Origin of the sequence: Methylocystis sp. (genome assembly GCF_050251305.1) — a bacterium.
Lineage (GTDB): Bacteria > Pseudomonadota > Alphaproteobacteria > Rhizobiales > Beijerinckiaceae > Methylocystis.
Map to the genome: position 1 here is coordinate 1 of NZ_JBFWNB010000003.1, position 57671 is coordinate 57671.

At 65.4% G+C, this 57671-nt stretch carries 50 protein-coding genes and 1 riboswitch (1 of these 51 running past the window's edge); of the genes, 25 read left to right on the forward strand and 25 right to left on the reverse strand.

Translation table 11 applies throughout. The annotated features are described in order from the left end of the window. Positions 1–63: 63 nt before the first annotated feature. The gene (locus tag AB7F41_RS01615; RefSeq protein ID WP_428406418.1) at positions 64–621 is read right to left on the reverse strand and encodes a hypothetical protein; all 558 of its coding nucleotides are present in this window, start codon (positions 619–621) and stop codon (positions 64–66) included. A 373-nt stretch (positions 622–994) separates the two neighbouring features. Here AB7F41_RS01615 and rpmG point away from each other — a divergent pair, with 373 nt between their 5' ends. The 6 genes from rpmG (at position 995) to AB7F41_RS01645 (ending at position 6844) form a co-directional block, all read left to right on the forward strand. Further along, positions 995–1162, forward strand: a complete 168-nt coding sequence (gene rpmG / locus AB7F41_RS01620; RefSeq protein ID WP_036286758.1) for a 50S ribosomal protein L33 — start codon at positions 995–997, stop codon at positions 1160–1162. A 461-nt stretch (positions 1163–1623) separates the two neighbouring features. After that, positions 1624–2037: a hypothetical protein gene (locus AB7F41_RS01625; protein WP_428383047.1), complete on the forward strand. Its 414-nt coding sequence runs from the start codon at positions 1624–1626 to the stop codon at positions 2035–2037. 7 nt (positions 2038–2044) lie between these two features. Next, complete coding sequence (locus AB7F41_RS01630; protein WP_428383045.1) at positions 2045–2791, forward strand: 3-deoxy-manno-octulosonate cytidylyltransferase; 747 nt, start codon at positions 2045–2047, stop codon at positions 2789–2791. After that, a complete protein-coding gene (locus AB7F41_RS01635) occupies positions 2788–3651 on the forward strand; it encodes a prephenate dehydratase (protein WP_428383044.1) in 864 nt (287 codons plus the stop codon). Before AB7F41_RS01630 ends, AB7F41_RS01635 begins: the two co-directional genes overlap by 4 nt. A 167-nt stretch (positions 3652–3818) precedes the next feature. Then, positions 3819–4256, forward strand: coding sequence for an HIT family protein (locus AB7F41_RS01640; RefSeq protein WP_428383096.1), 438 nt, complete (start codon positions 3819–3821; stop codon positions 4254–4256). Between the two features lie 152 nt (positions 4257–4408). After that, positions 4409–6844 (forward strand): multicopper oxidase domain-containing protein, encoded by a 2436-nt coding sequence (locus AB7F41_RS01645; RefSeq protein WP_428383042.1) that lies wholly within the window; start codon positions 4409–4411, stop codon positions 6842–6844. Here AB7F41_RS01645 and AB7F41_RS01650 read toward each other — a convergent pair. Then, the gene (locus tag AB7F41_RS01650; RefSeq protein ID WP_428383040.1) at positions 6841–8304 is read right to left on the reverse strand and encodes a DEAD/DEAH box helicase; all 1464 of its coding nucleotides are present in this window, start codon (positions 8302–8304) and stop codon (positions 6841–6843) included. The genes AB7F41_RS01645 and AB7F41_RS01650 overlap by 4 nt on opposite strands. 239 nt (positions 8305–8543) lie before the next feature. Then, positions 8544–8894 carry a hypothetical protein gene (locus AB7F41_RS01655; protein WP_428383038.1) on the reverse strand — a complete coding sequence of 117 codons (351 nt, stop codon included), beginning with the start codon at positions 8892–8894 and terminating at the stop codon, positions 8544–8546. 300 nt (positions 8895–9194) lie between these two features. Here AB7F41_RS01655 and clpS point away from each other — a divergent pair, with 300 nt between their 5' ends. Next, positions 9195–9560, forward strand: coding sequence for an ATP-dependent Clp protease adapter ClpS (clpS, locus tag AB7F41_RS01660; protein WP_428383036.1), 366 nt, complete (start codon positions 9195–9197; stop codon positions 9558–9560). 9 nt (positions 9561–9569) lie between these two features. Further along, positions 9570–12008: an ATP-dependent Clp protease ATP-binding subunit ClpA gene (gene clpA / locus AB7F41_RS01665; RefSeq protein WP_428383035.1), complete on the forward strand. Its 2439-nt coding sequence runs from the start codon at positions 9570–9572 to the stop codon at positions 12006–12008. A 93-nt stretch (positions 12009–12101) separates the two neighbouring features. Here clpA and uvrA read toward each other — a convergent pair whose 3' ends face one another. Further along, on the reverse strand, positions 12102–15071 hold the full coding sequence (gene uvrA, locus AB7F41_RS01670) for an excinuclease ABC subunit UvrA (protein WP_428383094.1): 2970 nt from the start codon (positions 15069–15071) through the stop codon (positions 12102–12104). Positions 15072–15355: 284 nt separating this feature from the next. Between uvrA and dctA the strand changes: the two genes are divergently transcribed. The 3 genes from dctA to ssb all read left to right on the forward strand — a co-directional run bounded on the left by dctA (position 15356) and on the right by ssb (position 18400). Next, positions 15356–16672, forward strand: coding sequence for a C4-dicarboxylate transporter DctA (dctA, locus tag AB7F41_RS01675; protein ID WP_428383033.1), 1317 nt, complete (start codon positions 15356–15358; stop codon positions 16670–16672). A 103-nt stretch (positions 16673–16775) separates the two neighbouring features. Continuing rightward, entirely contained in the window at positions 16776–17726 is a 951-nt protein-coding gene (locus AB7F41_RS01680; protein ID WP_428383031.1) for a class I SAM-dependent methyltransferase, read from the forward strand. Between the two features lie 173 nt (positions 17727–17899). Further along, positions 17900–18400 (forward strand): single-stranded DNA-binding protein, encoded by a 501-nt coding sequence (gene ssb, locus AB7F41_RS01685; RefSeq protein ID WP_428383029.1) that lies wholly within the window; start codon positions 17900–17902, stop codon positions 18398–18400. A gap of 17 nt (positions 18401–18417) precedes the next feature. On the opposite strand, the gene lpxB is transcribed toward ssb, so the two are convergent. From lpxB to AB7F41_RS01755, 14 genes are all read right to left on the reverse strand, one after another. Further along, positions 18418–19560 (reverse strand): lipid-A-disaccharide synthase, encoded by a 1143-nt coding sequence (gene lpxB, locus AB7F41_RS01690; RefSeq protein WP_428383027.1) that lies wholly within the window; start codon positions 19558–19560, stop codon positions 18418–18420. A 6-nt stretch (positions 19561–19566) separates the two neighbouring features. Then, entirely contained in the window at positions 19567–20358 is a 792-nt protein-coding gene (lpxA, locus tag AB7F41_RS01695) for an acyl-ACP--UDP-N-acetylglucosamine O-acyltransferase (protein WP_428383025.1), read from the reverse strand. 23 nt (positions 20359–20381) lie between these two features. Then, a complete protein-coding gene (gene fabZ, locus AB7F41_RS01700) occupies positions 20382–20846 on the reverse strand; it encodes a 3-hydroxyacyl-ACP dehydratase FabZ (protein ID WP_428383023.1) in 465 nt (154 codons plus the stop codon). Positions 20847–20899: 53 nt separating this feature from the next. Beyond that, positions 20900–21973 carry a UDP-3-O-(3-hydroxymyristoyl)glucosamine N-acyltransferase gene (gene lpxD / locus AB7F41_RS01705; RefSeq protein ID WP_428383022.1) on the reverse strand — a complete coding sequence of 358 codons (1074 nt, stop codon included), beginning with the start codon at positions 21971–21973 and terminating at the stop codon, positions 20900–20902. 79 nt (positions 21974–22052) lie between these two features. After that, complete coding sequence (gene bamA, locus AB7F41_RS01710) at positions 22053–24314, reverse strand: outer membrane protein assembly factor BamA (RefSeq protein ID WP_428383020.1); 2262 nt, start codon at positions 24312–24314, stop codon at positions 22053–22055. Positions 24315–24657: 343 nt separating this feature from the next. Next, entirely contained in the window at positions 24658–25812 is a 1155-nt protein-coding gene (locus AB7F41_RS01715; protein ID WP_428383018.1) for a M50 family metallopeptidase, read from the reverse strand. A 48-nt stretch (positions 25813–25860) separates the two neighbouring features. Beyond that, a complete protein-coding gene (gene dxr, locus AB7F41_RS01720; protein ID WP_428383016.1) occupies positions 25861–27114 on the reverse strand; it encodes a 1-deoxy-D-xylulose-5-phosphate reductoisomerase in 1254 nt (417 codons plus the stop codon). 10 nt (positions 27115–27124) lie between these two features. Then, on the reverse strand, positions 27125–28009 hold the full coding sequence (locus AB7F41_RS01725) for a phosphatidate cytidylyltransferase (RefSeq protein ID WP_428406419.1): 885 nt from the start codon (positions 28007–28009) through the stop codon (positions 27125–27127). Beyond that, positions 28006–28785, reverse strand: a complete 780-nt coding sequence (locus AB7F41_RS01730) for an isoprenyl transferase (RefSeq protein ID WP_428383012.1) — start codon at positions 28783–28785, stop codon at positions 28006–28008. The genes AB7F41_RS01725 and AB7F41_RS01730 overlap by 4 nt, the downstream gene beginning before the upstream one ends. Positions 28786–28836: 51 nt before the next feature. Then, positions 28837–29397 carry a ribosome recycling factor gene (frr, locus tag AB7F41_RS01735; protein ID WP_428383010.1) on the reverse strand — a complete coding sequence of 187 codons (561 nt, stop codon included), beginning with the start codon at positions 29395–29397 and terminating at the stop codon, positions 28837–28839. A 174-nt stretch (positions 29398–29571) separates the two neighbouring features. Further along, positions 29572–30300, reverse strand: a complete 729-nt coding sequence (gene pyrH / locus AB7F41_RS01740; protein ID WP_428383008.1) for a UMP kinase — start codon at positions 30298–30300, stop codon at positions 29572–29574. Positions 30301–30647: 347 nt separating this feature from the next. Next, positions 30648–31694 carry a hypothetical protein gene (locus tag AB7F41_RS01745; protein WP_428383006.1) on the reverse strand — a complete coding sequence of 349 codons (1047 nt, stop codon included), beginning with the start codon at positions 31692–31694 and terminating at the stop codon, positions 30648–30650. Between the two features lie 284 nt (positions 31695–31978). Next, positions 31979–32905, reverse strand: coding sequence for a translation elongation factor Ts (gene tsf, locus AB7F41_RS01750; protein WP_428383004.1), 927 nt, complete (start codon positions 32903–32905; stop codon positions 31979–31981). A gap of 88 nt (positions 32906–32993) precedes the next feature. After that, complete coding sequence (locus AB7F41_RS01755; RefSeq protein ID WP_428406420.1) at positions 32994–34028, reverse strand: 30S ribosomal protein S2; 1035 nt, start codon at positions 34026–34028, stop codon at positions 32994–32996. A gap of 331 nt (positions 34029–34359) precedes the next feature. On the opposite strand from AB7F41_RS01755, the gene AB7F41_RS01760 reads away from it, so the two are divergent. Further along, entirely contained in the window at positions 34360–34641 is a 282-nt protein-coding gene (locus AB7F41_RS01760; protein WP_428406421.1) for a hypothetical protein, read from the forward strand. Between the two features lie 158 nt (positions 34642–34799). On the opposite strand, the gene AB7F41_RS01765 is transcribed toward AB7F41_RS01760, so the two are convergent. The 3 genes from AB7F41_RS01765 to cobO all read right to left on the reverse strand — a co-directional run bounded on the left by AB7F41_RS01765 (position 34800) and on the right by cobO (position 37568). After that, the gene (locus tag AB7F41_RS01765) at positions 34800–35726 is read right to left on the reverse strand and encodes a DMT family transporter (protein WP_428384451.1); all 927 of its coding nucleotides are present in this window, start codon (positions 35724–35726) and stop codon (positions 34800–34802) included. Then, the gene (locus AB7F41_RS01770; protein ID WP_428384453.1) at positions 35723–36766 is read right to left on the reverse strand and encodes a sterol desaturase family protein; all 1044 of its coding nucleotides are present in this window, start codon (positions 36764–36766) and stop codon (positions 35723–35725) included. The genes AB7F41_RS01765 and AB7F41_RS01770 overlap by 4 nt, the downstream gene beginning before the upstream one ends. 181 nt (positions 36767–36947) lie before the next feature. After that, positions 36948–37568, reverse strand: coding sequence for a cob(I)yrinic acid a,c-diamide adenosyltransferase (gene cobO / locus AB7F41_RS01775; RefSeq protein WP_428384504.1), 621 nt, complete (start codon positions 37566–37568; stop codon positions 36948–36950). Between the two features lie 48 nt (positions 37569–37616). After that, a riboswitch (cobalamin riboswitch) is annotated at positions 37617–37812 on the forward strand. A 51-nt stretch (positions 37813–37863) separates the two neighbouring features. Between cobO and AB7F41_RS01780 the strand changes: the two genes are divergently transcribed. The 12 genes from AB7F41_RS01780 to AB7F41_RS01835 are packed head-to-tail and all read left to right on the forward strand — an operon-like array spanning position 37864 to position 50120. Further along, positions 37864–38049: a CbtB domain-containing protein gene (locus tag AB7F41_RS01780; RefSeq protein WP_428384455.1), complete on the forward strand. Its 186-nt coding sequence runs from the start codon at positions 37864–37866 to the stop codon at positions 38047–38049. Positions 38050–38061: 12 nt separating this feature from the next. Next, a complete protein-coding gene (locus AB7F41_RS01785; RefSeq protein ID WP_428384456.1) occupies positions 38062–38724 on the forward strand; it encodes a CbtA family protein in 663 nt (220 codons plus the stop codon). After that, a complete protein-coding gene (cobW, locus tag AB7F41_RS01790; protein ID WP_428384458.1) occupies positions 38721–39755 on the forward strand; it encodes a cobalamin biosynthesis protein CobW in 1035 nt (344 codons plus the stop codon). Before AB7F41_RS01785 ends, cobW begins: the two co-directional genes overlap by 4 nt. A 6-nt stretch (positions 39756–39761) precedes the next feature. Then, on the forward strand, positions 39762–43067 hold the full coding sequence (gene cobN / locus AB7F41_RS01795) for a cobaltochelatase subunit CobN (RefSeq protein WP_428384460.1): 3306 nt from the start codon (positions 39762–39764) through the stop codon (positions 43065–43067). Next, positions 43051–44331 (forward strand): precorrin-3B synthase, encoded by a 1281-nt coding sequence (gene cobG / locus AB7F41_RS01800; RefSeq protein ID WP_428384462.1) that lies wholly within the window; start codon positions 43051–43053, stop codon positions 44329–44331. The genes cobN and cobG overlap by 17 nt, the downstream gene beginning before the upstream one ends. Then, positions 44328–44960, forward strand: coding sequence for a precorrin-8X methylmutase (locus AB7F41_RS01805; RefSeq protein ID WP_428384464.1), 633 nt, complete (start codon positions 44328–44330; stop codon positions 44958–44960). The genes cobG and AB7F41_RS01805 overlap by 4 nt, the downstream gene beginning before the upstream one ends. Next, on the forward strand, positions 44957–45721 hold the full coding sequence (locus AB7F41_RS01810; RefSeq protein WP_428384466.1) for a precorrin-2 C(20)-methyltransferase: 765 nt from the start codon (positions 44957–44959) through the stop codon (positions 45719–45721). The genes AB7F41_RS01805 and AB7F41_RS01810 overlap by 4 nt, the downstream gene beginning before the upstream one ends. Continuing rightward, a complete protein-coding gene (cobJ, locus tag AB7F41_RS01815; protein ID WP_428384467.1) occupies positions 45718–46470 on the forward strand; it encodes a precorrin-3B C(17)-methyltransferase in 753 nt (250 codons plus the stop codon). The genes AB7F41_RS01810 and cobJ overlap by 4 nt, the downstream gene beginning before the upstream one ends. Further along, complete coding sequence (gene cbiE / locus AB7F41_RS01820) at positions 46467–47669, forward strand: precorrin-6y C5,15-methyltransferase (decarboxylating) subunit CbiE (RefSeq protein ID WP_428384469.1); 1203 nt, start codon at positions 46467–46469, stop codon at positions 47667–47669. Before cobJ ends, cbiE begins: the two co-directional genes overlap by 4 nt. Further along, entirely contained in the window at positions 47648–48064 is a 417-nt protein-coding gene (locus tag AB7F41_RS01825; protein ID WP_428384471.1) for a cobalamin biosynthesis protein, read from the forward strand. Before cbiE ends, AB7F41_RS01825 begins: the two co-directional genes overlap by 22 nt. Then, the gene (gene cobM, locus AB7F41_RS01830; protein WP_428384473.1) at positions 48061–48825 is read left to right on the forward strand and encodes a precorrin-4 C(11)-methyltransferase; all 765 of its coding nucleotides are present in this window, start codon (positions 48061–48063) and stop codon (positions 48823–48825) included. Before AB7F41_RS01825 ends, cobM begins: the two co-directional genes overlap by 4 nt. Then, a complete protein-coding gene (locus AB7F41_RS01835; protein WP_428406422.1) occupies positions 48822–50120 on the forward strand; it encodes a cobyrinate a,c-diamide synthase in 1299 nt (432 codons plus the stop codon). The genes cobM and AB7F41_RS01835 overlap by 4 nt, the downstream gene beginning before the upstream one ends. A 251-nt stretch (positions 50121–50371) precedes the next feature. Here the strand turns inward: AB7F41_RS01835 and AB7F41_RS01840 are convergent, their stop codons facing one another. Both AB7F41_RS01840 and AB7F41_RS01845 read right to left on the reverse strand, forming a co-directional pair. Then, on the reverse strand, positions 50372–51616 hold the full coding sequence (locus AB7F41_RS01840; RefSeq protein ID WP_428384477.1) for a L,D-transpeptidase family protein: 1245 nt from the start codon (positions 51614–51616) through the stop codon (positions 50372–50374). Positions 51617–51771: 155 nt separating this feature from the next. Continuing rightward, positions 51772–52737 (reverse strand): acetyl-CoA carboxylase carboxyltransferase subunit alpha, encoded by a 966-nt coding sequence (locus AB7F41_RS01845; protein WP_428384479.1) that lies wholly within the window; start codon positions 52735–52737, stop codon positions 51772–51774. 174 nt (positions 52738–52911) lie between these two features. Here AB7F41_RS01845 and AB7F41_RS01850 point away from each other — a divergent pair, with 174 nt between their 5' ends. Next, positions 52912–53793, forward strand: a complete 882-nt coding sequence (locus AB7F41_RS01850; RefSeq protein WP_428384481.1) for an alpha/beta fold hydrolase — start codon at positions 52912–52914, stop codon at positions 53791–53793. A 16-nt stretch (positions 53794–53809) separates the two neighbouring features. Here AB7F41_RS01850 and AB7F41_RS01855 read toward each other — a convergent pair whose 3' ends face one another. Continuing rightward, on the reverse strand, positions 53810–55153 hold the full coding sequence (locus AB7F41_RS01855) for a TolC family protein (protein WP_428384483.1): 1344 nt from the start codon (positions 55151–55153) through the stop codon (positions 53810–53812). Then, positions 55150–57671: the 3' portion of an efflux RND transporter permease subunit gene (locus tag AB7F41_RS01860; protein ID WP_428384485.1), read on the reverse strand. Its footprint extends 625 nt past the window's final position; the window shows 2522 of its 3147 coding nt (coding positions 626–3147); its start codon lies off the right edge, out of view; it ends in the stop codon at positions 55150–55152. The genes AB7F41_RS01855 and AB7F41_RS01860 overlap by 4 nt, the downstream gene beginning before the upstream one ends.

Below are 57671 nucleotides of genomic sequence, written 5' to 3' on the forward strand. Positions count from 1 at the left end.
CGCGGCGTCGCGCGGCGGCGCCGCGCCCGCGCCCAGCGCCGGCGCTGCGGCGGGAGTGTCTGTTTAGGTAGGCGGCGCCAATCGCTCGGGGAAGGGCGCCGCCGCGACCGGCGCCTCCGCGACCCTCGCCTCGCGCAAGGCCGTCGCGTCGGCGGCGTCCGGCGCAGGCGCCGCGGGCTGAGCTGGCTTGGCGCTGGCCATAGGCGCCGCGGCAAGCGCAATTGCGTCGATCTGCGCCGCCCGGGAGTCCGGCGCCGGGACCGCGGGCTGCGCAGGCGCGCTCGGCGCATCCGGCTGGCGCAGCGCCGTCACGTCGGCGCGTTGCTGAGGCGCGCCGCTCAGCGCGAGATGTGCGACGAAGCCGCCGCCCCCCAGCAGGATGATCGCGGCGAGGACGTAAAACCACATCGGCGCTCTGGATTGCGCCGCGGCGCAGGCGGCGCGCCATTCCCCAGCGATATTGCTGGAAACATTCCTCATCCAGCGCGTCGTGCGCGTGTTGCGGAAGGGTTTCTCCAAGCTTTCGAGCTCGCGCAGCAGCCGCCGCTTCTCCTGCAGTATCCGCTTTTCGAAGTCCTCCAACTCCGCGACTTTACGTCGTTTCTCGAGTGTTACGCTCATACTACTCACTCCAAGCGCGCTCGCGTGAAGGCGCAGAAAGCAGTTCTTCACGTCGATACGTTCAGGCTCTGCGCTTAACTCGCGCGCGCCGTCGGCTCCTCTAGGAGATATTTCTCCCCGCCGCAGTATTGCCGCGCCATTAGCCGCGAGTCCCTCCGGCGCGGCGTGGCTCCTCTTTGCGATTAACCAACAAAATTATGGCTGATCTTTGCCGTTTCCTCTTGACGGCTGGCGAATCGTCCTTGCGCCGCGCTGGCGTCCCGGCCGCCTTCTTGACATCGCCCGCGCCGCACGTATGTTGCCGGCCAATTCGCTCCCGGCGCGCTTCAGCGGGCCGGGACGATTTCTTTTCTCTGACCAACTGGAACGCGCGATGGCCAAGTCCGCCATGATCAAGATCAAGCTCCTGTCCACGGCGGATACGGGCTATTTCTATGTGACGAAGAAGAACGCGCGCACGAAGACCGAGAAGCTCGTTTTCAAGAAATATGATCCCGTTGCGCGCAAGCACGTGGAATTCAAGGAAACGAAGATCAAGTAACGCGCGCCGCAGAAAAGGCGCGCGCGGCCGAAGCATTCGTCACTCTCGCCGGTCTCGCCAAAAGGAGCGATCGCCGCAGGCGCGCTTCGGGAATTTTTTTGGCTGGAGACGCGCCCGCTTCGGGGGAAGGCGGCCGACTGACGATGGCTTCAAGGAGGCCACTCCAACCACCGCCAGTCGGCCAACCCCACGGACCCAGGAGATGCGGCGGACCTGAGCACTCCGCAGGGTATTCAAAGTTGTGCCGAATACGCATCGAACGCTTACGCGCGCCATGGGTCTTCTTCCAGGCCCTTCGACGCCGCCAGACGCGCAACTCATTTGGCGCAGTCACGTTACTCCGGCTGCACAAAATTGCAACTATCTGATATGAATTTTCACAGACGGGGAGTCGTGCGGCGCCTGCGCGCCAACGTAACGAACAATATCGCGCCGCGATGAACGTGGCGCCGGAGGAGTAGATGGCATCTGGATTCCGCTTTGTTCTCGGGCTCGTGGCCGGCGTCTCGGTCGCTTTGACGCTTTCCGCTTGCGGCGAACATATGCCCGGCGACGCCACGGGCGCGAAGGTCTTGCGCAATCTTCTGGAGAAGAACGGCGTCGACGCCAAACTCGTCTCCTTCAAGAAGGTGCAGGGCCGCGAAGTGAAGCGTCAGGACGTCGACGCGTATGAATTGATGTATGAGGCGGAAATTCAGTTTCCCGAGGGCTTCGAAGCGAATTGCGCCGATGAGCGCGAACGTGGAAAATGCGCCTATCTGGGCCTCGGCGGCGATCGGACATTCGCCAAGGCCGAAGTGCACACGAGCGAAGGCACGCTGCATTTCGTGAAGAGCGAAAAAGGCTGGATGGCCGAGGACAACAACGCCTACTGACGCCTTCGTGCGGGCGCTCGCGCCGATCATCGTCATTCCGGCGCGCCTCGGCTCGACGCGCCTGCCCGGCAAGGCGCTGGCCGACATCGACGGCCGGCCGCTGGTGGTTCGCGTCTGGGAACGCGCATGCGCCGCCGCGCTCGGACCAGTCGTGGTGGCGACCGACTCCGCCGAAATCGCCCATGCCGTAGACGCCGCGGGCGGCCGAACGGCGCTGACCAGCGGCGCTCACGTCTGCGGCAGCGACCGCATCGGCGAAGCGCTGCGAACGCTCGACCCGCAGGGCGTCCACGGCGCGGTCGTCAATCTGCAGGGCGACCAGCCCTATCTTCCCGACGGCGCGCTCCAGGCGGCGCTTGAGCTTCTCGACGATTCCGCCGTCGACGTCGGCACCCTCGCCTGTCCCGCGAGCGCCGCGGAGGCGAACGATCCTAACGCCGTCAAGCTTGTCGCGGCGTCGCTTGCGCCGCGGCGAGTCCGGGCGCTTTACTTCACCCGAGCGCCGGCCCCTCATGGCGACGGGCCGCGCCTGAAGCATCTCGGCGTCTACGCCTTTCGCCGCGCGGCGCTGGAGCGCTTCGCGTCGCTTCCGCCCTCCCCGCTCGAACGGCGCGAACGGCTCGAGCAGCTGCGCGCGCTTGAGGCCGGCATGCGCATCGACGCCGCGCTGCTGGACAAAGGCGCCCCATCGGTGGATACGGAACGCGATCTGGCCGCGCTGCGCGCCGCGGCGCGCGAAAAGGATGCAGAGTGACGCAATATATCGCTTACCAGGGCGAGCCTGGCGCGAATTCGGACCTCGTCTGCCGGCAGGCCTATCCGCATCTGACGCCGCTCCCCTGCGCCAGCTTCGAGGACGCCTTTGCGAGCGTGACCGAAGGACGCGCCACGCTCGGCATGATCCCGATCGAAAATTCGATCGCCGGGCGCGTGGCGGACATTCATCATTTCCTGCCGCATTCCGGACTGCATATCGTCGGCGAACACTTCTTGCCGATCCAATTTCACCTGATGGCGCCGAGAGGCGCGACGCGACAGGGACTGAAGAGCGTCTACAGCCATGTCCATGCGCTCGGCCAGTGCCGCCGCGCCATTCGCCAGTTCGGACTCGAAGCGCATACCGCCGGCGATACGGCGGGCGCGGCGCGCGAAGTCGCCGAATGGGGCGATCGCGCCAAGGCGGCGATCGCGCCGCGCCTGGCCGCCGAGATCTACGATCTCGACGTGCTGGCCGAAAACATCGAGGACGAATCGCACAACACGACGCGTTTCGTGGTGTTGTCGAAAACCAGGCAATGGGCCGCGCCGAACACCGGCCCGACCATCACCACCTTCATCTTTCGCGTGCGCAACGTGCCGGCGGCGCTCTACAAGGCGCTCGGCGGCTTCGCCACCAACGGCGTCAACATGACAAAACTCGAAAGCTACATGGTGGACGGCGAATTCGCCGCGACCCGCTTTCTCGCCGACGCCGACGGCCATCCCGAGCAGCCGGCGATGGCGCGCGCGCTTGAAGAACTGCAGTTCTTCTCGAAGGAAGTGGAGATCCTGGGCGTCTATCCCTCGAGCGACTTCCGCATCACAAATATCCGCGCCTTCGCCTTTGGGGATTGACAGGCCGCAGAGGCAATTGCTTTCCTTGCCGGCCTTCTTCAGCGCGAACGGAACCATCGCCGCCCAGCGACGATCCGTTTGCGCCATGGGCGGCGTCACTCGAGGCGCATGCCGCACGTCGGAACGGCCAAACGATACTCATGAGCGAACGCTCGAAGGGAACAGCCATGGCCGTCGCCGCCTATGACCCAAACAACATTTTCGGCAAGATTTTGCGCGGCGAAATCCCCGCGCATAAGGTCTATGAGGACGACGTCGCGCTTGCGTTCATGGACATCATGCCCCGCGCCGAAGGCCATGTTCTGGTGATCCCGAAGGAGGGCGCGCGCGGTCTGCTCGACGTCTCGCCGGAAACGCTCGGCGAGTTGATGAAGCGCGTGCAGCATGTCGCCAAAGCGATCGAAAAGGCGTTCGTCGCCGACGGCCTCACGCTGCATCAATTCAACGAAAGCGCCGGCGGACAGGTGATCTATCACCTGCACTTTCACGTGCTGCCGCGCTGGGACGGCGTCGCCCTGCGTCCGCCGGGCACCATGGCGGACGACGTCAAGCTCGCCGAACAGGCGGAAAAAATTCGCGACGTGATGGAGCCGTTCGCCGCGTAACGTCGTTATAGAGTCGTTGGGACGGACGATCCGAAGCGTACGAGGCCGGCTTTGCCGGCGTAGTAGGCGCCGCTGAATTTTACGGCGCCTGGAAGCGTACATTTGCGTTTGTTTATTAATAACAATGTCGTCGCACGAATTTGGAGGCGCGCATGATCTGTTTTGCACTTCGTCGCTTTAAGGCGTTGACCTCCGCCCTCGTGGCCGTTTCCGCCATTTTCGCCGCGCCGCTCTATGGCACGACTCGTTCCCAGCAGCCCGCCGCCCAACTTGCCGACGGCTCAAGCCTTGTAACCCTCTCCGCCGAAGTCGCGGATGTCGACGTTCCCGGCAAAGGCCTGATCAAGGGACTTTACGTCTACAGACTGCGCGGGCCGGGCATGTCGTCAGGCGCGCCGGCGGCGCTGATGCCGCCCGTGATCGCGGCGGCGCGCGGCCGCACGCTGACCATAGATTTCTTCACCAAGCTCCCCGAAGAGACCAATCTTCACACGCATGGCTTGTCGATCACGCCAAGAGGCGTCGGTTTCGGCGAAAGCGGGTCGCGTCCGCTGTACGGCGACTGCATTCTCGTGAATGGAGAGGCGCGCAACGCGCCGCCCTCCCCGAACGAACTCGCGAAGGTCGATCCTTGCAAGCCGCAGACGGAAGCTCCCGCTTCCGTCAAGGAGGCGCAACCCGTTCGCTACCGCGACGTCATTCCGCCGCATCATCCCTCGGGACTCTTCTGGTTTCATCCGCATGTGCATGGCGTGGCCGAAAAGCAGGTTCTCGCCGGCCTGTCGGGCCTGCTGACGATCGGCGACATATGGGACTACGCCTATTTCGAATGTTGGGCCGGCGACGGCCTGCCCCCGTCAGGCGCCGCGGCATGCGACTCGCTCGCGGCGCAGCGTCGCGAACGCGCGCTCGAACAGGCGGCCGACATTCGTTTTATCGGCCTCAAGGATCTTCAGATCGATCAGGACGACACAGGCGGCTGGGCGCTGCATGATCCGTTGGACTATCAGAAGGACCGTTGCGGCGGCGTGACCTGGGACCCGGCTGCGCCGCAGGACCTCCAGCGCAAGGCGCAACTCGTTCTGGCGCCGGGCGGGACCGGCGCGCCGGGCGGCTGCTGGACCGATCCGAAGCGCCAGTGGATGTTCACCGTCTCCGGCGAAGTCTACCCAACGCTCACCGCTCCGCCCGGCTCCGTGCAGATCTGGCGCGTCGCCAATATGAGCGCCGACGTCACCTATCGTCTGCGCGTCGAGACCAAGGACAAGGACGCGCCGCTCTGCCCCGGCTCGCGTGCCGGGATGAGCGAGACGGCGCAACATCATTGTCTGGCGCTGGCGGAATTGTCGCGCGATGGCGTCCCGCTCGATTCCGGCGGCGCAAGCGGCCAGAGCACGCTGGAGCTCACCCTGATGCCGAGCGCGCGCGCCGAGGTTTACGTGCCGCGTTGCACGGGCGCTCAGAGCGCCGTTTCGGCGAAAGACGGCTGCCTCGCAACCGATCGCCAGATCGAAGCAAAACTTGTGACCGCAGGGGTCGCCGTCGGCGATTCCATCGACGCGGCCGATATCTGGCCGCCGGTCGAGCTTGCGCGCGTCATCGCCGAACCCGGGGATTTGTCGCGGCTGACGGCGATCGCCGGCCGCGCCCCGGCAAAAGCCGCGGCATGGTTGCATAGCGCTGGCTACGGCCCGGCGGATCTGGCGCCCGCGCCGACCGAGTCCGGCGGCGCGCCGGCGATGCGCGAAGACGGGCCGGCGCCTCAATTGGGCGGCGGCGTCGCACAGAACTGCGACCCCGCCCACACGCATTATTCGGTGGAGGCGCGCGATTTCTCCAAATACGGCGCTGTCGTGCGTCTCGTGCGTTTCAACAACTCCGACCAGTTCACGGACGGCGACGAGCGCTTCGGTCTTCACGTCGAGAATTTCCGCCTTCATGACGGGATGACCGGCAAGCCCATTCACATTTCGGAACTGCTCGACAGGACCGCCGGAAGCCGCAAGCTTGCGCGCGTCAATCTGCGCGACGACTGTCAGACCAAGGCGGTCGAGGACGCCTCAGGAAAGACGTTCGCGTTCTACTATCCGCGTTTCCCGATGTCGCACGATTCCCAGCCTGACCCGATCGGCGCGCCGCTGGTTCATTCCTGGCGATCAGACCGGCCGGAATATTGGCTGCTCGTCAACGACAGTCACGAATGTCACAATTTTCACATTCACCAGACAAAATTCGAGGTGGCGGCGAGCGATGTCGTGCGCGGCGAGACGGGAGAGTCGCAGGATCAGTGTCTGGGCGACCGCGATCCCAAAAAGCTCGCGAGTCGCACGGCGCTTCATGACAATTTTCCGCTGCCGCCCGGCGCGCGCATCCTGCTGCGCATCGCCTTCGGACCGGATCAGCTGGGGCGTTTCGTCTTCCACTGCCATATCCTCGAACATGAGGACAAAGGCATGATGACCCTGCTGCAGGTGGAAGAACGCGGTTCACGCGACGCGACGCGCGCCGCGGCGACATCTTCAGCGTCCGGGGCGTCCGCTGCGCGCGGGGCCGCGCGCAGGAACTGGCCGCAGGTCCGCCGGCGTTAGTCCTCGACCTTAGCCGGCCTGAGCGCCACCGGGCGCAGCAGGAAGGACGGCACATGGTCGCCCAGCCCGATGACGGGCGGCCCGTCGTCCTCGTGACGGCGCGGCCGGCGCTCGCGACGCTCGGCGGCCGGCGCCGCATAGGCTGGAGCGCGGAAGCTTTCCCCGTCGGCCTTGGCGCGGCTGTGGCGCGGCCGGCCCATGCTGACCGGCGCTTCCCGTTCTGCCCGTTCTGCGGGCGCAGCCGGGCGGCGGCCGCGCTCGCGGCGCGATGGGCGTTCGGCGCGCTCGCCGCGGCGGTCCTGCGGGCGGCTCGTCTCCATCGGCGGCGGCAGGGCGTCGAAGCCCGGCCCCTCCCAGTCGATCGCCTTGCCGATGAGGCTTTGAATCTGGTCGACATATTTCATGTCGTCTTCGGTGACGATCGTCATCGCCACGCCCGAGCGGCCGGCGCGGCCGGTGCGGCCGATCCGGTGCACGTAATCTTCGCTATGCGTCGGCACGTCGAAGTTGAACACATGGCTCACGTCAGGAATGTCGAGGCCGCGGGCCGCCACATCCGAACATACGAGGAGCGACACTTCGCCGTTTTTGAACCCGTCGAGCGAGGCCATTCGCGCGAGCTGATCCATGTCGCCATGCAGCGCGCCGGCGGAAAAGCCGTGCTTGACGAGCGATCGATGCAGGATGGCGACGTCACGCTTGCGATTGCAAAAAATGATCGCGTTCTTGAGGTTCTCGGCCCCGCGAATGAGATTGCGCAACGTCTCGCGCTTGTCGGCGTGGCCGCGAGAGGCGACGAGCGCCTGCCGGATCGTCGACGCCGTCGTCGCGGCGCGCGACACTTCGCAGCGAACCGGATTATGCAGAAAGGCTTCGGTGAGCCGGGTGATCTCCGGCGGCATCGTCGCCGAGAAGAACAGAGTTTGCCGCGTGAACGGCACCAGCTTGCAGACGCGCTCGATGTCCGGAATGAAGCCCATGTCGAGCATGCGGTCCGCCTCGTCGATCACCAGAATCTCGATGCCGGTGAGCAGCAGCTTGCCGCGATCGAAAAAGTCGAGCAGACGGCCCGGGGTGGCGATCAGCACGTCCGCCCCGCGCATGATCTTGGCTTCCTGATCGCCGAAGGACACGCCGCCGATCAGCAGCGCGACGTTGAGCCGATGATTCTTGCCGTATTTTGCGAAACTTTCTTCGACCTGCGCCGCAAGTTCTCGCGTCGGCTCGAGAATTAGCGTTCTTGGCATTCGGGCGCGAGCGCGGCCGCTTTCGAGACGGCTCAGCATCGGCAATGTGAAGGCGGCTGTCTTGCCGGTGCCCGTTTGGGCGATGCCGAGAATGTCGCGCCCCTGCAGGGCGGGCGGAATGGCTTGCGCCTGTATCGGCGTCGGGGTCGTGTAGCCGGACGCTTGGACGGCTGCGAGAACCTTTTGGGAAAGGCTCAGTTCATCGAATGTCATCAATTATCCTGAATTACGGCTCGCATGTGCGGAAAGCCCGCTTGCGCGCCGGCCGCAAAGAAGCGCGCATGGATGTTGAGAGAAATCGCCGTCGCCGCCGCGACGACTATCCGGCCCGCCGACGGTCCGCCGCAAAGAAGCGCGGGCGATAGCCACGGGAATGCTTTACGGGCAATCGTCGGATTGTCAATAAATATATGCGGATCAGACCGCTTGCGCGAGGGTTTCGCGCGAAAAAACTAATGATCGGCAATTTCGCCGGCGTCGCCGCAAGGCGTTAGCGCCCTGCCTTTCTTGCGCCGGTCGGGCACCGAGCCTGTCGCCAGGCGGTCGACGCCGCGTCGATCTTTAGGCGCCGGCGCCTCGACATGCGGCGCCGAAATCGCCATGTCGCGCAGATCGGCCTCGACGCCGCGAGAAGCGCTCGCCGGCGCCGGCGCGCCGGAAGGCTCGAACATGTTGGACAGGAGTTTCGCGCCAAGCACGCTGCACAACCAAGCGGCGACTGACAGCGCCGCGAGACTCCATGTGCCTGCCGGCAGGCCGACGCGACGCTGGCGTGAAGGTTTATGCTCGTCAATCTGACGCACGATGAGCCTGAAGGTTGGCGGGACGCACGCTAGCCCTGCAAATGTAAATTTTCGATTGACCGCGCCCGCGCGCGAACCGCCGCGACGGCGCGCCGCGCGCCCCCTCGCCAAGCCCCTGCCAATCCTCTTGCCAATCCTCTTGCCAAGCCGCGACGAAAGCTCAAAACTGACGATGTTCTTGATTTCCCTCATCATGGAAGTGGCCCAGATTCTGCGAGGCGACCCTAAAAGAACCTCTGTGCCGACCTACATGGAAAGGACCGAAAGGGTGAGGACGTGGCGGCCGAGGAATTAGCTCTTTTGTCGGAGAATGGTTGGCGTGCGCCGCGGGCGGCCAAAGAGCCGCGCAAGGGGGGCGACGTCGGTCCCGGCGCCGGCACCGCGCTGGTCACCCGAACGCGCCCTCAGACGCGCAAGCCCAACATGTACCGCGTGCTGTTGTTGAACGACGATTACACGACCCAGGAGTTCGTGGTGATCGTGCTGCGCAAATATTTCAACAAATCGGTGGAGGAAGCCACCCGCATCATGCTCCATGTACATAATCACGGCGTCGGCGAATGCGGCGTCTACACTTACGAGGTCGCAGAGACCAAAGTCACCCAGGTCATGGATTTTGCAAGGAAGCATCAGCATCCTCTGCAATGCATCATGGAAAAGAAATAGGACGAGCGCATGCCGACCTTCTCGCGCAATCTGAAGCAGACTCTCGACCGCGCGCTCGCGTCCGCCCGCGAGCGCCACCATGAATATGCGACGCTCGAACACTTGCTGCTGAGCCTCATCGAGGATGTCGACGCCTCGGCCGTGCTGCGCGCCTGCTCCGTCGATCTCGACGTTCTGGCGAAGAATCTGCGCGACTACATCGATCGCGAGCTCGACAATCTCGTCAATGAAGACGCCGATGAATGCAAGCCCACGGCGGGCTTTCAGAGGGTCGTGCAGCGGGCGATCATCAGCGTTCAATCGTCCGGTCGGGAAGACGTCAGCGGCGCGAACGTTCTCGTCGCCCTGTTCGCCGAGCGCGAAAGCCATGCCGTCTATTTCCTGCAGGAGCAGGACATGACGCGCTATGACGCCGTCAATTTCATCAGCCACGGCATCGCCAAGCGCCCTGGCCTGTCCGACGCGAGCCGGACTCCGCGCGGCGTTGAGGACGACGGCGAGCGCGCCGACGGCCGCGAGGGGCGCGACGGCGAGAGCCGCAAGAAGGAAGGCGCGCTCGAAGCCTATTGCGTCAACCTCAACAAAAAGGCGCGCGACGGCCGGATCGACCCGCTGATCGGCCGCGAGCCGGAAGTGCTGCGCACGATCCAGGTTCTGTGCCGCCGGCAGAAGAACAATCCGCTGCTCGTCGGCGATCCGGGCGTCGGCAAGACGGCGATCGCCGAAGGCCTCGCCCGAAAGATCGTGTCGAGCGACGTGCCGGACGTGCTCTCGGGCGCGACGGTCTTCGCGCTCGACATGGGCGCGCTCCTCGCCGGAACGCGCTATCGCGGCGATTTCGAAGAGCGGCTGAAGCAGGTCGTGAAGGAAATCGAAAATCACAAGAACGCGATTCTCTTCATCGACGAGATCCACACGGTGATCGGCGCCGGCGCCACCTCGGGCGGCGCCATGGACGCGTCGAATCTTTTGAAACCGGCGCTGGCGCAGGGCGTTCTGCGCTGCATCGGCTCAACGACCTATAAGGAATATCGGCAGTATTTCGAGAAGGATCGCGCCCTCGTTCGCCGCTTCCAGAAGATCGACGTCAACGAGCCTTCGATCCCCGACGCCATCGAAATCATGAAGGGCCTCAAGCCCTATTTCGAAGAGTTTCACAAGATCCGCTACACCAATGACGCCTTGAAGGCGGCGGTGGAGCTCTCGGCGCGCTACATTCATGACCGCAAGCTGCCGGACAAGGCGATCGACGTGATCGACGAAACCGGCGCGGCGCAGATGCTGATCGCCGAGAACAAGCGCAAGAAGACGATCGGGCTCAAGGAAATCGAATCGACGATCGCCACGATGGCGCGCGTGCCGCCGAAGACGGTCTCCAAGGACGACGCCGAAGTTCTCGCGCATCTCGACGAGACGCTGCGGCGCGTCGTTTACGGGCAGGACAAGGCGATCTCGGCGCTCACTTCGGCGATCAAGCTCGCGCGGGCCGGCCTGCGCGATCAGGAGAAGCCGATCGGCTGCTATCTGTTCTCCGGCCCGACCGGAGTCGGCAAGACGGAAGCCGCGCGCCAGCTCGCGACCTCGCTCGGCATCGAGCTCGTGCGTTTCGACATGTCGGAATATATGGAGCGCCACACGGTCAGCCGGCTGATCGGCGCGCCGCCCGGCTATGTCGGCTTCGACCAGGGCGGCCTGCTGACGGACGCGATCGACCAGCATCCGCATTGCGTGCTGCTGCTCGACGAAATCGAGAAGGCGCATCCCGATCTCTACAATATCCTGCTGCAGGTGATGGATCACGGGAAGCTGACCGACCACAACGGCAAGACGATCGACTTCCGCAACGTCATTCTCATCATGACGACCAACGCCGGCGCGCAGGATCTGGCCCGCACGCCGATCGGCTTCACGCGCAGCCGTCGGGATCTCGACGACAGCGAGGCGATCAATCGCCTCTTCGCGCCGGAGTTCCGCAATCGTCTCGACGCCATCGTGCCGTTCGGCCATCTGCCGGTCGACGTCATCAAGCGCGTCGTCGACAAATTCGTGATGCAGCTCGAGGCGCAGCTCGCCGACCGCAACGTCACGATCGAACTCACCGACGAAGCGCGCGACTGGCTTGTCGAACATGGCTATGACGAAGCCATGGGCGCGCGGCCGATGTCGCGCGTCATTCACCAGCACATCAAGACGCCGCTCGCCGACGAAGTGCTGTTCGGCCGCCTGAAGAACGGCGGCGCCGTGCGCGTCGTCGTGGTCGGCGACGACAAGGGAACGAAGTCGCTGGGCTTCGTCTTCCCTGAAGGACCGGTGCTGCCGCGGCCTGAGCGCGACATCATCGAGGCCGGCAAGAAGCGGGCTGCGGAAGAGGCCGGAACTGGCGGCGACGAAACGCTGCGCGAGGCTGACGCAGCGCGCGACGAGCGTCCGGCGCCGTTGAAGAGTTAGACGCCCAACCGTTCTCGAAAAAATGGGCCGCCTGGCGTTCGCCGCAGGCGGCCCATCGCTCTTGCGACGACCGCGACGCGGCCGCCAGCGCGGCTAAAGCGAGCGCGCCTTCTTGCGTTTGGCCGGCTCCGCCGCTTCGGACGGACGGCGCGCCATCGCTTCGGCGAGGTAACGCCCGGTATGGCTGCGCTTCTCCTTGACGATCGCTGACGGCGGCCCGGCCGCGACGATCTCGCCGCCGCCGTCGCCGCCCTCCGGGCCCATGTCGATGATCCAGTCCGCCGTCTTGATGACTTCGAGATTGTGCTCGATCACGACGACCGTGTTGCCCTGCTCGACCAGCTCATGCAGCACTTCGAGAAGCTTGGCGACGTCATGGAAATGCAGGCCCGTCGTCGGCTCGTCGAGAATATAGAGAGTGCGGCCGGTCGAGCGGCGCGACAGCTCCTTGGAGAGCTTGACGCGCTGCGCCTCGCCGCCGGAGAGCGTCGTCGCCTGCTGGCCGACATGGATATAGTCGAGGCCGACGCGTTTGAGCGTCTCCATCTTGTCGCGGATCGACGGCACGGCCTTGAACAGATTCGCCGCCTCCTCGACCGTCATGTCGAGCACATCGGCGATCGACTTCTCGCGGTATTTCACTTCAAGCGTCTCGCGGTCGTAGCGCTTGCCCTTGCAGACGTCACAGGTGACGTAGACGTCCGGCAGAAAGTGCATCTCGATCTTGATGACGCCGTCGCCCTGACAGGCTTCGCAGCGTCCGCCCTTGACGTTGAAGGAGAAGCGTCCCGGCGCATAGCCGCGCGCCTTCGCCTCGGGAAGGCCGGCGAACCATTCGCGAATAGGCGTGAAGGCGCCAGTGTAGGTCGCCGGATTGGAGCGCGGCGTGCGCCCGATCGGCGACTGGTCAATGTCGATGATCTTATCGATCTGCTCGAGTCCGTCGAGATGATCGAACGGCGCCGGGTGCTCATGCGCGCCGGACAGCCGCCGCGCCACCGCCTTGTAGAGCGTTTCGATGATCAGCGTCGACTTGCCGCCGCCGGACACGCCGGTCACGCAGGTGAAAAGGCCGAGCGGCACTTCCGCGGTAACGTCCTTGAGATTGTTGCCGCGCGCGCCGGAGAGCTTCAGCCAGCGGCCGGGCGTCGGCTTGCGCAGCTTGTGGCGCAGGAGCACCTGCTTCTCGCCGGTCAGATATTTGCCGGTGAGCGAAGCGGGATTATCCATGATCTCCTGCGGCGTCCCCTCCGCGACGATCTTGCCGCCATGGATGCCGGCGCCGGGTCCGACATCGACGACGTAATCGGCCGAGAGAATCGCATCCTCGTCATGTTCGACGACGATGACGCTGTTGCCGAGATTGCGCAGCCGCCGCAGCGTGTCGAGCAGCCGGTCATTGTCGCGCTGATGCAGACCGATCGACGGCTCGTCGAGCACATAGAGCACGCCCGTCAACCCCGAGCCGATCTGCGACGCGAGACGGATGCGCTGACTCTCGCCGCCCGACAGCGAGCCCGAATTGCGCGAGAGCGTCAGATAATCGAGGCCGACGTCGACGAGAAAATTCAAGCGATCCCGAATTTCCTTCAGAATCCGCAAGGCGATCTCGTTGCGCTTCTTGTCGAGCGCGTCGGGCAGCGCGCGAAACCAGTCGAGCGCCGCGCGCACGGAAAGCTCCGAGATTTCGCCGATATGTTTGCCGGCGACTTTGACGGCGAGCGCTTCGGGTTTCAGGCGAAAGCCTTCGCAGGCGAGACAGGGCGTCGCCGACATATAGCGGCCGATCTCTTCGCGCGCCCATTCGCTGTCGGTTTCAAGATAGCGCCGCTCGAGATTGATGACGACGCCTTCGAACGGCTTCTTCACGTCATAGGCGCGAAAGCCGTCATCGTAGGAGAAGCGGATCTCCTCGTCGCCCGAGCCATAAAGAATGACGTTGCGCGCCTTCTCGGAGAGCGTCTCCCAGGGAACGTCGAGACGAAATTTATAATGCTTGCCGAGCGCTTCGAGCGTCTGCTGATAATAGGGCGAGGTCGAACGCGCCCAGGGCGCGATCGCGCCTTTGCGCAGCGTCAGTTTCGGATTCGGCGCGACGAGATCGGCGTCGACCTTCTGCTCATGGCCGATGCCGCCACAGACCGGACAGGCGCCGAAAGGATTGTTGAACGAAAACAGCCGCGGCTCGATTTCGGGGATGGTGAAGCCCGACACCGGACAGGCGAATTTCGAAGAGAACAAAATGTGGTGCGGCGCGTAATGCGTCGAGACATTCGCCGCCGGCTGAACGGGCGCCAGCAGAACGCCGCCATCTTTCGGCGCATCGGCGAATTCGACGACGGCGAGGCCGCCCGACAATTCGAGCGCGGTTTCGAAACTGTCGGCCAGTCGCGCGCTCATGTCGGATCGCACGACGATGCGGTCGACGACGACGTCGATGTCGTGCTTCAATTTCTTGTCGAGCGCCGGCGCATCGGCGATCTCGCAATAAGCACCGTCGATCTTGAGACGCTGAAAGCCCTTCTTCGTATAGTCGGCGATCTCTTTCTTGTATTCGCCTTTGCGGCCGCGCACGACCGGCGCGAGCAGATAGAGCCGCGAAGCTTCGGGAAGCGCCAGCACGCGATCGACCATCTGCGAAACGGTCTGACTCTCAATCGGCAATCCCGTCGCCGGCGAATAGGGCACGCCGACGCGCGCCCAGAGCAGACGCATATAGTCGTGAATCTCGGTGACGGTGCCGACGGTGGAGCGCGGATTCTTGGACGTCGTCTTCTGTTCGATCGAGATCGCCGGCGACAGCCCGTCGATCTGGTCGACGTCGGGCTTCTGCATCATCTCCAGAAACTGCCGCGCATAGGCCGACAGCGATTCGACATAACGGCGCTGGCCCTCGGCGTAGATCGTGTCGAAGGCGAGCGACGACTTGCCGGAGCCCGACAGGCCGGTGAACACCACGAGCTTGTCGCGCGGGATCGTCAGATCGATGTTCTTGAGATTATGTTCGCGCGCGCCGCGGATGGAGATGGTTTTGGAGTCAAAACGGCTGGGGCCGTCGAACATCTTCTCCACCGCCTGAGCGGACTTCCTGTTGTTGCTGGCCATTGAAGGGGCTGGTCGGGAACGGAAACCGCTAATTTAAGCGCTGCGGCCGCCGAACGCCACTCGCTGCGCTGCGCAAATCACAAGCGCCGTTCTCCCACGATCGCGGCGGCCGGTGGGCGCGATGCGAAGCGCGAGGCGCGGCGACCGGTGGAACGCCTGGTCGCACCGAGAGAATTGGGGCTTTGTCCCAAGGCGTCAACTCGGCCATAATTCCCGCGCGTCGGCCCAACCGCGAAAAATCCGTGTCAAAGAACCATTTCAAATCCAAGGCGGAGAGACCCCTCTACCGCCACCTCTATGTCCAGGTGCTCGCGGCGATTGCGCTCGGCGCCCTGTTCGGCTGGCTCGCGCCCGAGGCCGCCGCCCATGACGGGGTGAAGGCGCTCGGCGACGGCTTCGTCAAACTCATCAAAATGGCGATCGCGCCGATCATCTTCTGCACGGTCGTCTCTGGCGTCGCGCATATCGAGGACGCCCGCAAAGTCGGCAGGGTCGGCCTCAAGGCGCTCGTTTATTTCGAAATCGTCTCGACATTCGCTCTCGCGCTCGGCCTGCTGGTCGGAAATCTTTCGCAGGCCGGCGCCGGTTTCGCCGGCAAGCCAGACCCTTCCGCCATCGCCAAATATACGACGCTGGCGGAAAAACGCGGCGGCGTCGATTTCCTTCTCGACATCATCCCCGACAGCGCGATTGGCGCCTTCGCCAAGGGCGACATTCTGCAGGTTCTGCTGTTCTCGCTGCTCTTCGGCTTCGCGCTCCTGACGCTCGGCGAGCGCGGCCGCGCGTTACGCGTCATCATCGATGACGTCGGCCACGCCATGTTCGGCGTCATCGCCATCATCATGAAGGCGGCGCCGATCGGGGCGTTCGGCGCCATGGCCTATACGGTCGCGAAATACGGTTCGGCCGCGCTGCTCTCGCTCGCCGGACTCGTCGGCCTGTTCTATCTCACCGCCGGGCTCTTCGTCGTCTTCGTGCTGGGCGCCATCGCCCGCGCGGCGGGATTCAACATCTTCAACTTTCTCGCCTATTTGCGGGACGAGCTGTTGATCGTGCTGGGGACCTCGTCGTCGGAAACCGCCTTGCCCGCGCTGATGGAAAAGCTGCAATGGCTCGGCTGTTCGAAGTCGGTCGTCGGCCTCGTCGTGCCGACCGGCTATTCCTTCAATCTCGACGGCACCAACATCTATATGACGCTGGCGACGCTGTTCATCGCGCGCGCCATGGGCGTCGAACTCGATTTTTCGCATCAGGCGACGATCCTCCTCGTCGCCATGCTGACGTCCAAAGGCGCCAGCGGCGTTTCCGGCGCCGGGTTCATCACGCTGGCGGCGACGTTGACGGCGGTCGATCCGCAACTCGCGCCGGGCATGTCTCTCGTGCTGGGCGTCGACAAATTCATGAGCGAATGCCGCGCATTGACGAATTTCATCGGCAATGGCGTCGCCGCCATCGTCATCGCCGCTTGGGAGGGCGAGCTGGACCGGACGCGACTGACGTCGGGGCTCGCCCGCAAGATCGATCCGTCTGATGTGGAGATTGGCGTCACGACGGAGTGAAGCGCATGCTGTAGACGGCGCAAGCGCCAAGAAGCCGCCGCCCATTGCAAGGCTGACCGGCAAGTTGAAACGCAAGGCCTGTTTTATGCTTTCTGATTCGCCAATGACTCCTTCCGCCACCCCCCTTTGCCCGATCACCGGCCGTCCTGCCGTTCGTCTCGTCCAAACGGTGCCGACGCGGCTCCTCGGGCGCTTATGGAAAATCGAATTTGGCGCGGACGCTTGGCCGAGCTTCGGCGCGGTGGAGCAGTTCGGGCTGTGGGAATCGCCAACGGGGCTGCTGTTCTTCGACCCTCCGGTCGAAGGCGATCATGGTTTCTACGAAGGATTCTATTCGAGGCTCAAGAAACTCGGTCTCTATTCGAACCGCTTCGTCCGGCCCGAGTTCAATCTCGCGGCGCGACATGTGCCGCCCGGCGCGCGCGTGCTCGATGTCGGATGCGGCCCGGGCAATTTCCGCCATTGCGTGCCGCACGCGGACTACACGGGACTGGATCCGCATTTCGGCGCGGACAGCGGCGACCCTTCGCTGCGCAACGAGACGCTCGGCGAACATCTCCTCGCCAACGCCGCAAGCTATGACGCCGTCTGCGCGTTTCAGGTTCTGGAACATCTCAGCGCGCCCGCGTCGCTGTTCAGCGACATGTTGCGCGCCGCCAAACCGGGCGGGCTGGTGTTCATCGGGGTGCCGCATACGCCGTCGGCCCTGACCCGCATTCCGAATTTTCTGATGAACGCGCCGCCGCATCACCTCAGCTGGTGGACGATCGGCGCGCTGGCCGAAATGGCGAACCGCGCGGGCGCGATCGTCGAAAGCGTCGAAAAGGTCCCCTGGGGCGAAGACGACGCGCTGCTGTACTGGATCAGCCGGTGCAGTCCGATGAAATGTGACGGCGACGCCTATTACGGCGAAGCGCCGTCCTGGCACGCCTCCGCGGCGCTCGGCCTTCTCGGCGGCCTTGCCGCGCGGCTGGCGCTTGGCGTTCCGGCGCAGGAGGACGAGGGCACGGGACTGCTGCTCGTGGCGCGTCGTCCGGCCGGGAAGGTAAAATAGAACAAAAAATTCCTGTGTGCTTGCATGAGTTTGCACCCCATGATAGAACAAAAAAAGAACATTTTAAGCCGCTTGGCGTCGCCACATCATCTGTGGACAAATCACGCTGGCGCGCCAACGGCGAAGGGCCTTTGCACTAGAGTGCCACGCGCGTTGAATAAGTGGAGAGCGACATGGCGGGCAGCGTCAACAAAGTGATCCTGATCGGCAATCTCGGCCGCGATCCAGAAGTGCGAACGCTGCCGTCCGGCGATCGCATCGTCTCCTTTTCGCTGGCGACGACCGAATCCTGGCGCGACCGCAACACCGGCGAACGCAAGGACCGGACCGAATGGCACAATATCTCGATCTTCAATGAGAATCTGGGCAAGATCGCCGAACAATACTGCCGCAAGGGCTCCAAGATCTATCTCGAAGGCCAGTTGCAGACTCGCGAATATACGGACAAGGACGGCAATCAGCGCAAGGCGACCGATGTCGTGCTGCAGCGTTTTCGCGGCGAACTGACCCTGCTCGACAGTAAGGGCGGACGCAGCGAAGGCGACTATGACAGCGGCTATCAGAGCGGCGGGTCGTTCGGCCGCTCTTCGCCGATGGAGCGCGGCCCCGCGGAGCGGCGTCCCGCCCCGGCGGGCAAGCTCTCGGACGCGCTCGACGACGACATCCCCTTCTGATCCGCCAGCGCGGCGCGCTAGGCGCGACCGCGCGCGGCGTATTCGAGGACAATCTCGGCGGCGAGCGCGCTCGGTTTTCGGCCAGCTTCCAGCAAGCGCGCGCGAACGCGTTTGAACGCCGCAATCTGCGCCGCGCGCGGATCGCCGCCTTGCAAGAGTCGCCGCAAGGTTTCGGCGAGCGCGCGCGGCGTCGCCGCCTCCTGCAGGAATTCCGGCACGACATTCTCGCCGATGACGAGATTCGGGAGCACGATCGAATCGACCTTGACGAGGAAGCGCAACAGCGATTCAGCCCGCGAGACCCGATAAGCGACCGCCATCGGAACTTCGGCGAGCGCCAGTTCCAGCGTGGCGACGCCAGACGTCACGAGCGCCGCGCTGGCTTGGCGAAAGGCCGCAAATTTTTCCGCCTGACCGATAAGACGCGGCGTCACCGGCCAGCCGCGCAATTCGCGGCGCAACGCCTGCTCCATGTTCGCCGCGACGGGAATGGCGACCTGGAAATCGGCGCGCTCGCGCAAGAGAAGCTCGAGCGTCTCGCCATAGATCGGCGTCATGCGCCGCACTTCGGCAAGACGCGATCCCGGCAGCACGAGCAACGATCGCGCGCCGCCGCGGTCGAGAGGACGCGGGGTCAATTCGTCCAGTCGTTCGAAGAGCGGATGTCCGACATAGACGCATCGCGGGCCGCCGAGCCGCGCATGCGCGAGCGGCTCGAACGGCAGCAGCGCCAGAACGCAATCGACATAGGCGCGCATGGCGCGCGCGCGCCCGGGGCGCCAAGCCCATACGGTCGGGCTGACGTAATCGACGATCGGCAGGTCGGGGCGCGACGCGCGCACGCGACGCGCGACACGATGAGTGAAATCCGGCGAGTCGATCAGGACAAGACAATCGGGCGCCTGATCGACGACCGCGCGCGCCGTTTGCTCGATGCGCTTCATGAGGCGCGGCAATCGGGCCAGCACCGGCGCGAGCCCCATCACCGCAATTTCTTCGAGCGCAAACAGCGAGACGAGGCCCTCGCGCGTCATCGCCTCGCCGCCGACGCCGGCAAAGGAGATCTCCGGTCGCGCGGCGCGCAGCGCGCGCATCAGGGCGGCGCCCAGCTGATCGCCAGAGGATTCGCCGGCCACAAGGAAGATGCGCGGCGCGGTCACGGGCGTTCAGCGCGCCCGGGGCGCGCAGAGCGGCCGCGTCGCAGGCGCGCGTAAAAAGCCGACGATCGCCGCGACGTCCGCGTCGTCGGCGAAATCATGCGCCAGACTGGCGACGCGTTCGCTGAACACGCGCGCATCGTCTCGCGCGAAGAGCAGGCGATAGGCGCGACGCAGCCGTTCAATCCGTTCCGCCGCGAAACCGCGCCGCTGCAGGCCGACGAGATTGAGACCGAAAAGATGCGCGCGATTGCCCGACGCGAGCGCGAAGGGAATGACGTCGCCCTCGACGCCCGAGAGGCCGCCGACAAAGGCCTGCGCGCCGATGCGCACATTCTGATGCACCGCCGTCGCGCCGCCGATCATCGCATGGTCCCCGATCTCGACATGCCCGCCCAAAAGGACCTGATTGGAAAGTATCACGTCGTCGCCGAGCCGACAGTCATGGGCGACATGGGAAGACGCGAGAAATACGCAGCGCGCGCCGATGCGCGTGCCCTCCTCCGCGCCGGCATTGATCGTCACGCCTTCCCGAATGACGCAGTCATCGCCGATCGTCAACGCGCCCTCGGCGAGACCCGCCTTCATATCCTGCGACGGCAGGCCGACGGCGGCGAAGGGGAAAATCCGGACCCGCGCGCCGATGCGCGTGCGTCCGCCAACGACGACATGCGCGTCAAGCGTCGCGCCGTCGCCGAGCGCGACGCCCGCGCCGATATGGCAGAAAGGTCCGACAGAGACGCCGGCGCCGAGCCGCGCGCCGTCTTCGACGATGGAGGACGGATGAACCGAAGGGTTCATTGTCGCACCCGCGGCCGCGACGCTTACGCGCCCATCATGACGCTGATCTGCGCTTCGCAGACCAGAGCGCCGTCGACCAAGGCGCGCCCCGAATACCACCAGATATTTCGCTTCTGCGCGGTCTTCGTCATGTGAAATTCGACACGGTCTCCCGGCGTCACCGGCTTACGGAATTTCGCATTGTCGATGGTGACGAAATAGACGAGACGCGAGCGGTCCGCGCCTTGCAGCGCGCGAATGGCGATCACGCCCGCGGTCTGCGCCATCGCCTCGATGAGCAGCACGCCCGGCATGATCGGCCGCTCGGGAAAGTGTCCCTGAAACTGCGGCTCGTTGACCGTGACGTTCTTCACGCCGACGCAGGACTCGTCGCCGCGAATGTCGAAGATGCGATCGACGAGCAGGAACGGATAACGATGCGGTAGCTGACTCATGATCTGTAGAATGTCGGCGCTCTCCAGCGTCGCGCCGGCCGGGGACTCGGCCATTGTTTTCTCCTCCTGCGGCATGGCCAGGCCACGCCCGAAATCTCCCGCTTCTCTTACGTCGGCTTGGTCGTGCGCGCGAGGCGGTCCAACAGCGCAGCGCCGCGCAGGAACCGCCGCAACGGGCGCGCCGGCGCGCCGCCGACGCGCTGCCCGGCGGGCACGTCGCGCATCACGCCGGATTTCGCCGCGACCGCGGCGCCCTCGCCGATCGCCAGATGGCCCGCGACGGCGGACTGTCCGCCAAGCGCGACAAAATCGCCGATCTCGCAGGATCCCGCGACGCCGGACTGCGCGATGATCGCGCAGAAGCGGCCAATCACCACGTTGTGGCCAATCTGCACGAGATTATCAATCTTCGTGCCCTCGCCAATGATCGTGTCGCGCGAAGCGCCGCGATCGATCGTCGTATTGGCGCCGATTTCGACATCGTCCTGCACGACCACCCGGCCGATCTGCGGCGTCTTGACATAGCCTTCGCGCGTCGGCGCAAAGCCGAACCCGTCCTGCCCGATGCGCGCGCCCGGGTGAATGATGACGCGATCGCCGATCAGCGCATGGGTGACGCTCGCATGCGCGCCGATCGAACAGTCGCGCCCGATGCGCACATTGGGACCAATCACCGTCTGCGGCCCGATCATCGTTCCGGCGCCGATCTCGGCGCCCGGCCCGATCACGGCGCCCGGATCGACGACGACGCCGGGTTCGAGCCGGGCCTCGGGATGCACGGCGGCTCCCGGCGAAACGCCGCTGGAGTGAAACAGCGAACCCGGCCGCAGCGCTTCGGGAAAAAGATGCGCCGTCGCAAGCGTCATGGCGCGCTGCGGATCGTCGACGACAAGCGCGACGACCGCCGGCGGCAGCAGCGCAAGATGGCGTTCACGCAGGAAGCACGCGGTCGCGCGGCACTCCGAGAGCGCGTTGCGGTAGCGCGGGTTGTCGTAGAAGCAGAGATCGCCCGGCCGGCTCCAGTCGAGCGGCGCGATCCCGATGATGAGGGGCGGCGGCGGAACAAGCTCGCCCGATGCGGCGTCTCGGCGAGAGCCGGCGCGGATGTCGGCGCCAGAGATCTCCGCAATCTCGCTCAAAGACGCCGGTTGCGCCAAGGGAAAGAAGGCCACCGCGCTCACACCGAAAGGTCCCGTGCGGCGCGCGTCCAGCGTTCAGCCGTCCGCCGGGCGCGGTACGCCCGGCGATCGTCGCGGTTCATTAGAAGTTGGTGCCGCCGCTGAAGCGGAAGTTCTGCGTGATGTCGCCGTACACCTTCGAGGTCACGACCGCATAGTCGAAGCGGATCGGCCCCATCGGCGAGTTCCACAGAACCGACGCACCAACCGAAGAGCGGATGGCGAATTTGTTCGCGATCGGCACCACGCAGTTGCCCTGGCCGAAGCCCGCCTGCGGCGTATAGGCGCCGATGCAGGTCACGCCAGGAATGGTCGGCATATTATTGGCGTAGTTCGTCCGACCGCTGAAATTCCACAGCGAACCAGCGTCGGCGAAGAGGGCGCCGCGCAAGCCGAGGTCCTTGGGCAGGCCCCAGATCGGAAACTGAACTTCAAGCGACCCGCCGACATAGTTGGAGCCGCCGAGCGAGTTGCCGCGATTGTTGTTGAAGCTCGTCAGGATGTTCGAGTCGCGCGGACCGAGGCCGCCCGGCGCGAAGCCGCGCACCAGAGTCGGGCCGAGGTTGAAGTTGTCCTGAATGCGCGGCTTGTAGCCGCCGAAGGTCGACAGATCGCCGCCCTGCAGACGGGCGATGCCGACGACGTCATCGAGATAGGGAACCTCTTTGAAGTAGCGGATATCGCCGGTCGTGCGCAGATAGCGCGTGCCGCCGCCAAGACCCGCCACGTCCTGGTTGAGCGACGCCAGCCAGCCGTTATGCGGATTCTTGAAGTTGTCGACCGTGCTGTAGTTCAGCGAATAGCCGACGAGCGAGGTCAGCAACGCTCCCTGCGACGACTTGATCGCGAGCGAGGCTTCGCCGTTCGACTGACAGTTGACCAGCAGGTTCGGATATCCGGGCTGCGGATAGAACGGGCTGAAGCCAGGCGTGTAGCCGGGCACCGGCACCAAACAGTCGTTGTACGGACGGCTCTTGTCGTTCGGGATCGAGATCGTCGTCTGATAGATCGAGTAGTGCGGCGAGAAGCTGAGTTCTTCGGTGACCGGTATGCCGAAGCGCACCGTGCCGCCGTACGACGTCGAGCTGTAGATCGAGTAGTTATAGGCGTCCTGCCGGCGCACGAAGACGTCGAAGCCGGCGGCGATGCGCTGGTCGAGGAAATAGGGCTCCGTGAAGCTGAACGTGACGCCGCGGGCGATCTGGCCCGCCTGCACCGACAGGCGAACCGCCTGGCCGCGGCCCATGAAGTTGCTTTCCGACACGGACACTTCAGAGATGAAGCCCTGATTGGTCGAATAGCCGCCGGAGACGCCGAAGTTGCCGGTGGGCTGATCTTCAACGTCGACGTTCAGAATCACGCGGTCGGGCGCCGAGCCGGGCTCGTTGGTGATCTTCACCTTTTTGAAATAGCCGAGTCCGTTCAACCGGCGCTCCGCGCGGTCGATCAGGACACGGTTGTAGGCGTCGCCTTCGCCGATGTCGAATTCGCGGCGGATGACATAGTCGCGCGTGCGCGTGTTGCCGCGGATGTTGATGCGTTCGATGTAGACGCGCGGACCTTCCTCCAGCAGGAACTGGATCGCGACGGTCTGGTCGGCGGGGTTGCGCTCGCCGCGCGGGCGCGCCTGGGTGAAGGCGTAGCCCTTCCTGGCGATCTCGCGCGTCAGCGCCTCGACCGTCTTCTCGACCGCGTCGCCATTGTAGACGTCGCCCGGCGCGAGGCGGAGCTGATCGTTCAGCGCCGACGCGTCGACGTCCGGCAGATGGGAGTCGATGCTCACGGAGGACACGCGATACTGCGGGCCTTCGTGCACGGTGATGGTGATGATGTAGCCGGCGGCCTCCGGATCGAACTGCACGTCGGAGCTGACCACGCGGAAGTCGGCGTAGCCGTTCTTGAGATAGAACCGGCGAATGAGTTCGAGGTCCGCGGCGATGCGGTCGGGGTCGTAAACGTCGCTGGTCTTGATAAACGACAGGAAATTCATTTCCGTCGTTTCCATCATGCCGACGAGACGCCGCGTCGAATAGACCTCATTGCCGATGAATCGGATTTCCTTGACGCCGGTCTTGTCGCCTTCGACGACCGTGAAGACGAGGTCGACGCGCCCGTTCGGCAGATCAACCGTGCGGTAGCTCACCTTCGCGGCGGCGCGGCCTGAACGCCGATAGACTTCGGTCAACCGCGCGACGTCGGCCTCGGCGACTTCCGGGCTGAACGGCATGCGCGCGCGCGAACGCACCTGCTCCTGCAACGCGTCGGTCTTGAGCTTGCTGTTGCCTTCGAACGCGATGCGATTGATGTCGGGCGCGGCTAACGCTGGAACGCTAAAGGTCAGCATTGCGGCGACAACCGCGAACAGGAACGAAGATTTCCAAATGACGCTGATTGAGCGCATGTAAAGCAGGTCCTCGTCGCAACGTCGCCGCCCGGGCCGCGGCGCGAACTTTATCGTAAAAGCGCCGGCGATCGGCGCTTCGCCAGCGTTGAGCGATTCCTTCTACAAGGTTTACCCCACCCTGCAAATGCAGAATAAATGTTGTTTCCGCAATTTGTCGCGGGCGTGACGTTAATGCCACGATTCATGGTCAGCGCATCGTTAAGGCGGGCCGATCATGACCAAATTGCGTCGCAAATCGCGCGGCGATGCGGCGTCCTGCGCGGCCTTTACGCAGACGTCGGCGCTATGATCCCGAGCCGGTGAGTTTGTGAATCAGGCGCGCAATGTCGTTGTATGTTGAAAAAATCATTAGCGCGCCGACCATTGCGAGTCCGACTCGGAACGCAACTTCCTGCGCGCGTTCATTGAGCGCGCGGCCGCGCGCCGCTTCGATCGCGAAAAACAGCAGATGACCGCCATCGAGCAGCGGCACCGGCATCAGATTGAGCAGCCCGATCGACACCGAGAGAATCGCGATCAGGCTCAACAGAGGCGCCATGCCGACCTTATAGGCCGCCTGCGCCATCTGCCCTGAAACTTGCGCGATGCCGATCGGACCCGAAAGCTGATCGGCGCTTTCCCGTCCCATGACGAGTCCGCCGATGTAACTCCCCGTCCGGCGCACGACCGTCCAGGTTTCCTGCACGCCCATCGCAACCGCGTCGGCCGGTCCATAACGCTCCCGCCGCACATCGGCGGCGTCTTTCGACGCCTGTATGCCCAGCATGCCGATGCGGACTTTGCCGATGGCGCTTTCGACTTCCTTCAGCGCAGGAACGGCGGGGAGCGTCAGCTCCTGATCGCCGCGCTGAACCACGAAGATGAGTTTCTTGTCAGCCGAGCCGGAGACGATTTCCTGCAGCTTCGAGAAGGAATCGATCGGCGCGCCGTCAACCGACAGCACCAGATCGCCGGGTTTGAAGCCGGCCGCGGCGCCGGCGCCGCCCGGCGCGAGCGAGCCGACGCGGGGCGCATACACCGTGCGTCCGTAAACGCCGAAGAGAATGGCGAAAATCGCGATCGCCAGAATGAAGTTCGCGAACGGGCCGGCGAAGACGATGGCCGCCCGCTTCCACACCGTCTGCGCGGCGAAGGTCACCTTGCGTTCGACCTCCGGCATCGCGCGGATGGCGTCGGGATCCGGCGCGCTCGCGGCGTTGGCGTCGCCATGGAAGCTCACATAGCCGCCCAACGGAATGCTGGCGATGCGCCAGCGCGTGCCGTGGCGGTCCTCGCGGGACCACAATTCCGGTCCGAAGCCGATCGAGAAGGCGTCGACCTTAACGCCGCACCAGCGGCCGACGATGAAGTGCCCGAACTCGTGCACGAACACGACCAGCGTGAGGACGAGCACGAAGGGAATGACGTAAAAAGCGAAGGACGTCAGGAAGTTTAGCAAAGCGCCATCCAGGTTCGCATGCGCCAGCCCTGTCGGCGGCGCCCATGATTACTGAAGCGTCAGCATGCCCGACGCGGCATGTCCGGCCAAGGCCGACCGCGACCGTTCTCTGACAATATGGTCTACCGCAAGGGCGTCCTCAACGCTTTCCGGCGCATTTGCGGTTCCATCGCGCATGGCGGCCTCGCAGGCGTCGGCGACGTGACGAGAGATTCCGTCGAAGGAAATGCGCCGATCGAGGAAGGCGGCGACGGCGATTTCATTGGCGGCGTTGAGCACAGTCGGCAGACCGCCGCCGACGCGCAACGCCTCAAGCGCCAGTTTCAGCGCTGGAAATCTTTCAAAATCAGGGGCTTCAAAGGTCAAGCTGGCGATCTTCGCCAGATCGAGACGCGGCGTCGGCGTCGTCAGCCGATCCGGATAGCCGAGACAATGGGCGATCGGCGTGCGCATGTCGGGCACGGCCAGTCCGGCGGTCACCGAACCATCAGAAAAGGCGACAAGCCCGTGGACGATCGACTGCGGATGGACCACGACGTCGAGCTTTTCCGACGGCACCCCGAAGAGGTGATGGGCCTCGATCAGTTCGAGCCCCTTGTTCATCATTCCAGCCGAATCGACGGTGATCTTCGGGCCCATGGCCCAGTTGGGGTGGTTGAGCGCCTCTTCGACGCTGGCCTCGGCGATGCGTTCCCGGCTCCAGGTGCGGAACGGGCCGCCCGAGGCTGTGATGATCATGCGCTCGATGCGCGACGGGTCCTCGCCGCCCAGCGCCTGGAAAATGGCGTTGTGCTCGCTGTCCATGGGCAGCAGCCGCACGCCCATTTCCGCCGCGGTTCGCATGAACGGCACGCCGGCGCAGACCAGACATTCCTTGTTAGCGAGGGCCACGTCGCGGCCCGCGGCCAGCGCGGCGTAGGTCGGCTCCACGCCGGCCGCGCCGACAATGGCGGAGACTACAAGATCGGCCTCGCGCAGCGCGGCCTCGATGACCGCCTCGCGACCCGCGCCGACCTGGATGTTGGTCCCGCTGAGCGCCTCCTTGAGCGCCCCATAGGCGCTCTCGTCGCGAATCGCGGCGAATTCCGCTCTGACCGCGCGCGCGACCCGCGCCAGCGCCTCGACGTCGCGGCCGCCCGCCACCGCCGCGACCGAAAACCCTTCCGGGGAACGCTCGACGATGTCGACCGTCGAACGGCCGATCGAGCCGGTCGCGCCCAGGAGCACGATGCGGCGCGGGGCTTGCGCGCGCGACTGCGTCGCGTCGGCGTGAGCGTGGAACTGTCCGTTTGCTGATGCCATCCGCTCCGCCCTACCAGAAGAAAAGACCAGCCGCCACTGACGGCGCGCCGCGCAGGAGGCCTACCGCCGCAGCGAAGACGCCTGCGAAAAGAAACCCGTCGAGCCGATCCATCACGCCGCCATGGCCTGGAATGAGGGCGCTCGAGTCCTTGACGCCGAAGCGGCGCTTGACCGAGGATTCGAACAGGTCGCCCACCTGCGAGAAGCCGGCGGCCGCCAGCCCGACCAGGAAGACCTGCCACGTCGCAAGGCGCGGACCAGCGCCGAAATAGACGGCGGCGAGGCCGAGCAAAGCGCCGGAGAGAACGCCTGTGATCGTGCCCGACCATGTCTTGCCCGCCGAAACGCGCGGCCAAAGTTTGGGCCCGCCGATCAGCCTGCCTCCAAAATAGGCAAAAATGTCGGTGCCCCAGACCACGGCGAACAGAAAGGCGATGGCGAGCGCGCCGAGATCGGGCGACTCCCGCAGCAGGCACACGGAAAAAGCGAGCGCGCCGGCGTAGACGACGCCGGTCGCGGCCCAGAGGCGGCGCTCCGCTCCGGCCAGCGCGCCATTCGCGAGCGCCAGCAGCGCGATCGCCAGCAGCGCCGCGCCGGGCATGGCGACCCGCCCGAACGCCGTCGCCGCGGCGACCGCCGCGCCGCCGACGGCGATCCGGGCGCTGCGGCGCGCGCCGCCGATGAGGCCCTGCCATTCCCAATTCACGGCGAAGGCGGCGGCGAGCCAGAACAGCGCGAAGACGTCGCCGCCGACGTAAAGCGCGCCCAGCGCCGCGACGACCATCGCCACGGCGGAGGCCACCCGCGGTCCAAGATCGGCAAACCCTCCCGAAGGCGCCCGGACGGGCGCCTTCTCGGCGCGGCTCATGGTTCGCTCCCCTCGATCCGCCGTCATGAAGCGGTCTTCGCGCTGCGCGCCGCGGCCTCGAGCCCGCCGAAACGCCGATCGCGATGGGCGTATTCGGCGATCGCCGCCGCAAGCGCGCCTTCGTCGAAGTCGGGCCAAAGCACCGGCACGAAGACGAATTCCGCGTAGGCCGCCTGCCAGAGCAGGAAATTCGAGAGCCGCTGTTCGCCCGAGGTGCGGATGATGAGGTCGGGATCGGGAATATCCGCCGTGTCGAGCCGCCGCGCGATCGCGTCGGCGTCGATCTCTTCCGGCATGAGCCGGCCCTGCGCCACCATTTCCGCGAGCGCGCGCGCCGCCGCCGCGATCTCCTGGCGCGCGCCATAGTTGAACGCGACGACGAGGGTGAGGCCGGTGTTCGCCTGCGTCATCTGTTCGGCCTCCCGCAGCAGGTCGGAGATGTCGGGCGCCAGATCCACGCGTGCGCCGATGACGCGCACGCGCACATTATTGGCGTGCAGTTCCGCAAGATCGTTGCGGATGAAGCGGTGCAGCAGGATCAGAAGGCTTTCGACCTCTTCGCGCGGGCGCGACCAGTTTTCCGCGGAGAAGGAATAGACCGTCAGATAGCCGATGTTCAGCTTGATCGCCGCGCGGACCGTCCGGCGCAGCGCCTCGACTCCGCGCCGATGGCCTTCGAAGCGCGGCAGCCCGCGCTTCGCCGCCCAACGGCCGTTGCCGTCCATGATCAGCGCGACGTGGCGCGGCGCCGCGCGCACCCCCGGCGCGTTCGCTTCCGCCTCCAGAATGTCGCTTTCCGTCATGTTCGGGTTCCACTGGCCTTCGGACGTGCGACAAAACACCGCCGCAGTTTCCTAGACCTGCATGATTTCCTTTTCCTTGGCGGCGAGCGCGGCGTCGATCTCCTTCACCGTTTCGTCCGTCGCCTTCTGCACCTCTTGCTCGTGGCGCTTTTCGTCGTCCTCGGGAATCGCGTGATCCTTGAGCAACTTCTTGAGAATGTCGAGGCCGTCGCGGCGAACGTGGCGCACCGCCACGCGCGCCTCCTCGGCGTATTTATGCGCGACTTTGACCAGTTCCTTGCGGCGCTGCTCGTTCAGTTCGGGCATGCGTATCCGCAGGATCTGGCCTTCCACCGTCGGCTGCAGACCAAGATTGGCTTCGCGAATCGCCTTGTCGACCGCGATGACCAGCGCCTTATCCCAGACTTGCACTGAAATGAGCCGCGGCTCTGGCACGCTCACCGTCGCCACCTGATTGAGCGGCGAAACCTGTCCATAGGCGTCGACGTGAACCGGGTCGAGCAAGCTCGTCGACGCGCGTCCGGTGCGCAACCCGCCAAATTCGTGCTTGAGCGTTGCGACTGCGCCCTGCATACGGCGCTTCAAATCCGCAAGGTCAAAAGTTTCCGCCATGATGTGCACAACCTGTCTTTGATCTCGCCGCGTTCTCGCATTCCCGCGCGGCGCGACTTCTTTTGTTTTCAAACGTGGCGCGGCGAAAGCAGAGACAAGCCTGCGCCGGCGCCAGCCCTCCCGCTCCGCGGCGCACAATTTATTGCACGATTTCCCGTCGCGCGCGAAAGGGGCTTACGGCGCGACGAGGGTGACGCGCGCCTTGCCGGAAAGCGCCCCGTCGATCGCGCCGGCCTCGGCGATCGAAAAAACGAGGATCGGAATCTTGTTCTCGCGGGCGAGCGCGAAGGCAGCGGTGTCCATCACCGCCAGATTCCGCGCGATCGCCTCGTCATGGCTCAGTCGGTCGTAGCGCTCGGCCGTCGGATCGCGCTTCGGGTCGGCGGTATAAACGCCGTCGACCTGCGTGGCCTTGAGCACGGCGTCCGCCGACAGTTCGGCGGCGCGCAGCACCGCGCCCGTGTCCGTGGTGAAGAAGGGATTGCCGGTGCCGCCCGCCGCGATGACGACGCGGCCCTTGGCCAGATGATGCAGCGCCGCGCGGCGCGAAAAGGATTCGCACACCGACGGCATCGGCACGGCGGACAGGCAGCGCGCCTGTCGTCCCTGCCCTTCCACCGCCTGCTCCAGCGCCAGGCCGTTCATCACCGTCGCCAGCATGCCGATCGAATCGGCGCGCGCGCGCTCGATGCCGGTGTCGGCGCCCTTGATGCCGCGAAAGAAATTGCCGCCGCCGACCACGACGGCGATCTCATGTCCGGCGTCGGCGGCGGTCGCGAGATCGGCGGCGATGCGGGCGAGCGTGACGGCGTCGAGCCCATGCGGCGCCTGACCCTGCAAGGCTTCCCCCGACAGCTTGACGACCACACGCTTGAAACTTCGCGTCGACGTGGGGTCGGACATGAGGCGTCTCTCGCTTGCTGAGGAATGGGCGCAATCTTCATACGGACGCCGCGCGGCGCCCGCAAGTGAGGCAGGCGGCGACGCCAAGGATAGCTGTGCAGAGCCGCGCGCCGCGCTTTGGACTCGCCCATCCCGACCGATAGCACGATCGCTTTCGCGGCATTCCCAAGACAGCGCCCTGCGCCTGTCGTTAGATCACGACCAAGGCCCGACTTCGGTTTCGTCTACGACGGTTTTCTTGGTGCGCATATGCCACTCCCCCTGATCTTCGCCATGTCGATGAAGATCAACGTTAGGAGCTAAATACCGCCAACCCGAGATTGTTTCAGGGGCTAGCCAATGTCAGTCTATGGATTGAGCCAGGGCAGCTTCCATTGGCCTTGCAGATACGCGGCAAGCAACGTCGCAGCTATGCCCGCGGTTGCGGAGATAATCCAGGAAGCGAGAGAAGGCATGAGCCGCGAGACGACCCCTTCCGGTCGCTTGCCCAAATAAATCGCCGCGAATGGTAGATAAAGGCTATGAAGACGATTGATCATCCAAATCAGCAGCAGCACGCCGAACATTAATATCGCGCGGCTTTGCGTGTCAGGCAGGCTCGGCAAGCAAATAATGGTGCCGACAAGTAAAATCTGGTTTATACCAAATCCAAGCTTCCAAAAATTCGTCGTGTAAAACCTTTCGAACTTTCGAAGCTGAGCTTTTAATTTTTCTAACTTGCCAAGCGCCCATGCCTCATCCGGCGCTTGCGTCATAGCATAGTTAGTGTCTTGGCTAAACTCTATTGATACCAACTTATTTCCGCCAATGCTCATTGGCTCTTGCACGAAGATCTTGGCAAACGTCGCCTTATCAGAACTGAAACTTATTTCATTGAAATCGGCTAGGAAACGCGATTGTTGGACGCCTCCAACAGTGACCGTTATAACGACTTTTCCCGCTGAAAACTCACTCTGAATATCTTGGGCAAGGGCAGTTAATTCGTCCCGATCTATCAAGATCGCTCCAAGATCGTGTCGGGCGGTATGAAGCTGATCTGGAGAGTTTTCAACCGCACTAGAGATTTCATTGTGGTCGTGCGGAAACAGCATGAAAGTTCCCGCCGTTCCTATAGTTGTCTCCCAATTTCCCGTCAGATTGCCCTTTGGGTCTAAGACTCCGCTCGCCTTGAGCTGGCCTAACGTCATCCCCTCAGCGACGGTTTGAGGTTCACCAGAGAATGAAACGCGAGAGCCATCAAATGCCCCCTGGACCCTGAACACGGCGACTCCGGCGTGGGGATCGTTAATGTGAAGTGTCCCAACGAGATCGCTGTCAGGGCCATCCAACTTCAAAAAAAGATTGCCCGTATTCGTTCCAAATACTCGTCCAGCCCAGAGATGGCCAAGAGGCATTATCGTTAGTCCTGACAATGGATTCGTCTAATTCTTGTCCCGTTTCACCAAAATCTGAAGGGACACCAGACGTGAAAGGTGTGCAAAAGCCTCTTTGCAGTCGATGCAAGCACTTGGGCTGCTCGCTTCAACCTTTTGCTTTGGCCTCACGATAGTCACGTCAACGAAACGCGTCTGACAGTTCCATCTCTGAAGGCGCACAGGCAGAGATTGCATCAAAGAAAAAAAGGCCGCCGCAGGTTCTTGCCTGGGCGGCCCTCCATGTTTCCCTATGCGTACTTTCCTTACCCCTTCGCGGCCGCAGCCACTTCCGCGGCGAAGTCGCTGGTCTGCTTCTCGATGCCTTCGCCGAGCGCGTAACGCGCGAAGCCCTTGATGGCGATCGGCGCGCCGGCCTTGCCTTCGAGCTCCTTGAGCGCCTGCGCGACGGTCTTGCCGCCGTGATCCGGATGGTTCGACACCTGATCGAGCATGCAGACCTCCTTGGCGTAGGTCTTGAGTCCCGAATCGATGATCTTCTGCAGCACGTTCTCCGGCTTGCCGGCGTTCTTCTCGGCCAGCAGCTTCTTCTCGCGCTCGACCGTCGCCGGATCGAGGCCCGAGGCGTCGAGCGCCAGCGGATTGGCCGATGCGACATGCATGGCGAGCTGACGCGCGAGCGCCGACAGCACCTCCTTGTCGCCCTTCGATTCGAGCGCCACGATCACGGCGATCTTGCCCTGGCCGTCGACGACCTGCGAATGCACGTAGCGGCCGACCACGCCATCGTCGACGCCGAGCGCGGCGGCGCGGCGCAGCGTCAGGTTCTCGCCGATGCTCGCAATGGCGTTGGTGATCGCCTCGCTCACCGTTCCGCCGCCGGGATAGGCTTCCTTGCCGAGCGCCTCGACGTCGGTCTTGCCGCTCTTCAAGGCGACCTCCCCGATGTTTTTCACGAGCGTCTGGAAGTCGGCGTTGCGGGCGACAAAGTCCGTCTCCGAATTCACCTCGACGACGACGCCCTTGTTGTCCGCGACGAGCGCGGCGACGAGGCCCTCGGCGGCGACGCGGTCGGCCTTTTTGGCGGCCTTCGAGAGGCCCTTCTTGCGCAACCAGTCGACCGCCGCTTCAAAATCGCCCTCCGTCTGGGTGAGCGCCGCCTTGCAATCCATCATGCCCGCGCCGGTGCTCTCGCGCAGTTCCTTCACAAGGGCGGCGGTGATCGTAGCCATGGTCGAAATTCCTTCTCAAGGGGGCATGCGACGACGCCGGCCCACAGGGCCGGCGCGCGCGTCTTAAACGTTGAACTTGACGGATCGATCAGGCGGCGAGCAGCGCCTTCGCCTGATCAACCCAGCCGTCACGCGCAATGCGGCCGTTCAGCTTCAACTCGGAGTCGAGCTTCTCGACGTCCGTCGCCGCCATCGCGGCGATCTGCCAATAGTGGTAGACGCCGGCGTCGTTCAGCTTCTTGACGAGCTGCGGTCCGACGCCATGCAGCTTGGCGAGATCGTCCGGCGCGCCGCGCGGCGCGGACAACAGTTCAAAGGCCTCGCTCGGCGCTTCCAGCTCGGCGCTGGCGGTTTCAACGGCGCCCGGGGCGGCGGCGAGCGCCGGTTCGAGCGCCGGCGATTCGTCTGCGCCGATGTCCATCCCCATCGCGCCCTGGCTGCGCGAAATGCCGTCGATCGCTGCGCGCGCCATGAGGTCGCAATAGAGCGCGATGGCGCGGCCGGCGTCGTCATTGCCCGGAATCGGATGGGTCACGCCGTCCGGATCGCAATTGGTGTCGAGCACGGCGACGACCGGGATCTTGAGGCGATTCGCCTCCTTGATCGCGAGCTGCTCCTTATTGGTGTCGATCACGAAGATCAGATCCGGCGTGCCGCCCATATCCTTGATGCCGCCGAGCGCTTTTTCGAGCTTGTCGCGCTCGCGGGTCAGCAGCAGCCGCTCTTTCTTGGTGACGCCGGAAGCGCCGGCCGAAAGCTGCTCGTCGAGCTTGCGCAGGCGGTTGATCGATCCGGAGATCGTCTTCCAGTTGGTGAGCGTGCCGCCCAGCCAGCGCGAGTTGATGTAATATTGCGCGCTGCGCTTGGCGGCGTCGGCGATCTGCTCCTGCGCCTGGCGCTTGGTGCCGACGAACAGCACGCGTCCGCCTTTGGAGACGGTGTCGGAAACGGTCTTCAGCGCCTGATGCAGCAGCGGCACCGTCTGCGCGAGATCGATAATGTGGATGTTGTTGCGGGCGCCGAAAATATAAGGCGCCATCTTCGGGTTCCAGCGATGCGCCTGATGGCCGAAGTGTGCGCCGGCCTCGAGCAGGCCGCGCATGGTGAAATCAGGAAGCGCCATGTGTCATTTCTCCGGTTGAGCCTCGGCGAAAGAAGAAGAGGCCGGAGAACCGGCCACCGGAAGCGACGTCTTGAGGCAGACGCCGCGTAACCCTCGCCTGTGGAATGGCGCGCTTATAGGCGATGCGCCCACGCCGGGCAAGAGTTGCGGGCGCCGGCGGCGCGCCGCCGCTTCGGCCGCCGCAAACCGCGCTGACGCCGTCTTTCTCGACGGACCCTGAGAGGGACGAATGGGTTAAAGATTTTTGCACGATCCGCGACCTCTTGTCGCACATTAACTAATTGTATTTATTTATATAATTTACTTTTTTGCGCGACGTTTAAGGCGCCGCATGAGCAGATTGCCAACGGCTCGGAAACAAGCTAGGCTCCTCCTCGATGCGGCAAGCATTCACGTAAAATCAAAAACAGGGGGAAAACGCATGGCCGTTAACGTTCACAGCTCTGGCGATGTCGGCAAGATGCTGCTTTGGATCGCCGCCTTCGTCGCTTTCATCATTGTCGCTCTGACCTGGGTTCCGGACTGGATCTCTCCTGAGGGAACCAACGGCACGGGCAACCGCAACGGCATCGAAGGCAGCGGCACCGGCGCCACTGCTCGCATGATTCAGTAATACCCCTGCCGAACGACTTGCCGGGCGCGCAAGCTCCCGGCCTTGTCTTTTCGGGAGGACGGTCCGCCCGACCACGGCGCGGATCATTTCGGAGCCGACGTTCTCGACCCGATCGAGCGTCGGCTTCCGCTTTTTTGAACGGTTAATTTCTTGAGCGGCTAACGCGCTCTGCTCAACATTTGCGACAGCCAGCTTCGATATTGCGCCGGCCAAATGTTTTGCAGGATCGGCCCGGCCTCGACCAAGACGACGCTGATCAAAATCAGAACGCCGCCGGTGATCGCCGCTCCGGTGAGCCGCTCGTCGAGCAGAATCACGCCGGACAAGGCGGCGAACACGCTCTCCAGCGACATGATGAGCGCGGCTTCCGCGGCCGGCGTATATTTGAGCGCCACGATTTGAATCGTGAAGGCGACGCCGCCGGAACACAGCCCCGCATAGAGGATCGACGGCATCGCCGAAACAACGCCCTCTTGCGAAATCGGTTCGAAGGCGAACCCTAAAATCGCGCCGAGCGCGCCGATCACGCCAAACTGCGCAAAGGCTAGAAAATACGGCCGATCGGCGCGACGCAGGAAGGTCGGCGTGAGGCTGATGCCGGCGGCCCATGCGATATCCGCGATCAAGACGAGCGCGTCGCCCGACGTCCAGCTCTGAAGCGCGCCGTCGGTCAGCAGCCAGGCGCCGACGATGGACACGACGGCGGCGACGAGAACGATCTGCCGCGGCCGCACGCCGGTCTGCGCAAAGACGAACACTGGAACGAGGACGACGTAAAGCGCCGTGAGGAACCCGCCATTCGTCGCCGTCGTCGTGGCGAGGCCGGTCTGCTGCAAAGCGGCGGCGACGAAAACGCACAGACCGATCAGGCCGACGAGCGCCAGATCGCCTCTGTTCAGCGGCGATGCGCTCCGACCCTGTTCGTATAGCGCGAGCGGCGCCAGCGCGGCGCAGGAGAGCAGAAACCGGATGCCGACGAAGCTGATCGGCCCCACGAGGTCGCCAATGTTTTTTTGAGCGATGAAGGCGGCACCCCAGATGAACGCCGCCAGCACAAGCAGCAGATCGGCGCGAATGCGGCTCATGATATGCTTGTGCTCTTGGATCCCTGACGGCGCTGCTCCATTCGCTCCATCGCCGCGCTCCAGACCTGGGCTGGCGCGCGCCAGAGCGCCAGAGCGGCTTTCGCGATCGGCGTCGCCAATATGCCGACCACCGAATGCGGATCCGCGCCTTCTTCCTCGACGCCGTATTTGAGACGCGGATTGTTGGTCGTGGGGATCTCGAGCGATCCGAACATCCAGTCCCAGACGGCGAGCACGCTGCCGAAGTTGCGATTGAAATGGCTGGGGTCCGTCGAATGATGGATCTGGTGATGCGCGGGGCTCAAGACGATGTGTCCCAAAACGCCGCGGAACGGAATCCAGAACTGCGAATGCTGCAGATGTCCGATCGTCCAAAGGAAGAGGAGGAACAGGATGTTCTTCCCGTCGACGGTGAAGGATTCCGTGGTTCGTCCAAAGAGCCAGGCCAGCACGCCGGAGGCGGAGCCGATGAACAGCGCGAGCATGTAGCCGAAGATGATGTTGTCGATCGGATGATTGCGAAAGTTCGTCACCGGGGTCAGCGCTTCGGCGGTGTGATGCACCTTGTGGAACTCCCACAGAAACGCGATCCGATGCTTCAGATAGTGATCGACCCAATAGCCGATCTCATAGGCGAGAAAGAGCGCGATCGTGGAGAAGATCTTGATCGACAGGTGACAGCAGGCGACCGGCGCATTCTCGCCAAACGCATTGCGCAATGCGCCGCTCACGACCGTCGCAACCGCGTTCGACGATATGACGAGCGCGCCCACGACCACCGGCATGAGCACGACGCTCAGCGCGAACAATTTGACGTCCGCCCCGAAGGATGGGGTGAGCAGGATTCTCTTGTCGAAGATCGCGCGGGCGATGGCCCGGAGATTGACGCGTCCCCGGCGCATCTTGCGTCGATAGGCGAGCGCGCAGACGGCGATCACAAACGTCGTCGCCAGCGAATAGACGGAGAAAATCGAGCCCGCCGAAAACAGTTCGCCGGAGACCTGCGCAGCGGAAAAGCGAAGCGCGCCATAAATATCCATCGAGCGTTTTGATCCAGTCGATGATGCGTTCGGCCAAGTCCGGCGCGCATCAAGATTGCCATGCGCCTGCAGCGCTTCATGTCGTCGGCGCGCGTCTCCATTGATCACGCAACTGTCTGCCTTCAAAGCGTATTCTCTACGCAAGCCGCTGCCAAGAGCGCCCTGCGCGCAGCTTTTGAGGCTAGAATTCAATCCCTTCCTGCGCTTTGACCCCCGCCGCGAAGTGATGCTTGACCAATGTCATTTCGGTGACGAGATCGGCCGCCGCGATAAGCTCCGGCTTGGCATTGCGTCCGGTGACGACGACGTTGAGATCGTCGCGGCGCGCGGCGAGCGCCTCCAGCACCTCGTCGAGCGGCAAATGCTCGTAGCGCAGGGAAATGTTCAGCTCGTCGAGCACGAGCAAGCGAACCTCGGGATCGTCCATCAGTTCGCGCGCTTTCTCCCAGGCGCGCCGCGCCGCCGCCTCGTCGCGGGCGCGATCCTGCGTCTCCCAGGTGAAGCCTTCGCCGAGCGTGTGCCACGAGACCTGGCCGGACTCCTGGCCAAGCTTTTCGAGCATGTTGCGCTCGCCGGTGCGCCACTGGCCTTTGCCGAACTGCACGACGCCGATCTTCCAGCCGTGGCCGAGCGCGCGCAGCGCCAGCCCGAAGGCCGCGGTCGACTTGCCCTTGCCGGCGCCGGTGTGGACGATCAGCAGCCCCTTGCGGGCGACGGTCTTACCGGCGACCTCGGCGTCCTGAACCGCCTTGCGCTTCTCCATCCTGAGACGGTGCCGCCGCGCCTCGTCGTCTTCGTTCATCCCGGTCACGCGCCCTCCTCTGGCGGTTTGACGGAAGCATGAGCCGCGCATATGACTAGCGGGGACGGTCCTTCGCAAGAAGTGAAAAGGGAACGCGGCGCGGGCGTTTGGCCCCTATCCGCGGCTGCCCCCGCAACTGTAGCCGGCAAGGCCCGCGCCATCCGCCACTGAGCCCGATGCTTGGGAAGGCGGCGCGGTCCGACGAGCCGGGAGCCAGGAGACCTGCCGTCTTGGCGATCGCTTCCGATCGCCGCACGCATCGCATCGCCGCCGGTGGGGCGGCAGGGAGACTGAGATGAACGCCAAGTCAGCCGCCAACGCCGCCGCTCTCGCTTCTTCCAGATTAGAAGCGCTGAGAGCCGCCGCCGTTGCGCTCATTCTCGGCTTTGGACTCGTTTGGCTTGCGGGCTTCGCCTATCCCGAAAGCGTCCACGACGCGGCGCATGACACGCGCCACGCGCTCTCCTTCCCCTGCCACTAGGCCGCGACGCGCTTGATCGCGCGCGTTCTGACGACCGGCCTGATCGCCGGCCTTGTCGCCGGGCTTGCGGTCGCGGCCCTGCAGCACTTCACCACGACGCCGCTCATCCTCGCCGCCGAGGTCTATGAGGCGGCGCAGCATGCGCATGACGGCGCCGAGGCGGGCCCGGCCTTCTCCGGCCTGAGCCGTACGGCGGCAACCAGCGTCGCGACGATCGCCGTCTCGATCGGCTATGCGCTCATCCTGCTCGCCGGGATGCTCCTCGCCGGCGACGCCATCGCGCCGCGCCGCGCCGCCCTGTGGGGCGCCTGCGCCTTCGCCGCGACGGGACTCGCGACCGCTCTCGGCCTCGCCCCGCAACTTCCCGGCATGGCGGAAACCGAACTCGCCGCGCGCCAGATCTGGTGGCTCGCGACGGCGCTTTCGACCGGCGCCGGACTTTTCGCACTGTTGCGGCGCGACTCGGCGGCGGCGAAGATCGCAGGAATCGCACTGATCCTCGCGCCGCAATTCTTCGCGCCGACGCCCGCGACGCCGGAGAGCACGGCGCCGGCGGAACTCGCCGCGCGCTTCGCGGCCTCGTCGCTCGCCATTCAGGCGATCAGCTGGGCGCTCGCCGGCGCGCTCGTCGGCCTCGTCTGGCGGCTCGTATCGCGCGAAAGCGAGGCGTCATGAGCGGCGCCAAGATTCCCGCAACGATCGTCACCGGCTTTCTCGGCGCAGGAAAGACGACGCTGATCCGCCACGTGCTCGAAAATGCCAGGGACCGACGTCTCGCGCTCGTCATCAACGAGTTTGGCGACGTCGGTGTCGACGGCGAAATCCTGCGCGCCTGCGGCGTCGACAACTGCCCCGAAGAGAACATCGTCGAACTCGCCAACGGCTGTCTGTGCTGCACCGTCGCCGACGATTTCGTTCCGGCGATCGAGGCGCTGCTCGCGCATGAGAAGCGTCCCGACCATATCATCATCGAAACCTCGGGACTCGCTCTGCCGAAGCCGCTCGTCAAGGCGTTCGACTGGCCGGCGATCCGCTCGAAGCTGACCGTCGACGGCGTCATCGCGGTCATCGACGGCAAGGCGGTGGCGGAGGGCCGTTTCGCCGACGATCTCGACGCGATCGCGCAGGAGCGCGAAGACGCGCGGACGATCGACCACGACAATCCGCTTGAGGAAGTGTTCGAAGATCAGCTCGCCTGCGCCGATCTTGTCATCCTCAACAAGACCGATCTGCTTGACGCCGCCGAAGAGCGCGACGTCGCCGATCGTCTGACGCAAGGCGCGCGTCAGGCCGCGAAACTCGTGCGCGCCAGCGGCGGGCGAGTCGATCCGCTCGTGCTGCTCGGCCTTTCCGCGGCGGCCGAGGACGATCTCGCCAGCCGTCCGTCGCATCACGACGCCGAGTCCGACCATGATCACGACGACTTCGACAGTTTCGTCGTGACGCTGCCGGCCGTCGACGATCCGACCGCGCTGGTTGCGCGACTCGCCGAGGCGGCGCGCATTCACGATGTGCTGCGCATCAAGGGATTCGTCGAAGTCGCCGGCAAGCCGATGCGCCTTCTCGTGCAGGGCGTCGGCGCGCGCATCGAGCATCATTTCGATCGCGCATGGCGGCCCGACGAGCATCGCATGAGCCGGATCGTGGTCATCGGCGAAAAGGGCCTCGATCGCGACGGCGTGATCGCCACGCTGGCGCAGCCGTGAATCGCCATGCATCTCCTCCCGCGCGATCTCCATAGTCTCGACGACGCCGGCGCAGCCGTCGACCTTGAGCAATCGCCTGCGGACATCGTGTTCCTCTCTTTCTCGGATTCGGAGCTGCGCCTGATCGCGCGGCTGTATGAGCAAAGCGGCGCAGCGTTCACGAGCCTGCGTTGCGCATCGCTTGCGCAGTTGAAGCACCCCTATTCCGTCGATCTCTATCTCGACGCCGTGGCGCGCCATGCGCGGCTGATCGTCGTGCGGCTGCTCGGCGGCAAGGATTACTGGGCCTATGGCGTCGAGCAGCTCGAGGCGCTCGCGCGCGCCAATCGTATCGCGCTCGCGATCACGCCCGGGGACGCGCATGACGACGCGCGCCTGAAACAGGCGTCGACGCTCGACGCGGAGACGCTCGATCGAATCTGGCGGTTCTTCCAGGACGGCGGCCCGGATAACTTGCGTTCGTTCCTCGGCTACGCCGCGACTCTCGCGGGTCATCCGGCTCAGTGGCGCGAAAGCGTTCCCGTCGCCAACGCCGGGCGCGCTGCTGCGGCCTGCCGCGCCGGCGGCGCGCTGCGGGCGACGATCGTCTTCTATCGCGCCATGTTCCTCGCCGATGACGTCGCGCCGATCGTCGCGCTCGCCGACGCGCTGGCTCAGCGCGGGTTCGCGGTTGAGGCGATCTATGTCGCGAGCCTGAAAGACGCGGAGAGCGAAGCCTTCATTGCGCAAACGCTCGAGACTTTCGCGCCCGACGTCATCCTCAACGCTACGGCCTTTTCGGCGCGCCGCGACGCGGGCAGCATCCTCGATCTTGCCGATGCGCCGGTGCTGCAGGTCGCGCTCGCAACCTCCTCGCGCGACGCGTGGGCCGCTTCGACGCGCGGCGCGAACGGCGCCGACCTAGCGATGAATGTCGTTCTGCCGGAAGTCGACGGACGCATCTTCACGCGCGCGATTTCCTTCAAGGAGTCGGCGCCGCTGCGTCTTGCGGCGGAATTCAGCGAGACGCGCCATGCGCCGGAGCCGTCGCGCATCGACTTCGTCGCCGACCTCGCATTGAACTGGGCGCGGCTGCGGCGCAAGGCGAACAAGGAAAAAAGCCTCGCGCTGATTCTCTCCGACTATCCTGCGCGCCGCGGCCGCGGCGGCTACGCCATCGGCCTCGACGCCGAAGCGAGCGTCCATGAGATCGTCGCCGCGCTGATCGACGCGGGATATGATCTTGGCGCAGATGATGCCTGCCCCCCGGGGGAGAAGCTGATCCGCGCCCTCGAAGACGCCGCACAAACGATCGACGTCCCGCTCGACGACTACCGAGACTGGCTCGGCGCGCTTCCATCTGATTTCATCGCGAGCGTCAACGACGCATGGGGCGCGCCGATGGATGATCCCGCCGTCGTCGGCGAGGCGTTCCGCTTCTCCTGCTTGGACGCCGGCAAGCTCGTCATCGCATTGCAGCCCGATCGCGGCGCGCGCGCCGAGCGCTACGAGACCTACCACGACATCCAGCGCGCGCCGCGCCACGCTTATGTCGCCTTCTATCTCTGGCTGCGGCATGTGCGAAAGATCGACGCGCTGATTCATCTCGGCGCGCATGGCACGCTCGAATGGCTTCCCGGCAAATCCGTCATGCTGTCCGAGTCCTGCGCGCCGGAGGCCGCGCTCGGACCGACGCCGCTGATCTATCCGTTCATCGTCAACGATCCCGGCGAAGCCGCGCAGGCGAAGCGGCGCGCCTGCGCCGTGACCATCGGCCATCTGACGCCCCCGCTCGGCGACGCCGATCTGTTCGACGCGGCGGCGAAGATCGAAACGCTGCTCGATGAATATGCGACCGCGAGTGCGCTCGACGCGCGCCGCGCGCAACTCATCGCCGGCGCGATCATCGACGAAGCCGAGCGCAGCGGCCTTGCCGCCGAATGCAGCGTGTCGCGCGAGATGGCCGTCTCCGAGACATTGACGCGGCTCGACGCCTGGATGTGCGATCTGAAGGAAATGCGCATCGGCGACGGGCTGCATGTCTTCGGCCGAACGGATCACGATCCCGTGCGCGACGCCTGCGCGCGCGCCGAACGCGAGGCGCTCGTCGCCGCGCTGTCAGGCCGCTTTATCGAGCCCGGCCCGGCCGGCGCGCCGTCGCGCGGACGCGCCGACGTTTTGCCGACCGGCCGCAATCTCTTCTGCATCGATCCGCGCCATGCGCCGACGCAGACGGCGTACGACATCGGCCGGCGCGCCGCCGCCGAAGTGATGACGCGGCACGCGCAGCAGCATGGCGAATTCCCGCGCCACATCATGCTCGATCTCTGGGGCAGCGCGACCATCCGCACCGGCGGCGAGGATTTCGCGCAGGCGCTCGCCCTTCTCGGCGTCGCGCCACGCTGGGACGCGGCAAGCGCGCGCGTCATCGGCTTCGAAATTCTGCCGCAAGCGCGGATCGATGTTCCACGGGTCGACGTGACGCTGCAGGTCTCCGGACTGTTTCGCGACATGTTCGCAAATCTCATCGCGCTGTTCGACGACGCCGTGCGCGCCGTCGCCGCGCTCGATGAAGACGCCGTGTTCAATCCGCTGACGACGGCCGACGATCTGCGGCGCGTCTTCGGCGCCGCCGACGGAACATACGGCCTCGGCGTGAGCGACCGCACGCTTCGCGGCGATTGGTCAACCCGCGCGGATCTCGCGCGCGCCTATCTTTCCGCCGCCGGCCACGCCTATGATCGCGCCGGCGCAAGCGCGGAGGCGATGGCGGCGTTCAGCGCGCGCGTCGCCGACGCCGACGCGCATGTGCATGTTCAGGACATGGCGGAGGTCGACGTTCTGATCGGACCCGCGTTCGCCGATTATGAGGGCGGCTTCGCCGCCGCCAATCGGATGCTGGGCGGCGACGCGGACCTCCTGCATCTCGACGCGACCCGGCCGGAGCGATTGCGCGCGCGCGCGCTTAAAGACGAAATCGCGCGCGTTCTGCGCATGCGGCTCGCGCATCCGCGATGGCTGCGCGGCCAGATGCGCCACGGCCACCGGGGCGCCGGCGAAATCGCCGAAACGATCGATAATTTCTACGCTTTCGCCGCGACAAGCGGCCTCATCGGCGACGCGCAATTCGATCTCGCTTTTGACGCGACCTTGGGCGATGATGCGGTCCGCGATTTTCTCGCGGCGGAAAATCCCCGCGCGCTGGAGGCGGTCGCGCGCGTTTTTAGCGAAGCGCTCGCGCGCGGCTTGTGGAAAACGCAACGCAACAGCGTGCGCGACGCGTTAAGCGATATCGAACGCCAGGAGGGAGGGCGTTTTGCAGCCGAGGCCTGAAATCAAAGGCTGGTGTCCGGGCGCCTTCGCGCCGATGCCGAGCGGCGACGGCCTGCTGATCCGCGCCAAAGCGATCGGCTCACACATGAGCGTCGCGCAGGCGCGCGGCATCGCAAGGATCGCGGATGACTGCGGCAATGGGTTGATCGACCTGTCGCAGCGCGCGCAACTGCAATTGCGCGGGATCAGCGAAGCGACGATCGCCGAAGCCCTGCGCCGGCTCGCTGCGATCGGCATGCTGGCGCCCAATGCGGACGCCGAGCGCGTCACGAGCGTCATCGCCTCGCCCCTCGCCGGCCTCGCGTCCGGCGCCTTCGACGCCAACGCCATGGCGGCGGAGCTCGCCGCCGAATTGCGGCGCGACGCCGCGTTGCGCGCGCTGCCGCCGAAATTTCTGTTCCTTCTGGACGATGGCGGGCCGCTATCGCTGTCCGACGTCGAGGCGGACATCCGAATAGAAGCGTCGGCCGACGGACAAGTCGCGATCCGCATCGCGGACATTTCCGAACGCGCGATCGTCGTCGACGCCGACGACGCGCGCGATGTCGCGCTGCGTTTGGCGCGCGCTTTCGTTGAACTCCGCGGCCGCCATGCAAATCAATTCAAGCGCATGCGCAACCTCATCGAGGCGCTTGGCGCCGAGACGCTGACGCGCGTGGCGGCACTGGCGATGCGCGTCTTCCGGGACGCGCGCGAGCCTGCGCGGCGCGCGCAGATTTTCGGCGCGCAACGCTTCGGCGACGTCGCTTATGCAGGCGTCGGCGCGCCCTTCGGCCGTTGGCGCGCGAACGAACTCGCCGCCGTCGCGGATTTGGCGCGAAGCGAGGGAACGGGCGAGTTGCGTCTGACGCCGTGGCGCGCCCTGCTGATCGTGACGCCCGGCGACGCGGCTGCGCGCAGCATCGTGTCGCGCGCAGAAGCTTACGATCTCATTACCTCGGCCGATGACAAGCGTCTCGCGGTCATCGCCTGTCCCGGCGCGCCGGAATGTCCGCAGGCGGTCGCTGAAACGCGCGCGCATGTCCTCGATCTGGCGCCGCTCGCGCAACAGATCTGCGGCGCCGACGGCGTCGGACTGCATCTTTCCGGCTGCGCGAAAGGCTGCGCGCGGCAGAGCGCCTCGCCGATCACGCTGCTCGCCAGCGCCGAAGGATTTGACCTCATCGAGAATGGCGGCGCCGACGGCGCGCCGAGTCTCAGGTCGCTGTCGTTCGAGGCGGTGATGCGCGAACTTTCCGCGCGTACGGGCGGACGGCCGCAATGACCTCCCGCTTCGACTATATCCACGCGGGCACGCAAATTTACGAGCGCTCGTTTGCGACCATTCGCGCCGAGTCCAATCTCTCGCGGTTCACGCCCGAGCAGGAAAAGATCGCGGTGCGCATGATCCACGCCTGCGGCATGGTGGAGCTCGCGGACGACATCGTCTTCTCGCCCGAGTTCGTGACGGCGGCGCGCGAGGCGCTGCAGAAAGGCGCGCCGATCCTGTGCGACTCGAACATGGTCGCGCATGGCGTCACGCGTTCGCGCCTGCCGGCGGAAAATCAGGTCGTCTGCACGCTGCTCGAACCGAATGTGCCGGCGCTCGCCGCGGAGATCGGCAACACGCGCAGCGCCGCGGCGCTCGAGTTGTGGCGCAATCGGTTGGAAGGCGCCGTGGTCGCCATCGGCAATGCGCCGACGGCGCTCTTTCGCCTGCTCGAGATGATCGACGAAGGCGCGCCGGCGCCCGCCGCGGTCATCGGCATGCCGGTCGGCTTCGTCGGCGCGGCCGAATCGAAGGAAGCGCTGCGCGCATACGGCCGCGTTCCCTTCGTCGTCGTGCGCGGCCGCAAGGGCGGCAGCGCCATGGCCGCCGCCGCGATCAATGCGCTTGCGAGCGAGCAGGAATGAACGCGCTCGCATCGACATCGCATGACGGCGTCGCCGCGCTGGGGACGCTGATCGGCGTCGGACTCGGTCCCGGCGATCCCGAACTCGTGACCGTCAAGGCCGCGCGCCTCATCGGCGCGGCGAAAGTCGTCGCGTTTTTCGCCAAGCGCGGACGCGCGAGCCATGCGCGCGCCATCGCCGCCGCCTACTTGGCGCCAGGCTGCGAAGAGATGGCGCTGCATTATCCGGTGACGACGGAGATCCCCTTCGCGCAGCCGGAATATGTCGCGTCGCTGCAGCGATTCTATGAAGATTGCGTCGCGCGCATTCGCGCCGTGCTCGAAGCCGGCCGCGACGTGACGCTGCTCTGCGAAGGCGATCCGCTGCTTTACGGCTCCTTCATGCATATGTTCGCGCGGCTCGACTCGCGCTTCCGCATCGAGATCTGCGCCGGAGTCTCCGGCATGTCGGGCTGTTTCGCCGCGGCGCGTCAGCCGATGGCCTGGGGCGACGACATTCTCACCGTTTTGCCGGCGACGCTCGACGAGGAGAGCCTGACGTCGCGTCTGGCCGCGACCGACGCGGCCGTGGTGATGAAGCTCGGCGGCAATTTCGCCAAGCTGCGGCGCGCGATGACCCGCGCCGGCGTCATCGATCGCGCGATCTATGTCGAACGCGGCGCCATGCCGGGCGAAAAGATCATGCGCTTCGCCGACAAGCGCGACGACGACGCGCCCTATTTCTCGATGGCGCTGGTGCCGGGACGAGGCCGACGCCCTTGAGCGGCGCGCTCGACATCGTCGGCCTCGGTCCGGCCGACGCGCGCTGGCTGACTCACGAGGCGCAGGCGGCGCTCGACGAGGCGCAGGACGTCATCGGCTATGCGCCCTATGTCGCGCGCGTTCCGGAGCGCGCAGGGCAAACCCGGCTGACAAGCGACAACCGCGTCGAAATCGACCGCGCGCAGGAGGCGCTCGCGCGCGCCGCGCAGGGCCGCCGCGTGGCCGTGGTCTCAGGCGGCGACCCGGGCGTTTTCGCCATGGCGGCGGCGGTTTTCGAGGCGGTCGACGGCGGGCCGCGCGAATGGCGCGATCTCGACATTCGCGTGCTCCCCGGCGTTTCGGCGATGCAGGCGGCGGCGGCGCGGCTCGGCGCCCCGCTCGGCCACGACTTCTGCGCGATTTCGCTGTCCGACAATCTCAAGCCGTGGGACGTGATCGCCAAGCGCCTCGAACATGCGGCGCAAGGCGACTTCGTGATCGCGCTTTACAATCCCGCGTCGCGCGCTAGACCGACGCGCATCGATGACGCCTTCGCGCTGCTGCGTCGGCATCTTCCAGGCGGAACCTTCGTCGGTCTCGCGAAATCCGTCGGACGCGAGAATGAAGAGATCATTCTGACGCGTCTCGACGAGGCCCGGGGCGACAAGGTCGACATGTCGACGCTCGTCGTGATCGGCGCCAGCGGCACGCGCCGCATCGCCCGCGCGGGCGCCCGCGACTGGGTCTATACGTCGCGGAAGGCGACATGAGCGCGCCATGGCTGTCGCTGATCGGTCTCGGCGAGGACGGCGCCGAAGCGCTGACGCCGGCGGCGCGCGCGCGCGTCGCGCAAGCCTCGCTGATCGTCGGCGGCGCGCGCCATCTCGCCATGATCAACGCGCCGTCCGAGCGCCTGCCTTGGCCTTCGCCGCTCGCCGACGCATTGCCGCGCATCCTCGCCCAGCGCGGCAAGCCGACGGTGGTTCTCGCCTCGGGCGATCCGTTCTTCTACGGCGTCGGCGATCTCATCGCGCGCCATGTCGCGCCTGACGAGATTTTCTGCCTTCCGGCGCCATCGGCGTTTTCGCTCGCGGCGGCGCGGCTCAAATGGAGCCAGCAGGATTGCGCGCTGCTTTCGCTGCACGGCCGCGCCTTCGAGCGCGTGACGCCGCATCTGCAGCCGCGCGCACGGATCATCGCGCTCTCCTGGGACGAGACGACGCCTGCGCGCCTCGCGCGCCATCTCGTCGCGCGCGGCATGGACGCGTCGCGCCTCCATGTGCTCGAGCGCCTCGGCGGTCCGCATGAACGCATACGCGCGTCGCGCGCCGACGCATTCGCGCTTGACGACATTGCGCCGCTCAACGTGGTCGCCGTCGAGGTGGACGCCGATGGCGCGGCGAACATCATTCCGCTGGCGCCGGGCCTGCCCGACGACTGGTTCGAGCATGACGGGCAGCTCACCAAGCGCGACATCCGCGCCATCACGCTGTCGGCGCTCGCGCCGCGCAAGGGCGAATTGTTATGGGATGTCGGCGCCGGCGCCGGCTCCATCGCCATTGAATGGATGTTGAGCGATCCTTCAAACCGCGCGATCGCGATCGAGCGCGACGCGGCGCGGGCGGCGCGTATTGCGCGTAACGCGCTGTCGCTCGGCGTTCCGGACCTGCGCGTGGTCAACGGCGAAGCGCCGCAGGCGCTCGCCGAACTCGAAACGCCGCAGGCGATCTTCATCGGCGGCGGCGCCGATGAAACGACGCTCGCCGCCGCCTGGAGCGCCCTGCCCCGCTTCGGACGCATCGTCGTCAACGCCGTCACGATCGAGACTCAGGGGCTCCTCGCCGCGGCCTATCGCGACAAGGGCGGCGAGCTGCTGCATCTGCAGATGGCGCATGCGCGCCCGATCGGCCGCTTTCATGCGCTCGATCCGGCGATGGCGGTGCTCCAGTGGCGCGCGACAAAGAGATGAAGGCGGCCTACGCCTTCGGCCTCGGCGCCAGACGCGGCGTCGCCGCGCAGGACGTCGTCGAGCTCGTGCGCCGGGTCGCGCAGACGCATGACGTCGACCTGCGCGAGGCGAAGCTGTGCGCGCTCGAAAGCAAGGCCGAGGAAGCCGGGCTGCATGAAGCGGCGCGCCAACTTGGCGTCGAACTCGTCTTTCTGCCGCTCGCCGAACTGCGCGCCCGCAAGGGTCCGGCGGCGACGCATTCGCCGCGCGTGCAGGCGATGTTTGGGGTAGGAAGCGTCTCCGAGGCCGCCGCGCTCGTCGGCGCCGGCCCGAACAGCCGCCTCGTCGCGCCGCGCGTGACGACGCCGGTCGCCGCCTGCGCTCTAGCGAAGCGCGGCGAAGAGGATGGTTCATGACCGTGCATTTCATCGGCGCCGGTCCCGGCGCCGCCGATCTCCTCACCTTGCGCGGGCGCGATCTCATCGCGCGATGTCCGGTATGTCTCTACGCCGGCTCGCTGGTGCCGGCGGGCGTGCTGGCGCATTGTCCGGCAGGCGCGCGCATCGTCGACACGGCGCCGTTGTCGCTCGACGCCATCGTCGCCGAGATGAAAGAGGCGCATGACGCCGGCCTTGACGTCGCGCGGCTGCATTCCGGCGATCTCTCGATCTGGAGCGCGACGGGCGAGCAGATGCGCCGCCTCGACGCGCTGCGCATCCCCTACACGATGACGCCCGGCGTACCCGCCTTCGCGGCGGCGAGCGCGGCGTTGAAGCGCGAACTCACCCTGCCCGAAGTCGCGCAATCGCTGGTGCTGACGCGCACCTCGGGGCGCGCCTCGTCGATGCCCGAGAGCGAAAAGCTCGCGACATTCGCGCAATCGGGCGCGACGCTCGCGATCCATCTCTCGATCCATGTCCTCGCGCGGGTCGTGGAAGAGCTGACGCCGTTTTACGGCGCCGGCTGCCCCGTCGCTCTCGTCTATCGCGCCTCATGGCCGGACGAGCGCATCGTGCGCGGCACGCTGGCCGATATCGAAGCGCGCGCGGCGGAGACGCCGATGGAGCGCACCGCGCTCATTCTCGTCGGCCCTGCGCTTGCAAGCGAAGATTTTCGCGAGAGCGCGCTCTACGACGCCGGCTATGATCGGCGCTTCCGGCCGAGCGGCGAAAGATGAGCGCGCCCGGCGTGCTGATCGGCGCGGCGCGATCCTCATCGGGCAAGACGACGCTGACGCTCGGCCTGATGCGCGCGCTGACGCGGCGCGGTCTGCGCGTCGCGCCCGTCAAATGCGGGCCAGACTATATCGACCCCGCCTTTCACGCGGCGGCGACCGGCCGCGCCGGAGTCAATCTCGATTCCTGGGCGATGGACGCCGATGTGATCGCGGCGCTCGCCGCGCACGCGGGCGCGGGCGCGGACCTCATGATCGCCGAAGGCGCGATGGGTCTGTTCGACGGCGCGCCCGGCGGCGCGGCCGGCGTCGGGGCCAACGCCGACATCGCCGCCATGCTCGGCTGGCCGGTCGTTCTCATCCATGACGTTTCCGGGCAGGCGCAGACGGCGGCGGCCATCGTCCGCGGGATCACCGCCCATGACGCGCGCGTGACATTGGCCGGCGTGGTCATGAACCGGGTCGCCTCCGAACGTCATCGCCGACTGGCCGGCGAAGCGATCGAGGCGCTGGGCGTCAAAATGTTCGGCGCGCTGCCGCGCGACGAGACGATTGCGCTGCCCGAACGCCATCTCGGCCTGGTGCAGGCCGGCGAAACGCCGGAGCTCGACGCGCGTCTCGACGCCCTCGCCGATTTCATAGAGGCGCATGTGGATGTGGAGGCGATTGTCGCTTGCGCGACGAGCGGTGAAACCGGCAATCTCATTCCCAACGCTTCGCCCCCCGCTCAGCGGATCGCGATCGCCCGTGACGACGCCTTTTCCTTTTTCTATCCGCATCTCGCGCAGAGTTGGCGCGACGCCGGCGCGGAACTCAGCTTCTTCTCCCCGCTCGCCGACGAAGCGCCGCCTGAAGATTGCGGCCTCTGCTGGCTGCCCGGGGGCTATCCGGAACTGCACGCCGGCCGGCTCTCAGCGGCGCAAGGCTTCATAAAGGGGTTGCGAAGATTCGCTAAGGGGCGGTGGATCCACGGCGAATGCGGCGGCTACATGGCGCTTGGCCGCACGCTGATCGACGCAACGGGCGAGGCGCATGAGATGGCGGGCCTGCTCGAACTGGAAACGAGCTTCGCGAAACGAAAACTGCATCTCGGCTATCGCAGCGCAAGATTGGCGACCGATCATCCGCTGGGCGCCGCCGGATCCCGCCTGCGGGGGCACGATTTTCACTACGCGACCTTTCTGCGCGAAACAGGCGATCCATTCGCGATCGCGAAGGACGCCTATAGCGACGATGAGCATCCGGCCGGATTGTCGAACGACGGCGTTTCCGGCTCTTTTTTCCACCTGATGGCATAAAAAAGGGCCGCCGGACGAACCAGCGGCCCAAGTCAAGGGAGGAAACGCCCAAGGAGGGCTACGAAGCGAGACAACTCTCGCTGCGTCGCACTGTTATATTGCTGCGGCGCACAAGAGTCAAGATGAATTTTGGCGAATGGCGAAGCCCCAGTTTTTTCATTGGGGCGTTGGGACCGGCGAAGAAAAGAAAGCCGCGCCAGGGCGCGGCTTTAAGTTTGCTCGAAGGATTGAGAATTCCAGTAAAACCGAGGCTAACGAGCGGCGGATCTCCTGACGCCAACCGACGCGGGCGGCCTCGGAATATCTCCGCCCCATGCGTCCTTGTGGGAACGCGACGATTTCTTGACGGCGTTCGTGGAATGCGGGTCGGTCGCTGCAAGCGCCGACATGTCGCGGCGATCGCTGCGCATCGGCGCCATTGCGACGACGCGCGCGGTCTGCCGGCCCTCGTCTGCGGCTTTCGCCGCGGCGACAGTCACGACGGGCGATTTGGCGGCAAGCTGCGAGGCCGTGGCGCCGCTCCCGCGGTTCGCTTTGTCGTCGAGCGCGATCTCGGTCGGCGGCACCAGCGTTTCCGGCCGGCTGACCTCAGACACGCGGGCCGTGAAGGCCGGGTGTTGACCGCCGTCCTGATAGACGAGACGCACCGGCCGCACGCCGCTTTGGGAGAGTTGCGCGATCCTGGCCTGATCCTGCGCGCTCTTCTGGGCGACCGCCTGGGCGACCTCCGGATCCTGCCTGAGCGGCGGGCAGGCGGCGTTGGGATCGAGACTCGCAGCGCCCTCGGCGTTGAACACGTAGCGCCGATTGCAGAACGCGACCTGCGGCTCCTGCAGGGTCACTTCGAAATGATCCGAGCCTTCCTTGAGTTGCCTCCAGAAGTCGATGTTGGGATCGAGCCGGTGCTTGGCGAGATTCTCCGCCGTCATCTTGAAGGGGAAGGACTGCATCTGAATCGCGCGCTGACCGCCCGCGAGCGACGAGCGGGCGATGGCGTAGATCTCGGCGATCTGCTTGTCGGTCATGGAGAAGCAGCCGGCGGACGAGCAGGCGCCATGCACCATGATGTCGCCGCCGGTGTGGCCGAGCGCGCGATCGAGCGCGTTCGGATAGCCGACGTTGAACGACAGATAATAATTCGAGTTCGGATTCATCTGCGCCGGACCGATGGCGTAGAAGCCCTCGGGCACCTGCCGGTCGCCCTGGCGACGCTTGGGTCCGAGCTGGCCCGACCAGCGGCACATCGGAAACGTCTTAAGATGGACGTAACGGCCATCCGACCGCATCTTCCAGATTTCGAGCTCCGCTTCCTTCTTGTAGGCGCGGATCAGCATCGGCGCTTCCCTGCTCGTGCCGACTTGCTCCATCAGGGCGACGGTCTCGGACGGGATCGGCGCGAGCGAACGATGCGCGAGACCGCTCTGCTCGCAGGCCGAAAGCGCGAAGGCCGCCATGACGGCAAGCCCCAGAGCCGGCGCGATGCCTCGAGTCCCCATGGTGTTCCCTCTGACGGCGGAGCCGCCTCGCGAAGGTCTCAGAAGCGAGCCCGCCGAGGCTGATCACGAAAAACGAACAATGGGACGAGAACGTGTCCGAATCAGCAAGAATCGCGCGTCTACGGGCTTTTAGCGGCAATCTTTTGGAATTTGCGTTAACGCTTCTCTTCGAGTTTCCGGCCCATGCCCAAGAACTTTTCGGCGCGGGCCTGTTTCAGCTGCTCGCGCGAGAAATTCGCGAGCTCCGCGAGCTCCTTGGCGAGCGCCTCGCCCACGGCGCCAATGGCCGCCTCCGGATCGCGGTGGGCGCCGCCCGGCGGCTCGGTCACGATCAGGTCGATGATGCCGAACTTCAAGAGATCCTGCGCGGTGATCTTCATGCTGGTCGCCGCCTCCTGCGCCTTGGCGGAGTCGCGCCACAGGATCGAGGCCGAGGCTTCGGGCGACGCCACGGTGTAGACGGAATGCTCGAGCATCAGCACTTTGTTGGCGGCGGCGATGGCGATCGCCCCTCCGGACCCGCCCTCCCCCACAACGACGGCGACATTGGGCACGCCGAGCGAGAGCGACACGTCGGTCGAGCGGGCGATCGCCTCCGCCTGTCCGCGCTCTTCGGCGTCGATGCCCGGAAAAGCGCCCGCCGTATCGACGAGCGAAACGACCGGCAGGCCGAAGCGGTCGGCGAGCTCCATCAGCCGGACCGCCTTGCGATAGCCTTCCGGCCGGGCCATGCCGAAATTGTGGTGCAGGCGGCTCGCCGTGTCCGAGCCCTTCTCCTGACCGATGATGCAGATCGGCTCGCCCCGGAAGCGTCCGAACCCGCCGACGATCGCGAAATCCTCGCCAAACAGCCTGTCTCCCGCAAGCGGCGTGAACTCGTCGACGAGCTGCCGCACGTAATCCGAAAAATGCGGCCGCTGCGGATGCCGCGCCACCTGAATTTTCTGCCAGGGCGTCAGCCCGGCGTAGAGGTCGGACAGCGCCTTGGCGGCCTTGGCCTGGAGCTTGCTGAGCTCCTCGCCAATCGAAACGGCCTCGCCGTTCTCAGCCAGCGCGCGCAATTCGTCGACCTTGGTTTCGAGTTCTGCGACCGGCTTTTCGAAGTCCAGATAGGAGCGCATTGAGACGGCGATTTTCCTTTAGGCGAGGCGGGCCTCGCGGGCGCGCGCAAACTCGCCGCAACCGGCGTTGAAGTCAAGGAATCGGACGCGCCGGCGGCGCATTTGCGGAACGGGCGTCATGGCGTAAATGTCACTGTCGAGAAACGGGTTTCATTCTGCAGGATCGATCGCTCCATGACGTCTGCGCCAGAGCCGATTTGTCGCTATGTCCGCGCGGCCGACGGTCTGCGCCTGCACTCCCTCGACTATGCCGCGCCGGCCGCGGACCGCGAGGGCCTGCCGCCGGTCGTCTGCCTGCCCGGACTGGCGCGCTCAGCCGACGATTTCGACCGTCTCGCCAAGGCGCTGCAGGCCGACGGACGGCGGGTTCTGGCGCTGGACTATCGTGGGCGCGGCCGATCCGACTGGGACGAGGACTGGCGCCGCTATGATTTCGACGTCGAGCAGGACGATATCGAGCGCCAGCTCGCCGACGCAGGGATCGGCCAGGCGATGTTCGTCGGCACGTCGCGCGGCGGTCTTCACACCATGCGCATCGCGGCGCGGCGGCCCGGCGTCGTGCTGGCCGCCGTGCTCAACGACATCGGTCCGAAGATCGAGCACGCCGGCCTGCTCCGCATCAAGCGCTATGTCGGCAGGCTGCCGCCGATCCCTTCCATGCGCGAAGCGATCGCCTTGATGCGGCTGACCGCCGGCGCCGACTTTGCCGGCGTCTCGCCGCAGGAGTGGGAGGACTATGCGCGGCTCACGTTCGTCGAGAAAGACGGCAAGGTTCTGCTGCGCTACGATCCTGAACTGTCGCATACGCTTGACGGCGTCGCGCCCGATGTCGCGCCGGCGGAATATTGGGACGACTTCGAGGCGTTGTCGAAGGTTCCGATTCTGGCGATCCGCGGCGCGAATTCGGACATTCTCTCGCCCGAGGTTTTCGACGAGATGGCGCGTCGCGCGCCGCGCCTGGAACAGGTCGTCGTCGACGGCCAGGGCCACGCGCCGCTGCTGCTCGATCCGCCGACGATCGCGCGCATCGCCGATTTCGTGCGCAGGTCTGCCTAATCGCGCCGCGCCTGCGTCAGGGCGCGTTGCCGTACGCCTGATTGAGCCGGGAGATCGCGACGCCGACATTGACCTGGGCGTTCGCTTCGACGCGCTGCGCTTCGAGCTGAATCTGGCGCACGCGATAGAGGTCCAAGGCGCCGAGTTCGCCGAGCTTGAAGGCTTTGCGGGCCAGTTCGAACTGATCATTCGCCACAACGAGTCGGCTGTTTGCGAGTTTGGCCGCGCGCTGCGTGGCCGCGAGCATTTCGCGCGCCGCTTTGATCTCCGCGAGGACGACGCGCTTCGCGCGCTCATATTCGGCGGTGGCGCGATCCATTTCGGCGAGCGCCGCGGCGCGCCGCGGCTCGTTGCGTCCCGGCGTCGGCAGCGGAATCCTGATGCGCACGCCGATCGTCGTCGAATCGGTGCGCTGATCCGAAATCTGCTGCGAAGGGTCCGTCGAATATTGTCGATTATGTTCCTGCCGGCCGAAGATGCCGATCTCCGGGCTGTCGATCGGCGTCGCGTCGACCAGTTCGGCCTGCGCCTGCGCCCGCACGAGCGCGGCGTAAGGCGCGCGCAGCGACGGATGATCTTCGACGTTTTTCAGGGCCGGACGCACGGACTCGAGCCGGCCGTCCGGCGGCGCGCCGCCGGTCAGGGCCATATAGTTGACGCGCGCGACCTTGACCGCACCCTCGGATTGCGCGAGCTCCGTCTCCGCGGCGAGCGTCTCGTTTTCCGCAAGCAGCGCGTCAGACTGCGAAGCGTCGCCGAGCTCGACCCGGCGCGTCATGTCCGCGCCGATGTCGCGCGCAGTGGCGACGCGATTGCGCGCAACCGCAACTTCGCGCGCCGCGCGCTGCGCGTTCCACCACGCGTCGCGCAATGCGCCGGCCACGCCCAATCGGCGAAGCGCCAGACGCTCCTCGACCTCGGCGAGGCCCGTCGTGACCGTCGCCGCATAGGCGTCCCGCTGTCCGGGCAGCCACAGGGGCATGCCCGCTTCGAGCTCGGTTTCGTTGAAATTGCGCAGATTGCCGCCGGTGTTGTTGCGCTGCAGGGCGGAGAAATACGGCGACCCGGGCGTGATCGAATCAGCGGTCACATAACGCGCCGACGTCGCCCGATATTGCGCCTCGAGCGAGCGCATCTGCGCATCGATCAAGACGGCCATCTCGAGGTGCTTCGGCAACACCCCGCCGCGCTGCTGCTTGGCCGTGGCCGAACGCTTCCGGGCTTTCTTCGGCGACGGCTTGACCGACGCCGAGATCTGCATCTCCGTCTGCTCGCTCTGCTCCTCCGCAAAGACGACCGCGTCAAAGGGCGAAGCGAACGCAAACAGGGAAAATGCCGTGAAGACCGCGCCCATCCTCATGCGCGAGCATCCTCGCGCTGAGGCATTGGCGCGGGCCGGCGCATCGCGCGTCGGCTGAACTTCTGGCGAATGATCATGCCGAGATTGGCCGTGCGATCGTAAAGGATCGGCAGCAGGATGAGCGTCAGCACCGTGGCCGAGATCAATCCTCCGATGACGACCACGGCGAGCGGACGCTGGATCTCCGCGCCAGGCCCGTGGGCGAAAAGGAACGGGATCAGGCCGAAGGCTGCGATCGTCGCGGTGAGCAGAACGGGCCGCATGCGCCGACGCGCGCCTTCGAGCACCGCTTCGCGCGTGGTGCGCGTGCCTTCCGCGACGAGCTTGTTGATGTAGGAGATGAGCACGACGCCGTTGAGAACCGCAATTCCGATGAGCGCAATAAATCCAACGGATGACGGAACCGACATGAACTCCCCTGAAAGCCACAGGCCCAGGATGCCGCCGATGGCCGCGAAGGGCACGTTACAAAACACCAGCGTCGCCTGCAGCGCCGAGTTGAACGTCAGATAGAGCAACAGAAAAATCAGCGCCATGGCGATCGGCACGACGATCGCGAGTCGCGCCGAAGCGCGCTGCTGGTTCTCGAACTGGCCACCCCACTGGTAGCGATAGCCCGGCGGCGTCTTGACGTTCTTGGCGACAGCTTTCTTCGCTTCGTCAACGAAACCGACGAGATCGCGTCCGGTCACATTGGCGAGCACGGTTGCGAAACGGCGGCCTTCCTCTCGAATGATCTGGATCGGTCCATCCTCCACGCGCACGTCGGCGAGTTGCGACAATTCGACGACCTTCCCTTCCGAAGACACCATCGGCAGCCGCGCAAAATCCACGGACGAACGGCGAGACGTCTCCGAGCCGCGTATCACAAGCGGCGTGCGGATCGGACCTTCGAGCACGATGCCGACCGGTTGACCATCGACCCAGACGCGCAGCGCGTCCTGAATCTCGCCGGCGTTGAGGCCGAAGCGCCCGGCCGCGAGACGGTCGACGCGCGCCGTCAGATAGCGCATGCCGTCATTTTGCAACCCGAAAACGTCGCGCGAGCCCTTGATCTTGCGCAGAGTCGCCGCGACTTCGCGGGTGAGGCGATTGAGCTCCTTGATGTCGTCTCCAAAGATTTTGACGACGACGTCGCCGCGCGCGCCGATGATCATCTCCTGAACGCGCATGTCGATCGGCTGCGAAAAGGCGTAGGAAATGCCGGGCATGCCATCAAGCACCGCGCGGATCTCGCCCATCAGCCAGTCGATGTCCTTGCCTCGCCATTCGCTTTGCGGCGCGAGCGTGAGGAAATTGTCGGTGTCATTGAGACCGACCGGATCAATGCCGAGTTCGTCGGCGCCGGCGCGCGCCATCATTCCCTTGACCTCCGGCACGCGCTCCATGATCGCGCGCTGAATGCGCATATCGGTCTCCGCCGCCATATTGACGCTGATCGTCGGATGTTTGCGCACGGTGATGACAGGCGTGCCTTCGTTCATGACCGGCATGAAGGTCTGGCCGATCCGCGTGTAGGCGGCGAAGGCGATGACGAGGCCCAGCACGGCGGCGCCGGCGACGATGATCGGCCTGTTGAGCGAGCGCTTGAGCAGAGGCTCATAAACCGCCGCGATCTTGCGCACGAGCCAAGGCTCGTCGGAATGTCCCGGCTTCAGCAGCGTGGCGCTGAGCGCCGGAACGATGGTGAGCGACAGCAGAAGCGCCGATCCGAGCGCGAAGGCGATGGTCAGCGCCACCGGCGCAAAGAGACGCCCCTCCAATCCTTCAAGCGAGAGCAGCGGCAGAAACACGGTGACGATGATCACGACGCCGGACGTCAGCGGGACGGCGACTTCGCGCGTCGCCTCGAGCGTCATGAAAATGCGATCGGAAAGACTGACGTCATGCGCATGCGCCATGCGATGCTCGACGTTTTCGACGACGACGACCGCGCAGTCGACCAAGAGTCCGATCGCGATCGCGAGGCCGCCAAGCGACATGATGTTGGCCGAGAGGCCCCACCAGCGCATGATCCCGAATGTCGAGAGCGCCGCAAGCGGCAGAATGACCGACACGACGACCGCCGCGCGAAGATCGCCAAGAAACAGCGCGAGCAAAATGACGACGAGAACGATCGCCTCGATCAGCACTTTCTGAACTGTCCAGACGGCTTTGCCGATCAGTTCGCTGCGGTCGTAGAAGATTTCGATTTTGGCGCCATTCGGCAGCATCGGCTCGATCTCGGCAAGCCGCTCCTTCACGCCATTGACGACCATTCGGGCGTCGGCGCCGCGCAGACCCAGAACGAGGCCCCACACCGCCTCGCCCTCGCCATTGCGCACGACGACGCCGTTGCGCGGCAACGCGCCGTTGCGCACCTCGGCGACGTCGCCGACGCGCACGATTCCCGTATTCCGCGCGGCGATGACGACCGAGCGTATCTCGTCGAGCGATTTCAGGCGTCCCTCGGCGCGCACCAGCAAAGCTTCCTCGCCGTCGCGCACGCGCCCCGCGCCGTCATTCTTATTGTTGTTAG

What these genes read in the sequence shown, in the direction of transcription:
- ssb (WP_428383029.1), top strand. Translation starts at nt 17,900, where the DNA reads ATGGCGGGCAGCGTCAACAAAGTGATCCTGATCGGCAATCTCGGCCGC.
- uvrA (WP_428383094.1), bottom strand. Translation starts at nt 15,071, where the DNA reads ATGTTCGACGGCCCCAGCCGTTTTGACTCCAAAACCATCTCCATCCGC.
- AB7F41_RS01680 (WP_428383031.1), top strand. Translation starts at nt 16,776, where the DNA reads ATGACTCCTTCCGCCACCCCCCTTTGCCCGATCACCGGCCGTCCTGCC.
- bamA (WP_428383020.1), bottom strand. Translation starts at nt 24,314, where the DNA reads ATGCTGACCTTTAGCGTTCCAGCGTTAGCCGCGCCCGACATCAATCGC.
- AB7F41_RS01640 (WP_428383096.1), top strand. Translation starts at nt 3,819, where the DNA reads ATGGCCGTCGCCGCCTATGACCCAAACAACATTTTCGGCAAGATTTTG.
- AB7F41_RS01730 (WP_428383012.1), bottom strand. Translation starts at nt 28,785, where the DNA reads ATGACGGAAAGCGACATTCTGGAGGCGGAAGCGAACGCGCCGGGGGTG.
- AB7F41_RS01760 (WP_428406421.1), top strand. Translation starts at nt 34,360, where the DNA reads ATGAGCAGATTGCCAACGGCTCGGAAACAAGCTAGGCTCCTCCTCGAT.
- cobW (WP_428384458.1), top strand. Translation starts at nt 38,721, where the DNA reads ATGAGCGGCGCCAAGATTCCCGCAACGATCGTCACCGGCTTTCTCGGC.
- cobN (WP_428384460.1), top strand. Translation starts at nt 39,762, where the DNA reads ATGCATCTCCTCCCGCGCGATCTCCATAGTCTCGACGACGCCGGCGCA.
- AB7F41_RS01850 (WP_428384481.1), top strand. Translation starts at nt 52,912, where the DNA reads ATGACGTCTGCGCCAGAGCCGATTTGTCGCTATGTCCGCGCGGCCGAC.
- AB7F41_RS01650 (WP_428383040.1), bottom strand. Translation starts at nt 8,304, where the DNA reads ATGACATTCGATGAACTGAGCCTTTCCCAAAAGGTTCTCGCAGCCGTC.
- pyrH (WP_428383008.1), bottom strand. Translation starts at nt 30,300, where the DNA reads ATGTCCGACCCCACGTCGACGCGAAGTTTCAAGCGTGTGGTCGTCAAG.
- cbiE (WP_428384469.1), top strand. Translation starts at nt 46,467, where the DNA reads ATGAGCGCGCCATGGCTGTCGCTGATCGGTCTCGGCGAGGACGGCGCC.
- AB7F41_RS01765 (WP_428384451.1), bottom strand. Translation starts at nt 35,726, where the DNA reads ATGAGCCGCATTCGCGCCGATCTGCTGCTTGTGCTGGCGGCGTTCATC.
- fabZ (WP_428383023.1), bottom strand. Translation starts at nt 20,846, where the DNA reads ATGGCCGAGTCCCCGGCCGGCGCGACGCTGGAGAGCGCCGACATTCTA.
- AB7F41_RS01725 (WP_428406419.1), bottom strand. Translation starts at nt 28,009, where the DNA reads ATGACGGCGGATCGAGGGGAGCGAACCATGAGCCGCGCCGAGAAGGCG.
- AB7F41_RS01770 (WP_428384453.1), bottom strand. Translation starts at nt 36,766, where the DNA reads ATGGATATTTATGGCGCGCTTCGCTTTTCCGCTGCGCAGGTCTCCGGC.
- cobO (WP_428384504.1), bottom strand. Translation starts at nt 37,568, where the DNA reads ATGAACGAAGACGACGAGGCGCGGCGGCACCGTCTCAGGATGGAGAAG.
- AB7F41_RS01845 (WP_428384479.1), bottom strand. Translation starts at nt 52,737, where the DNA reads ATGCGCTCCTATCTGGACTTCGAAAAGCCGGTCGCAGAACTCGAAACC.
- AB7F41_RS01780 (WP_428384455.1), top strand. Translation starts at nt 37,864, where the DNA reads ATGAACGCCAAGTCAGCCGCCAACGCCGCCGCTCTCGCTTCTTCCAGA.
- AB7F41_RS01625 (WP_428383047.1), top strand. Translation starts at nt 1,624, where the DNA reads ATGGCATCTGGATTCCGCTTTGTTCTCGGGCTCGTGGCCGGCGTCTCG.
- AB7F41_RS01755 (WP_428406420.1), bottom strand. Translation starts at nt 34,028, where the DNA reads ATGGCGCTTCCTGATTTCACCATGCGCGGCCTGCTCGAGGCCGGCGCA.
- dxr (WP_428383016.1), bottom strand. Translation starts at nt 27,114, where the DNA reads ATGGCATCAGCAAACGGACAGTTCCACGCTCACGCCGACGCGACGCAG.
- tsf (WP_428383004.1), bottom strand. Translation starts at nt 32,905, where the DNA reads ATGGCTACGATCACCGCCGCCCTTGTGAAGGAACTGCGCGAGAGCACC.
- cobM (WP_428384473.1), top strand. Translation starts at nt 48,061, where the DNA reads ATGACCGTGCATTTCATCGGCGCCGGTCCCGGCGCCGCCGATCTCCTC.
- AB7F41_RS01810 (WP_428384466.1), top strand. Translation starts at nt 44,957, where the DNA reads ATGAACGCGCTCGCATCGACATCGCATGACGGCGTCGCCGCGCTGGGG.
- AB7F41_RS01645 (WP_428383042.1), top strand. Translation starts at nt 4,409, where the DNA reads ATGATCTGTTTTGCACTTCGTCGCTTTAAGGCGTTGACCTCCGCCCTC.
- AB7F41_RS01805 (WP_428384464.1), top strand. Translation starts at nt 44,328, where the DNA reads ATGACCTCCCGCTTCGACTATATCCACGCGGGCACGCAAATTTACGAG.
- AB7F41_RS01840 (WP_428384477.1), bottom strand. Translation starts at nt 51,616, where the DNA reads ATGGGGACTCGAGGCATCGCGCCGGCTCTGGGGCTTGCCGTCATGGCG.
- AB7F41_RS01835 (WP_428406422.1), top strand. Translation starts at nt 48,822, where the DNA reads ATGAGCGCGCCCGGCGTGCTGATCGGCGCGGCGCGATCCTCATCGGGC.
- AB7F41_RS01745 (WP_428383006.1), bottom strand. Translation starts at nt 31,694, where the DNA reads ATGCCTCTTGGCCATCTCTGGGCTGGACGAGTATTTGGAACGAATACG.
- AB7F41_RS01855 (WP_428384483.1), bottom strand. Translation starts at nt 55,153, where the DNA reads ATGAGGATGGGCGCGGTCTTCACGGCATTTTCCCTGTTTGCGTTCGCT.
- AB7F41_RS01615 (WP_428406418.1), bottom strand. Translation starts at nt 621, where the DNA reads ATGAGCGTAACACTCGAGAAACGACGTAAAGTCGCGGAGTTGGAGGAC.
- rpmG (WP_036286758.1), top strand. Translation starts at nt 995, where the DNA reads ATGGCCAAGTCCGCCATGATCAAGATCAAGCTCCTGTCCACGGCGGAT.
- clpA (WP_428383035.1), top strand. Translation starts at nt 9,570, where the DNA reads ATGCCGACCTTCTCGCGCAATCTGAAGCAGACTCTCGACCGCGCGCTC.
- frr (WP_428383010.1), bottom strand. Translation starts at nt 29,397, where the DNA reads ATGGCGGAAACTTTTGACCTTGCGGATTTGAAGCGCCGTATGCAGGGC.
- lpxA (WP_428383025.1), bottom strand. Translation starts at nt 20,358, where the DNA reads ATGAACCCTTCGGTTCATCCGTCCTCCATCGTCGAAGACGGCGCGCGG.